Genomic DNA, 55400 nt, shown 5'->3' on the forward strand with positions numbered 1-55400 from the left:
CTGAGACAACGTTAATACTTTTTGTGAACATTTGATATTTTAAGTAATCAAGAACCGAAGTTCTTGGCACCTTCATCAAACGCCCACACTTATCGACTGTTAATTTTTAAAGATCAGAGGCACACGCCGAGTGTCGGTACTGCTTCTTTGCTGCGCTTGCGAATCGTTTTGTTCGTCAGCAGCAGAGGAGTGAGATTATGCTGTATTCCTAAAACCTCGTCAACCCCCTTCATTTCGCTTCGTCGCAGTTTTCACTGCTGACTTCATCGCGCTAACCAATTGATTTGGCTTGCGTTTTTCGGTCAGTGCCGAAGCGGAGGCGAACTATAGCAAACCAACTGCCGGGTCCGCAAGAGGGCGCGAAAGAAAGTGTGGCGACTACAACAGCCAGTCGATCGGCAGCCACGACAGCGCCTTCACCGCGGCCCGCTTGAACCAGCTCGTGCCGGGCTCTTTCTCATGCCGGATCACCTGTTCGCCGCGCCGCTCCAGCCAGATCACCGAGCCCTGCTCGTCCAGCTTCACCTCATAGGCGCGCGTCGGCAGGGTCCGGTCCAGGGTCTCGCCCAGGCGCGTGGCCAGGGCCGGGCTATCGATCACCATTCCCATTTCGGTATTCAGGTGAATGGAGCGCTGGTCGAAATTGAAGGAACCGACGAATACCCGATTGCCATCGACGCCAAAGGTCTTGGCATGCAGGCTGGCATCCGAACTGCCGATCCCGCTGCCGCTGCCACGTTTCTCCCGCGAGGGCTCGTCGGTGGCTTCGCGCCGCAACTCATACAGGGTTACCCCTGCCTCGAGCAAGGGCTTGCGCCATTTTGCATACCCCGCGTGCACCGCAGCGACATCGGTCGCCTCCAGCGAATTGGTCAGTATCCTGGTCCGGGCGCCCTTCCTGGCCAGATCGACGAAAGCAGCGGCGCCCTCCTTGCCCGGCACGAAATAAGGAGACACCAGGTCCAGGCTGCGCTGCGGCTCGCCCAGCAAATCCCTGAGCTTGAAGGCGATATTCGCCTCCGGCGCCGCCTTGCCCATGACCTTGGCCGGGTCGTCGCTGACGAATCGGGTGCGTGCCCATTCCAGCGGCAAGCTTCCGCCGACCAGCTGCTCGAGAAACGCGGAGCGCTTGATCGCCTCTATATAGGTAGTCGCCTCGACGTCTGGCTTCAAGGCCGGCGCCGCGACGGCGTCCGGCGCCAGCAAGGCCAGCGGATAGGCGGATGGGCTATTCCAGTACAGGTCGAAGTCGTCCGAGACGGCGCGCACGACCGGGCCGGCCGCGATCACGTCCAGGTCCGCAAACGAGATTTCGCCGGCCGCGCCGAAATACTCGTCCCCCACATTGCGCCCGCCGATGATCGTGACCTGGTTATCGGCCGTGAACGATTTATTGTGCATGCGCCGGTTGAGGCGCATGAAATCGGCAACCAGCCCGATCGCCCGCACCGAACGCATGGCATTCGGATTGAACAGCCGGACCTCGATCATCGGATGGGCATCGAGTGCGGCCAGCGCCTCGTCGAGCCCGGCGGTATTGTTGTCGTCGAGCAGAAGGCGCACACGCACGCCGCGCTCGGCCGCATTCTTGAGCGCGTCGAACATCAACCGGCCGGTGGTGTCGTTACGCCAGATATAGTATTGGACGTCCAGGCTGCGATCGGCAGCCTGCGCCAGCACGGCACGGGCGGCGAAGGCATCGCGCCCATCGGCCAGGGCGTGGATTCCCACCAGGCCAGGGTGCGCCATCGTGAGCGGCATCAAGGCCTTGCCCAGCCGGGTATCGTCGGTCTCGACAATGGCGGTGCTCGCCACCCTGCCCTCGAGCGGCGGCAGCGATGAACAACTCGCCAGCGCCAGGGACAGCGCAAGCAGCGCCCCCGGCAGCACCAGCAATACCCTGCGCTTACCCATGCTTACAGGCCGTCCTTACAGGCCGTTGAATTCCGGCTTGCGCTTTTCGAGGAAGGCCGACATGCCTTCTTTTTGTGCAGGGGTACCGAAGCCGGCGTGGAAATACCTGCGCTCATAGGCAACGCCCTGGGTCAGGGTCGTCTCATACGCCTGGTTGACGCAATCCTTGATCTGCATCGCCACCGACACCGGCATCTCGGCAATGCCCTGGGCGATCTTGATCGCTTCTTGCATCACCTCGGCCGCCGGATAGACGCGCGACACCAGGCCGGTGCGCTCGGCCTCAAGGGCATCGATCATGCGCGTGGTCAGCAGCATGTCCATCGCCTTCGACTTGGAAATCGCGCGCGGCAGGCGCTGGGTGCCGCCGGCGCCCGGGGTGACGCCGACCTTGATCTCGGGCTGGCCGAACCTGGCGCTATCGGCGGCGACCAGAAAGTCGCACATCATCGCCAACTCACAACCGCCGCCCAGGCAATAGCCCGAGACCACGCCAAGCACCGGCTTGCGGATGTCGAGGATGTGCTCCCAGTTACGACCGATGTAGTTATTGCCGTAGGTTTCCTGATAATCATAATTGGCCATGGCGGCGATATCCGCCCCTGCCGCGAAGGCCTTGTCGCTGCCCGTCAGCACGATCACATTGATCGCCGGATCCTTGTCGAACTTGCGCAGGGCATCGCCCAGCTCGTTCATCATATTGTCGTTCAGCGCATTCATCGCCTTGGGACGGTTCAGGCGGATCACGGCAACCTTGCCATGGTTCTCGATCAACAGGTCAGCATAGTCCATATAACATCCTTATATAGTGTTAAACCCTACTGTTGCGATTGTAGCGCTTTCCGTACACGTCAAGTCGAGCAATCTGTTGATCCATCCGGGGTGGCCGCGCAAGGAAAGCGAACGTCAGCCGCTCACCATCAACGCATTGATGACGCCATAGCCGGGCGACGGCGCATCTACCCTCCCCGTTGCAAGGAAGGCTGCCGCCGCGTCGCGCGCGAGTCCCTGCGCTGCCTCGCCGATCGCCGAGCCCGCGCTCAGCCTGCGCACCCCGAGTTCGCGCAGGCGCGCCGGCGCCGGCAGTCCCGGCACCGCCATCACGTTCAGCGGCAGCGCCACGGCGGCGGCGATGGCGGCGATATCGTTCTCGTGGGCCAGGCCCGGTACGAACAGGCCGCTGGCGCCCGCCGCGCGATACAGCTCTCCCCGGCGGATGGCTTCCTGTGGCTTGCCATCGCCATCGGCCAGGCCGCGCAGGTACACATCGGTGCGGGCATTGATGAACAGGCGTACGCCGGCCGCGTCGGCCACTTCGCGCACCATCGCGATCTTGCTGGCCAGGAGCGCCGGCGCATCGCCGCCATCCTCGATATTGATGCCGACGACGCCAGCGCCGATCAATTCGCGCACCAGCACCGCCACGCCAGCCGGATCGGCGCTGTAGCCGTCCTCGATGTCCACCGACAGCGGCAGGTCGCTCACGCGCCGGATGCCGCGCACCGTCGCCAGCAGCAGCTCGGTCGGCAGGTGGCTCCCATCCGCATGGCCGTGCGACCAGGCCACGGCGGCGCTGCTGGTGGCCAGCGCCGTGGCGCCGGCCGCCTGGGCAACGCGGGCGCTGCCGCCGTCCCAGCAATTTGGCAGCATCAGAAGGCCGTCGTGCATCGAGTGGAACAGTTCATCGTGGTTCATGCGATCTCCTCTTGTTGGATAATGAAAGTCTTCATCGGGCTATGAAACAGGTGCTGGGCGGCATACGCGCGCCAGGGCCGCCAGGCAGCGCTGCGCCCGAGCAGGCCAGGATCGTCGCAGGCGAAGGCATCGCTGTCGTGCCGCACGAACGCCGCGCCATCGCGCTGCGCCGCTTGCGCAAGCGCCTTCAGCGCGGCGCGGCCGGACGGCGCGATGGGCAGCGCAGAAAGGTCGGCCGCGGCGCCCCGGCCGGGGTCCGGGAAAGTGTGCCCCAGGCCAGGCAGGCCCAGGGCCTCGGGCAGCGCTTCGCCACACAGCGCGACCAGGGCGACCGACGCGCCGCGCCAGCCGTCACCGGCGTGCACGGACAGCAGCGCCAGCACGTCGGTCTCGAAATCGTCCCAGCGTCCCGGCGCGCGCAGGCCGGGACGCTGCACCACCAGCGGCGCCAGCAAGCTATCCAGTGACAGATGCGTATTGATGGCATGGATGTCCGCGGCCGTGTCGAAGCGGCGCTGCACGCGCTCGATCACATCGGGCAGCGCGCGCACGTCGCTGAGCCGCACGCCGACCTTCAGGCAGTGCCGCGCCGGATCGTGCCAGACCCGCACGGTGCCGCTCGCGGCCCCGCTGCGCACGCTGCGCCGGTATTCGCGCTCGCTCACCACCGCCACGCCGGGCAGCGCGCGGCAGGTCGCCAGCATCGCCGGCCAGTCGTAGGGCGGCTGGTAGCGCAGGCGCAGTTCCATCTCTTCGCCCTCGGCCGCAATGCCGGCGTCGCGCCGCAGTGCGCCGGGCGGACGCTGGTACATCGCCTTGAAGGTTTCGTTGAAGCGCCGCACGCTGCCGAAGCCCGCGGCCATCGCCACCGACGTCATCGGCAGCCGCGTCTCGTGGATCAGCTGCTTGGCGAACAGGATGCGGCGCGTCTGCAGCACGCTGACGGGCGAAGCGCCCAGGTGCTGCTGGAACAGGCGGCGCAGCTGCCGGGTGCTGACCTGCAGCCGCGCAGCGACAAAGGCCAGGCCGGCTTCGTCATGCAGGCCGGCGTCGGCGAACAGCGCCAGGGCGCGCGCCACGGTGTCCGAACTGCCGCGCCAGGCGCCGCCGCCCGGCGCCGACTCGGGACGGCAGCGCAGGCAGGGACGAAAACCCTGTTGCTGGGCCGCGGCGGCCGAAGGATAGAATTCGCAATTCTCGATGCGCGCCGTGCGCGCCGGGCAGATCGGCCGGCAATAGATGCCGGTCGAGGTCACGCCGATGAACAGGCGCCCGTCGAAGCGGGTGTCGCGTGTCTGCAGCGCGCGGTAGGAGCTGATGCGGTCGTCCAGGTCCATGCCGGGATTCTGACACGCCCCGGTAACCGACACTCGCGGAAAACGGACATGGACAGTTTTCCGCACCCAGACTGCTTATTTGGGCAGTAGCACCCACAGCGATCCCTGCTGCTTCATGAGGCCCGCGTTCTCGGTCGCCTCAGGCCCGAAACCGAAGAAGAAATCGGCCCGCACCGCGCCCCGGATGGCGCCGCCGACATCCTGCCCCATCACCAGCCGCTGCAGCGGCGAGCCATCCCTGGGCATGGTGGTCGACAGCCATACCGGCGCGCCCAGCGGCAGGATGGTGCGGTCGACCGCAATCGAGCGGCCAGGGGTGAGCGGCACATTGAGCGCGCCGCGCGGGCCGGCATTGGGATCGGTCACCTTCTGCTCGGTGAAGAAGATATAACTGGCGTTCACGTTCAGCACTTCCTGGCGGCGCGCCGGATTGGCCGCCAGCCAGGCGCGGATCGACTGGGCCGACACCTGGTCGGGGCTCAATATGCCCTGCTCCACGAACCAGCGCCCGATCGCCTTGTAAGGGTGGCCGTTCTGGTCGGCGTAGCCGACCCGCACCGTCTCGCCGCCATCGAGCTGCACCCGGCCCGAGCCCTGCACCTCAAGGAAGAAGGCCTCGACCGGATCGTTCACCCACAGCAGTTCCCTGCCCTTCAGTGGCGCGCGGTCGATCTCGGCGCGGCTCGCGTAGGGCACCAGGGTCTTGCCGGACAACTTGCCGCGCAGGCGCCGGTTCTTCAGGTCGGGATAGATGCCGCCCAGGTCGACCGTGATCAAATCGTCGGGCACCCGGTACAGCGGCGTTTGATAGGCGCCGCCGCGCTTGCGCGATCCGTACAGCATCGCTTCGTAGTAGCCGGTGACCAGGCCGGTATCACTGCCATCGGGTTCGCGCACCTGGTTGGGCACGAAATACGTCTCGAAAAAGCGCCGCACCGCCGCGCCATCCTGGCCATCGACCGAGCGCGCCGCCGCGCACGGGGTCTTCCATTCGGCCGCGCGCGAAGCCAGCACGCCGCACGACTGCTGGAAGGCCGGCCAGGCCTGGCGCAGGTCGTCCTGCTGCCAGCCGGGCAGCGCCTCGAAGCTCACCGGCGTCAGGGGCGGGACCGGCGCGGGCGGCGGCGCGGGCGCAGGCGCCGGCGGTTCAGGCGGTGGCGCCGGCGGCACCACGACCGGCCCGACCGGCGGCGGCATCGTGACGGGCGGCTGCCCGGGCTGCGGCGTGGTCGAGCAGGCGCTCAGGAAGCAGACGAAGGCGATCAGGGCAGGTACACTGCGGCGTGTCGTATACATAAGAGACATGGAGACGAAAATGTGGATCCTGATGGTGGAAGCCGGCGTGGCGCTGTTTTTGCTCGTATTTATCGTCTGGTGGACGATGTTCGCCGGCCGCAAGGACGTCGACCGCAAGGACGACGACCGCGAACCCTGATCAATGCAGCGAACGCGGTGGCGACAGCACGAATTCGGGGATCGGCGACTCGAAGCGGTGGCCGTCTTCTGCCACGCAGAAGTATTCGCCGCGCATCGAGCCCTGGGCGGTGCCGAGCTGGGTGCCGCTGGTGTACTCGAACTGTTCGCCCGGCTGCAGCAGGGGCTGGTGGCCGACCACGCCCAGCCCGCGGACCTCTTGCATCTGGTTGTTGGCATCGAGGATCACCCAATGGCGTGAGATGAGCTGGGCCGCGACGCTGCCGGTGTTCTTGATCGTGATGGTGTAGCTGAACACGAACTGGCTCCGGTCAGGGTCGGATTGCTCCGGCAGGTATTGCGTTCTGACGGTGACAGTGAAATCGTAGGCGGACATCGGGTTTCCTTGGATGATCGTGGACAAGGCCGCTACGCTCCATGCGGCGGCCGGCGCGCCGTGTGGCGCAAACAACAACAATGATACCGCCTGCGGCCCGATCCCGGCGCTGCAAGGGCCGCAAGAGAGCATTCCGGCCCCCGACCGGCGTAGAATAGCGGCTTCATTCAATCCCGCTCCATCGCGCCATGACCACCTACCGCATCGCTCCCAGCATCCTGTCCGCCGATTTCGCCCGCCTGGGCGAGGAAGTGCGCAATGTCGTCGCCGCCGGCGCCGACATCATCCACTTCGACGTGATGGACAACCACTACGTCCCGAACCTGACCATCGGCCCGCTGGTGTGCCAGGCGATCCGCCCGCACGTGGACGTGCCGATCGACGTGCACCTGATGGTCAAGCCGGTGGACCGCATCATCCCCGATTTCGCCAAGGCCGGCGCCAACATCATCACCTTCCACCCCGAGGCTTCGGAACACATCGACCGCACCCTGCAGCTGATCCGCGACCACGGCTGCAAGGCCGGCCTGGTGTTCAACCCGGGCACGCCGATGCACTACCTGGAACACGTGATGGACAAGATCGACATGATCCTGATCATGTCGGTCAACCCGGGCTTCGGCGGCCAGTCGTTCATCCCTGAAGCACTGAAAAAGATCGCGATCGCGCGCCGCATGATCGACGAATCGGGCCGCGACATCATGCTGGAAGTCGATGGCGGCATCAAGGCCGAGAACATCGCCGCGGCCGCCGCCGCCGGCGCCGACACTTTTGTTGCCGGCTCGGCCATCTTCGGCAAGCCGGACTACAAGGCCGTGATCGACGCCATGCGCGAACAACTGGAAACCGTAGCAAATTCGGTGGGCAAATAATGCGGGCCGGCGCTGCAGCCATCCGGGCCGCCATCATCGACCTGGACGGCACCATGCTCGACACGGTGCCCGACTTCGAGGCGGCCCTGAACGGCATGCGCGCCGACCTTGGCCTGGGCCCCATCACCCAGGCCACCATCAAGCCGCTGGTCGGCAAGGGTTCCGAGAAGCTGGTGCGCGATGCACTGCTGCTCGACTGGGACGCCGCCCGCGTCGACGCCGCCTACGACGACGCGATCGCCGGCTACCAGCGCCACTACCTCGCCATCAATGGCAACCGCAGCACTCTGTTCGATGGCGTCATCGAAGGGCTGCAAGCGATGCGCGACCTCGGCCTGCGCCTGGTGTGCGTGACCAACAAGCCGGTCGCCTTCACCCTGCCACTGCTGGAGCAGAAGGGATTGGCGCCCTACTTCGAGCAAGTCTTCGGCGGCGATTCGTTCGCCAAGAAGAAGCCGGATCCGATGCCGATGACCCGAGCCTGCGCCGCGCTCGACCTGCCGCCGGGCCGCGTGGTGGCCATCGGCGACTCGTCCAACGATGCCGAAAGCGCCCGTGGCGCGGGCTGCTTCGTGTTGACCGTCCCATATGGATATAACCACGGACGCCCTGTACAAGAAATTCAATCCGATGGTATAGTTGATTCGCTACTCGAAGCGGCGGCCCTGATCGCTGCACACAATCGCACCGCAAACTAAGTCATCTATACATGTTTTTCACCAAAAAACACACTGTCAACCAGACCGGCGCCCTCGAGGCCTGGCTGTGGCGACGCTGGCAATCCTGGGCTAACTAAGCCGTACCGATTGCTGCCGGTGTTCGTTTTCGCGACGCCACCCCGGCAGGTTTTTTGAAGCACACCACCGCCCTCCTTCCACCGGGCGGTACGGAGAAAACATGACCGAACTCGAATTCAAGTCGCTGGCCAACCAGGGCTACAACCGCATCCCGCTGATCGCGGAAGCCTTCGCCGACCTCGAAACCCCGCTCACGCTCTACCTCAAGCTGGCCCAGTCCCAGCACACCGGCAAGAACACTTTCCTGCTCGAGTCGGTGGTGGGCGGCGAGCGCTTCGGCCGTTATTCCTTCATCGGCCTGCCGGCCCACACCCTGCTGCGCACCAGCGGCAATCTCACCGAGATCGTGCGCCACGGCGAAGTGATCGAAACGCACGAAGGCAATCCGCTCGACTTCATCGAGGAGTATCAGGCGCGCTTCAAGGTCGCCCTGCGTCCCGGCCTGCCGCGCTTCTGCGGCGGCCTGGCCGGCTACTTCGGCTACGACACGGTGCGCCACATCGAGCGCAAGCTGGCCAATACGGTCCCGCGCGACGAACTGGGCCTGCCGGACATCCAGCTGATGGTGACCGAAGAACTGGCCGTGATCGACAACCTGTCCGGCAAGCTGTACCTGATCGTGTACGCCGACCCGGGCCAGCCAGAGGCCTACTCGCGCGGCCGCCAGCGCCTGAAAGACTTGCGCATGATGCTGCGCCGGAGCGTCGATGCGCCGGTCACCTCGAGTTCGGTGCGCACCGCCGAAGTGCGCGACTTCGGCAAGGAGGATTACCTCAAGGCGGTGGCCAAGGCCCACGAATACGTGATGGCCGGCGACCTGATGCAGGTGCAGATCGGCCAGCGCATCCGCAAGCCGTATGTCGATTCGCCGCTGTCGCTGTATCGCTCGCTGCGCTCGCTGAACCCGTCGCCGTATATGTACTACTACAACTTCGGCGACATGCAGATCGTCGGCGCCTCGCCCGAGATCCTGGTGCGCAACGAGCTGTCGCCCGAGGGTGGGCGCAAGGTCACGCTGCGCCCGATCGCCGGCACGCGCGGCCGCGGCGCCACGCCCGAGCAGGATGCGGCACTGGCCGAAGAACTGCTGTCCGATCCGAAAGAGGTCGCCGAGCACGTGATGCTGATCGACCTGGCGCGCAACGACATCGGCCGCATCGCCGACATCGGTTCGGTGAAAGTCACCGACCGCATGGTCATCGAAAAATACTCGCACGTGCAGCACATCGTCTCCAACGTCGAGGGCAAGCTGAAAGACGGCATGTCGAACCTCGACGTGCTGCGCGCCACCTTCCCGGCCGGCACCCTGACCGGCGCGCCGAAGGTGCGGGCGATGGAAGTGATCGACGAGCTCGAGCCGGTAAAACGCGGCATCTACGGCGGCGCCTGCGGCTACCTGAGTTTTGGTGGCGAGATGGACGTCGCCATCGCGATCCGCACCGGCGTGATCAAGGACGGCAACCTGTACGTGCAGGCCGCGGCCGGCATCGTGGCCGACTCGATCCCCGAGATGGAATGGCAAGAGACCGAAAAGAAGGCGCGCGCCGTGCTGCGCGCGGCCGAGCAAGTGCAAGATGGCCTGGATGGGGAGTTCTGACATGCTGCTTATGATCGACAACTACGACTCGTTCACCTACAACATCGTGCAGTACTTCGGCGAGCTGGGCGAGGATGTGCGCACCGTGCGCAACGACGAGATCACGCTCGAACAGATCGCGGCAATGAAGCCCGACCGCATCTGCATCTCGCCAGGGCCAAAGGCGCCGAAGGATGCAGGCATCTCGCTCGACATCCTGCGCGAATTCAAGGGCAAGCTGCCGATCCTGGGCGTGTGCCTCGGCCACCAGGCGATCGGCGAGGCTTTCGGGGGCAATGTGATCCGCGCCAAGCAGGTCATGCACGGCAAGACCTCGAGCATCGCCCATATCGGCGAAGGCGTGTTCACCGGCCTGCCCAGCCCGTTCACCGTGATTCGCTACCACTCGCTGGCGATCGAGCGCTCTTCGCTGCCTTCGTGCCTCGAAGTGACGGCATGGACCGACGACGGCGAAATCATGGGAGTGCGCCACAAGGACTACGACATCGAGGGCGTGCAGTTCCACCCCGAATCGATCCTGTCCGAACACGGTCACGCCCTGTTCAAGAATTTCCTGACGCGCTGATGCGTCCATGCGTGAGCGCCACTGTCGCGGCGCCACGCCCTCATTACGTCTAGAAGAACTGGAACCATCATGCCGATCACCCCACAAGAAGCGCTGCTGCGCTGTATCGAACACCGCGAAATCTTCCACGACGAGATGCTGTCACTGTTCCGCCAGATCATGGCGGGCGAGATGTCGCCGACCATGGTCGCAGCCCTGACCATGGGCCTGCGCGTCAAGAAGGAAACCATCGGCGAGATCACCGCCGCCGCCCAGGTGATGCGCGAGTTCTCGACCAAGGTGCCGATGGCCGACACCAGCCACCTGCTCGACATCGTCGGCACCGGCGGCGACGGCGCCAACACCTTCAATATCTCGAGCGCCTCGATGTTCGTGGCCGCCGCCGCCGGCGCGCGCGTGGCCAAGCATGGCGGCCGCAGCGTCTCGTCCTCGTCCGGCAGCGCCGACGTGATCGAGGCCTTCGGCGCCCACATCGACCTCAAACCCGAACAGATCGCCCAGTCGATCGCCCAGACCGGCATCGGCTTCATGTTCGCCCCCAACCACCACGCGGCAATGAAGCACGTGGCCCCGGTGCGGCGCGAGCTGGGCGTGCGCAGCATCTTCAACATCCTCGGCCCGCTGACCAATCCGGCGGGCGCGCCGAACATCCTGATGGGCGTGTTCCACCCCGACCTGGTCGGCATCCAGGTGCGCGTACTGCAGCGTCTCGGCGCCGAACACGCGATGGTGGTGTGGGGCCGCGACAATATGGACGAAGTCTCGCTCGGCGCCGGCACCCTGGTCGGTGAACTGGTCGATGGCGAGATCCGCGAATACGAGATCCACCCGGAAGACTTCGGCCTGTCGATGATCTCGAGCCGCAACCTCAAGGTGAGCAATGCCCAGGAGTCGAAGGCGCGCGTACTCGAAGCGCTGCGCGGCGAGCCGGGTCCGGCCCACGACATCGTGGCCCTGAATGCCGGCACCGCGCTGTACGCGGCCGGCGTGACCGACTCGATCGAGGCGGGACTGGCCAAGGCGCGCGACGCCATCGCTTCCGGCGCCGCCATCGCCAAGCTGGAGCAGTTCGTCCAGGTCACACGCCAGCTCGGCGCCGCCCATTAATTCACTTGCGAGAGCACCGATGTCCGACATCCTCAACAAGATCCTGGCCGTGAAGGCCGACGAAGTGGCCGCGGCGCGCAAGCAGCGCGACCTGCATGGCCTGCGCCGCGACGTGGAAAGCGACCGCGAGGCGCGCGCCGCCATCCGCGGTTTCGAATCTAGCCTGCGCGCCAGGATCGCCGCGGGCCAGGCCGGCGTGATCGCCGAAGTAAAGAAAGCCTCGCCGTCGAAAGGCGTGCTGCGCCCGGACTTCCAGCCGGCCGCGATCGCGCAAAGCTATGCCGAACACGGCGCGGCCTGCCTGTCGGTGCTGACCGACGTCCAGTTTTTCCAGGGTTCGGTCGCTTACCTGCAGCAGGCGCGCGCCGCTTGCACGCTGCCGGTGCTGCGCAAGGATTTCATGGTCGACCCGTATCAAGTCTATGAAGCGCGCGCGATGGGCGCCGATGCGATCCTGTTGATCGTCGCCGCGCTCGACCACGGCCTGATGGCCGAGCTCGAGGCCTGCGCCATGGACCTCGGCATGGATGTGCTGGTCGAAGTGCACGACGGCGAAGAGCTCGATGCGGCGCTCAAGCTCAAGACAGCGCTGCTGGGCATTAACAACCGTAACCTGCGCACCTTCGACGTCACGCTCGACACCACGCTCGGCCTGCTGCCGCGCATCCCCAAGGACCGCCTGGTGGTGACCGAATCGGGCATCCTGGGCGCCGCCGACGTGCAGCGCATGCGCGAGGCCGATGTCCACGCCTTCCTGGTCGGCGAAGCGTTCATGCGTGCGGAAAATCCTGGCAAGGAGCTGCAGCGCCTGTTTGCATAAGCGCTGATGGCAGAGGAACTCCGGATGCACGGATGGGTCGAACGGTTACGCCAATACCGGCGCGACCTGCGACCGTCCTGCATCCACCATGAATACCCCTCATCGCAGCATCGTTTGTCTCTTTCTCGCGTCCCTCGTGCTCGCGTTTCTTGCCGCATGCGGCACGTCGACACCGCCACCGGCGCCACCGCCCGCGGCCCAATCGGGGGGCATTCCACTGACACCGCTCCCCGCCCCTGCGCCTACGCGCACGCTCGACGCCTATAAAGCCGACGTCGCGCGCCACGTCATGCAGCGCAATCCAGAACGAATATTCGAGGGAGAATTGCCGCCCATGCTGCCGGCGGTGGTGGTAGTCAACATCACGGTCGACCGCGCAGGCCAGTTGACAGACGTCCAGGTGCAGCGCTCGCGCGACCAGGGGGCATCCGAGGTCGCGCTGGCCTCACTGCGCCGCAGCGGCCCGCTACCGGCGCCCGATGGCCTGGGGCCGCAGCATGCCGACCTGATGACGTTTTCCGAGACCTTCCTGTTTGGCGAGCGCTACCGCTTCCAGATCAGGACATTGGCGGGGCCGCAGCGCGCAGGCCTGTAGCGTATATCAGCGCGGGTGGCAGGATGCCGGCGCGGGATGGCCTGCATCGCCTTGCGCGGCGGCGCCGCAACGTTTGCAGTGACGGCGATTGCGCAGGTGCGCATACAGCAGCATGAAGCCGCTGATGACGGCGAATACCGCCTCGGCCACTTCGCCCAACAACGGGCTGACGACGAACACGGCGCCGAGAAAGATCGCCAGGCCGGCGCAACCAACCAGCAAGGTGGTCTTGTCACGGTGCTTCAGGTAGCCGGGCACCAGCGCCAGCAAGACCGGCAAGGTGATCGCCGCGATCAGGGTGTCGTGGAAGGTATCGTGCACGTGGGCCAGCCCGAGCATCGGGAACGCCAGGATCACGAGCGGCATCGCCATGCAGTGCAGCAGGCACAGGATCGATGCCGCCATGCCGGCGACATCGCCGTATTTGATCAGGGATTTCATGAACCCTGTTCCTTTCTTTGAAACCGGCGCTGTGGACCTCATGTCCGTCGGCGCCGGCGGATTGGGTTCGGTCAGAACAACACGCGCAGGCCGGCCGTCAGGTTACGGCCGGTCAGCGGTGCATAGTCCTTGATGAACGAGGTGTGGCTATAGGCCAGGCGGTCGGTCACATTGTTCAGGCGCGCGTACAGCTGTGCCGGCAAGTTGCCGATGCGGGTCGAATAGTGCGTGCTGAGGTTCAGCGTCGTGTAGCCGGCTGTTTCGGATTCGAAATCGGCGATTCGGTCCTGCTTGCCCACACGGACGAGTTCGGCCATGCCGTTCCAGGCGCCCCAGTCGCCTTCGAGCTTGAACCCGACCCGGTGCGCCGGCGTGCGCGGAATGTCGCGGCTGCCCGGGCCTTCGTCGAAGCGCGCACGCACGTAGTCGCCGAACACGGTGGCCTTCCACACCGACGACAGATTGTGCGCCACTTCTCCTTCCAGGCCGGTGAAGGTGGCGTCGCGCTGGGCGTAGTTGATCAGCTGCAGGCCCTCGAACTCGCCACGCGTCTGCGAATAGATATAGTCGCCGATGCGGTTATGGAAGGCGCTGAGCGAGAAGGTGGTGCGGCCGGCGAATTTGCGCAGGGTCAGGTCGAGGTTGTTCGAGGTTTCCTTGACCAGGTTCGGGTTGCCGATCTCATAGGTATTGGTCGCCAGGTGCGGGCCGTCCGCAAACAGTTCCTCGGCGGTCGGCAGGCGGTGCGTGTGCGACAGCGAGGTGCCCAGCGAATATTCGGGCGCGAACTTCCACACCGCGCCGACCGATAGCGAGGTGCCGCGGGTGTGGCTGTCCGGCTTGTCCACTTCAGCTTCGACGTCCTGCCATTCGTGGCGCACGGCGGCCTCGAAGCGCACATTTCCCAGCTTGTATTCCTCGGTCAGGAAGGCCGCATGCTTCCTGGTCAGGGTCGGCGGCACATAGGCCTCGGCGCCGATCGCCGAGAAGTCGCGGCGCGTGGTCTGCAGGCCGAACACGCCATGCCAGCCCGCGATCGGTGCGTGCACGAACTCCAGGCGGCCATCGTGGCCCTTGTTCTTGAAGGTGGTGGCGACCGCGCTGCCCTCGACCTCGTCGTGGATATAGTCGGTGAACGAGGCGCGCAGGCGCACGCGCTCGATGCCGGCCACCGGATTGCGGTATTCGCCGCGCACGTCCCAGCGTTCGCTGTCCAGGTCCACCACCGGCGCCTCGATCTCGCCCGCGTCGTTCTCGAAGCCGTGGCCCGGCAGGCCGTACTTGCCGCGCTCCTTGGTGAAGGCGGCGCCCAGGTAGCCATCCTTGCCGACCCACGACATGCCGACGGTGCCGGTCTCGGTTTCCTTGTAGCTGCCCGGGACGCGGCGACCGCCTTCCCAGTCCTTGCCGACGCGGTAGTCGTCGGCATCGCGCTTGACGCCTTCCAGGTGCAGGGCCAGGTTGCTGCCGGCGGCCGTGGTGAATTCGGCCGCGCCGGTCTTCTCGCGCGCCGCCGAATTGGCGCGCACCTCCGCGCTGCCTTCCAGGCCGCCCTCCGGCATCGCGGTCGGCACCTTGCGATCGATGATGTTCACCACGCCGCCCACGGCGCCGCCGCCATAGGCCAGCGCCGACGGGCCGCGCAGCACTTCGATGCGCTCGGCCAGGACGGGTTCGAACGCAACGGCGTGGTCGGGGCTGATGGTGGACGCATCCTGGATCTCGGAACCGTCGGACAGGATCTTCACGCGCGGGCCATCCATGCCGCGGATGATCGGACGGCTGGCGCCGGCGCCGAAGTGGCTCGAGGTAATGCCGGGCATGCTCGACAAGGTCTCGCCCAGGGTCGACTGGCGGGTCCGCACCAGCTCGTTGCCACCGATCGAGGTCACCGGCGTGACCATGTCGTCGCTCGCCACGCCGAGCCCGCTGGCGGAGACGACGACGGTCGCAGGCGCAGCAGTCGATTGCGCGAGGGCGGTGAGTGGGCAGCCAAGGGCCAGCACACAAGCCAGCGCGAGCGGCGTGCGCTTGCCAGTGAAATCAGTCATGGGAATCCTCGATCGTGGAACGCCAGGGGACAGCGAATCCATTATTAGTCAAATCTAATGATAACTCATTATCGTTAAGGATTCAACGCAATGCAGCAATCGCGCGCGGCAATAAAGAACCGGCGCAGGACGAATTCGCCCTGCGCCGGCCGATACGTCGTGTAGCCAGAACTTTAGAACATGACGCGAATGCCCGCCGTCAGGTTACGACCTGTGAGCGGCGCCGCGTTCTTGATGAACGAGGTGTGGCTGTAGGCCAGTTCGTCGGTCAGGTTGTTCAGGCGCGCATAGAACTGGGTCGGCACGCCCCCGATGCGGGTCGAGTAGTGAGTGCCGATATTGAGCATGTTGTAGCCCGCGGTCTCGGTCTCATACTCGGCCAGCTTGTCCTGCTTGCCGACGCGGTAGAACTCGACCATGCCATGCCAGGCCTTCCAGTCGCCGTCGAACTTGACGCCAAGGCGCGACGCCGGGATGCGCGGCAGGTTGCGGCTGCCCACGCCTTCATCGAAACGGGCCCGCACATAGTCGCCGAACACCGTCGCACTGATCGCCGGCGTCAGCTTCTGGCGGATCTCGCCTTCCAGGCCGGTGAAGGTGGCATCGCGCTGGGTATACTCCACCAGCTGGAAGCCCTCGTGGTTATCCAGCGTGCGGGCATAGATGTAATTGTCGACGCGGTTGTGGAAGGCGCTCACCGAGAAGGTGGTGTCGCCCTCGAACTTGCGCAGGGTAAGGTCGACGTTGTTCGAGGTTTCCTTTTCCAGGTCCTGGTTGCCGACTTCATAGGTGGCGGTAGCCAGGTGCACGCCATCGGCGTACAGCTCTTCGGCGGTCGGCAGGCGGTGGCTGCGCGACAGCGAGGCGCGCAGCGAATATTGCGGCGCCAGCTTCCACACCGCGCCGACCGAGGCCGAGGTGCCGCGCGCATCGGTGTCACGCAGGCCCGGCGCATCGACTTCGATATCCTGCCACTCGTGGCGCAGGCCGGCCTCGAAACGCCAGTTATCCAGCTTGTATTCCTCGGTCAGGAAGGCGGCGTGCTTCCTGGTGAGCGTTGGCGGCACATAGGCTTCCTCGCCGATGGCCGAGAAGTCGCGGCGCGTGGTCTGCAGGCCGAACACGCCGCGCCAGCCGGCAAGCGGCGCATGCACCGCTTCCAGGCGGGCGTCGTGGCCCTTGTTGCGGAACGAGGTCGAGACGACGTTCTCTTCGAGCTCGTCGTGGACATATTCGGTGAACGAGGCGCGCATGCGCACGCGCTCGATGCCGGCCACCGGGTTGCGGTACTCGCCGCGGATGTCCCAGCGCTCGCTGTCGAGCTTCACGATCGGCACGCCGTGTTCGTGGTCATGGTCGTGGTCGTGGCCTTCCTCGTGGTCGTGGCCTTCCTCGTGGTCGTGGCCTTCTTCCTCGTGGCCATGGCCGCCGCAGTGCAGGTGGTCGCCATGCGGATGGCAGCCTTCGAATTCGTGGCTGTGGCCAGGGATGCCGTATTCGGTGCGCTCCTTGGTGAAGGCGGCGCCGAGGTAGCCGTTCTTGCCGATCCACGACAGGCCGACGGTGCCGGTCTCGCTTTCCTTGTAGCTGCCGCCCACGCGGCGGCCTTCGCTCCAGTCCTTGCCGACGCGGTAGTCGTCGGCATCGCGTTTGACGCCTTCCAGGTGCAGGGCCAGGTTGCTGCCGGCCGCGGTGGTGAATTCGAAGGCGCCGGTCTTTTCGCGGGCGGCCGAATTGGCGCGTACTTCGGCGCTGCCTTCCAGGCCGTTCTCGGGCATCGCGGTCGGGATCTTGCGGTCGAGGATGTTCACCACGCCGCCCACCGCGCCGCCGCCATAGGCCAGCGCCGACGGGCCGCGCAGCACTTCGATGCGCTCTGCCAGCACCGGCTCGAAAGCGACGGCGTGGTCGGGGCTGATGGTCGAGGCGTCCTGGATCTCGGCGCCATCGGACAGGATCTTCACGCGCGGGCCGTCCATGCCGCGGATCACCGGACGGCTGGCGCCGGCGCCGAAGTGGCTCGAGGTGATGCCCGGCTGGTGGGCCAGGGTCTCGCCCAGGGTCGATTCACGGGCACGCACCAACTCGCTGCCGCCGAGCGAGGTCACCGGGGTGATCATGTCATCGTCCACCACGCCCAGGGCGCTGGCGGACACGACCACCGTCGGCACGCTGTCCGGGTCCGCCGCCGACCGGCTCGTGGCCTGGGCGTGGACGGCCAGGGGCGCGCCGAAGGCCAGCATCAGCGCCAGGGTCAGCGGTGTACGCTTGCAGGAAAAGTCGGACATGGTGGTTCCTCGAATGATGTGGGCGACAAACAAGATAAGGCCGATAACGATAATTCGTTATCATTAACAATGAAATGATAAGCCATTATCATTAAGCATTCAACTGCTTTTTGGTTCCTGTTCGCGCTTTGAGGTATCCTTCGCCTTATGCAACGCAATACACGTCAAAAATCCGCCATCCTGCATGCAATCGAGCATGCGCAGCGTCCGCTGTCGCCACAAGAGATCCTGGATGAAGCCAGCCGCGAGGTCAGCCAGCTGGGCATGGCGACCGTCTACCGCAACCTGAAGTCGCTGGTCGACGACGGCGCGCTCAAGGTCGTGACCCTGCCTGGCGAAGGCGCGCGCTACGAATCGACCAGCGCCGCCGAACACCATCACCACCATTTCCAGTGCACCGCCTGCCAGCGCGTGTTCGACGTGCACGCCTGCCCCGGCGACATCGAGCACATGGCGCCGAAGGGCTTCAGCGTCGAAAGCCACGAGCTGACCCTGTACGGCCGCTGCGCCGACTGTCTCAAGTCCTGAACCAGGACACAAGAACAAAAACGGCCGGCGCGCAAGCGACCGGCCGTTTTCTCATGGCTTGCCTGTCTATTTACCGAGCACGTTCAGCACGGCCAGCGTCATGGCCTGGGCGCCGGTCTTGATCGACGGTTCCGGCACCGGCGCGTAGAACGGCGAGTGATTGAAGGCGATCGGCTTGCCGCCCTCGCGTTCCGCCTCGGCCACCACCTTCGGGTCGTACACGCCGGTGAAGAAGAACATCGACGGCACGCCCTCGTTCGCGTACAGCGAAAAGTCTTCGCTGGCGGTCATGGCCGGCATGCGCTTGGCCTTCTCAAGCCCGAAGGCTTCCTTGAACACGACCTCGGTCTTGTTTACCAGTTCGGTGCTGTTGACGATGGCCTGGCCGCCGCCGCCGATCAGCATGTCGGGTTTTGGCGCGCCGGCCATCGCGGCCGAACCTTCGGCCACGCGGCGCACGCCTTCGAGCAGCTTGGCGCGCACAGTTGGGCTGTACGAGCGGATGGTGCCGCGCACCTGCACGCTGTCCGGGATGATGTTGCCGACCGTGCCGCCCTGGATCGAACCGACCGTGACGACGCCGAATTCCTTCGGATCCTTCTCGCGGCTGACGACGGTCTGGACGTCGACCACGAAGCGCGCCGCGATCGCCACCGGATCGATGGTCTTGTCCGGCGCCGAGCCGTGGCCGCCGCGGCCTTTGAACGTGATCTCGAGCCAGTCCGAGTTGGATGACACCGGGCCGTCGTTGAAGCCCACCGTGCCATGGGCCAGCGGCCAGGAATGCAGGGCGAAGGCGTAATCGGGTTTCGGGAAGCGCGTGAACAGGCCGTCGTCCAGCATCGCCTTGGCGCCGGCGACGATTTCCTCGGCCGGCTGGCCGATGAAGACCAGGGTGCCCTTCCACTGCGACTTCAGTTCGACCAGGGTGCGGGCGGTGGCGAGCCAGCTGGTCATGTGGACGTCGTGGCCGCAGCTGTGCATCACGAAGGTGTCGCGGCCTTCGCTGGTGGCGCGGGCGCGGCTGGCGTACGGCAGGCCGGTACGCTCTTCCATCGGCAGGCCGTCCATGTCGGTGCGCACCAGGACCGTCGGGCCGGCGCCGTTTTTCAGCACCGCGACGACGCCGGTCTTGCCGACCTTCTCGGTGACGGTGAAGCCGAGTTTACGCATCTCGGCCGCCAGCTTGGCGGCGGTGCGCACTTCCTGGAAGGCGATCTCGGGATGGGCGTGCAAGTCCTTATAGATGGTGTCGAGCCACGGGTACATGGCGTCGACCTTGGCGACGACGTCGTCCTTGAGCGGGGCGGCCTGCTGGGCCTGGGCGGGAACCGTGGCCAGCGCCAGGGACATGCATGCTGCGGCCGCAGCGGCGATACGGGTAAGGGTCATGGTTCTCTATCGTTGTGGGATGTCTTGGGATTACACCGCGCTCGGGCGCTTGATCGCCGCCGACTTGCGCCCGGCCACGGCCTGCGACAGGGTGATGCCGGGCACGCGGTCGCCCTGCAGGGTGACGTCGAAGGCCATCAGTTCGTCGCGGCGGAAGGCGTGCACGGTCACGCGGTCGCCGACGCGGTAGCGCGCCAGCAGGGCGTCGACGTTCGACGGAACGCCATTCACGCGCAGGCCGTCGATCGCGATCACGACGTCGAGCGCCGACAGGCCGGCCAGGTGGGCGGCGCCACCCTCGTGCACCTGGGTCAGCTTGGCGCCGAGCGGGTCGCGGCCGATGCCGGCGTCCAGCGAGGCCTTGCCGCCCTTGCGCTCGTCGACCAGCTTCACGCCCAGCGGCGCATACAGCTTGGCCAGCGGCAGGTCATCGGTGCCGCGCACATGGCGCTCGAACAGACTCTTGAGCTTGAGTCCGCTGACCTCGTCGAACAGCGCTTCGACTTCGTGCTCCGTCACGCCGCGGCCCGCGCCGTTGTAGAAATCGCGCCCATAGCGCTCCCACAGCGCCAGCATGATGTCGTCCAGCGACTTCGCCCCATTGGTCCTGGCGCGGATGGTCAGGTCGAAGGCCAGCGCGATCAGCGAACCCTTGGTGTAGTAGCTGACGATCGCATTCGGCGAGTTCTCGTCCTGGCGGTAGTACTTGCTCCAGGCGTCGAAGCTCGAATCGGCCACGCTCTGCTTGAGGCGTCCGCCGCCGCGCAGCACGCCGCCGATGGTCTTGGCCTGCAGCTTGAGATAGGTGGCTTCGCCGATGATCCCGGCACGCACCAGCATCAGGTCGTCGTAATAGCTGGTGAAGCCTTCGAACAGCCACAGGAGCGGCGTGTAGTTCTCGGCCTGCAGGTCATAGGGGGCGAACACGGCCGGCTTGATGCGCTTGACGTTCCAGGTGTGGAAATACTCGTGGCTGCACAGGCCCAGGAAACGCAGATAGCCTTCGCCCGGCTCGGCCGCCTTGGGAGTGGCAAGGCTGGGCAGGTCGGCGCGCGCGCAGATCAGGGCGGTCGAGGCGCGGTGTTCGAGGCCGCCATAGCCGTCGCCCACGGCCATGGTCATGAACACGTAGCGCTCGACCGGCGCGCGTTTCGTTCTCGGTTCGAAGAACGCGATCTGGGTCTCGCAGATCGCCTTCAGGTCGGCCTGCAGGCGCGCCATGTCGAGGTTGGGCACACGGCCGGTGATCACGATATCGTGCGGAATGCCGTGGGCCTTGAAGGTGGCCAGCTCGAAGTCGCCCATCTCGACCGGATGGTCGATCAACTCGTCGTAGTTGGCGCAAGCATAGGTGCCGAAGCCGTAGCGCCTGGCGCCTGCCTCCGGCATCGCGGTGGCCACGCGCCAGACCCTTGCGGCCGGATCGGCGGGGCGCTGGATATCGACCTGGTGGGCGAGCGACTCTTGTCCCACCACGCGCAGGAACACGCTGGTGCCGTTGAAGAAGCCGTGGGTCTGGTCGAGGTGGGCCGCGCGCACCGACAGGTCCCAGGCGTAGATCTCGTAGTGCAGGGTCAGCGGGGCGCCGGTCGGCGCGGCGCGCCAGGAGTGTTTATCGAGCTTGGTGAGCGCGACCGCGCGGCCTTCTTCGCCGCTGTCGGCCCGGATGCGCACGATATTGCGCGCGAACTCGCGGATCATGTAGCTGCCCGGGATCCACGCGGGCAGTGCGAACACCTGGCCGTCGGGATCGGGATTGGCAACCGTGACGGTGACGTTGAACAGGTGAGCGGCCAGGTCCTTGGGGACGATGGTGTAATGGATGGCGTTCTGCTTTTTCTGCGATGGCTTTTTCATGATCTTCTTGAATGGTCTCTCGGGACGCGCCGAATGGACATAGTGTAATCCATCGGGCGAAGCAAAACGCGCGCCAGGCGTGATAACCGTGGCTGTGAACCGTGGCTGTGAACCGTGGCTGTGAACCGTGGCTGTGAACCGTGGCTGTGAACCGTGGCTGTGAACCACGGCTTGCGGCCTATACCGGCAGGTCGGACGGGGAATCGATGTCGCGCAGGATGCCGGGGTCGTTCACGGCGATCGTGGTGACCGGGCTGCTGGCCAGCAGGCGCCGCGCGCCCTGGTCGCCGTCCAGCGCCAGCAGGTCGTCGCGGTGCTGGGCACCGAAAGCGACCGGATTGCCGCGCCGGCCGTCGAACGTCGGCGCGCCGATGGCGGCGCCGTCGTCGATCGCACCAGCCAGCGCATGCAGGGTGGATGGATCGACGAAGGGCATGTCGCCCAGCGCCACCAGCCAGCCATGGCCGGGCGGCTGGCCGCCCAGGGAATGGCGGATCGCGTGGGCCAGCGACAGGCCCATGCCGCTGTCGGCTTCAAGACACACCGTCACTTCGCAGCCGAGTCGGCGCAATACTTCCCCTACCCCGCCGTCCTCCGGCGGCACCACTGCCACCACGCGCGCGAACACGGCCAGCAGCTTGCCCGCGCTGGCGGCGACCACCAGCTCGCCGCCCGGCAGGCGCTGCAGCAGCTTGTTATGTTGGCCGGCCGGGTCGAAGCGGCGGCCGCGCCCCGCGGCCAGGAGGATGCCGGTCAGGGCCATGGGTTCACGCCTCGAGGGTCGCGGCGGCATCCTTGATGGCCGCGCGGATCCGCTGGTAGGTGCCGCAGCGGCACAGGTTGCCGCTCATGGCATTGTCGATGTCGGCGTCCTGCGGACGCCGGTTGGTGCGCAGCAGCGCGACGGCGCTCATCACCTGGCCGCCCTGGCAGTAGCCGCATTGCGGCACGTCGTGGCGCACCCAGGCATCCTGGACCGCCTTGCCGACCGGGTCGGCCGCCATTGCCTCGATGGTGGCGATGCGTCGGCCGGCGACGGCCGAGATGGGGGTGATGCAGGAGCGGATCGGGTCGCCGTCCAGGTGCACGGTGCAGGCGCCGCACAGGGCCGCGCCGCAGCCGAACTTGGTGCCGGTCAGGTTCAGGTGGTCGCGCAGCGCCCACAGCACCGGCGTGGCGGGATCGGCCTCGACCTGCAAGTCTCTTCCGTTGATGTTCAATGTAAGCATGCAGGTCCCCGGCCGAATGCGGCGATCGGTTATTTCGCCGCCTTGCCTTCCAGCGAATCGAACTTGGCTTCGAGCGACTTGAGGTCGATCGCGCCCGGGATGCGGGTGCCGTCGGCAAAGAAGATCGCCGGCGTGCCGGTGATGCGCAGCTTCTGGCCGAGCGCCAGGACCTTGTCGTTCGGCGACTCGCAGGCTGCGGGCGCCGCCGGCGGCACTTTGCCGTTGATCATCCAGTCATCCCAGGCCTTGTTGCGGTTGGGCGCGCACCAGATGTTCTTCGACTTGGTGAACGAATCCTCGGACAGGATGTTGTACAGGAAGGTATAGACGGTGACGTTGTCGATGTCCTTGAGCGTGGTCTGGCGCAGGCGCTTGCAGTAGCCGCAGTTCGGGTCCTCGAATACCGCGATCACGCGCTTGCCGTTGCCCTTGACCTGCTTGAGCGCCATCTCGAGCGGCAAGTCGCTGAACTTGATCTTGTTGATGTCGTCGATGCGTTCGCGGGTCAGGTTGCGCGAACTCTTGACGTCATACACCTGGCCGATCACCAGGAACTCGCCCTTCTTGTCGGTGTACAGGATGTCGCCCGCGACCCGCACCTCATACAGGCCGCCATACGGGGTCTCCTTGACCGACTCGATCTTGGCGCCGCCCAGGTGCGGCTCGAGCGCCTTCTTGATACCTGCTTCGACCGTGTTCTGCGCGTCGACGCACGACGCGAGCAGCGCTGTCGCCAGCAGGACGGCGAGCTTCATTTTGACCATGCTTGATTTCCTCAGATTGATGACTTGCCCATCGCGTGCGCCATCAGGCGCCGCTTCACTGCGGGCATTTTATCAAGCAAGTTGAGTCCGATATTGCGGATCACGCGTACGGGCTCCAGATTGGCCCCGAACAGGCGCTCCAGGCCATCGGTTGCCAGTTGCATCATGAGCACGTCTTCCTTGCGCTTGCGGGCATAGCGCGCCAGCACCCGTTCGTCGCCGATGGCGCGCCGTTCCTCGCGCTCGCGCACCGTGGCGAGCAGGTCGACCACGTCGCCAAAACCCAGGTTCATGCCATGGCCGGCCAGCGGATGCACGGCGTGGGCGGCGTCGCCTACCAGCGCCACCCGCGGCGCCACGATCGCATGCGGCTTGACCAGCGCCAGCGGCACCGCCGCCACGGCCTCGGGTTGCAGGGGACGCAGGGCGCCCAGCTTGGCGTCGGCATATTCGCCGAGCCGGATCGCGAGCTCGCCCAGCGATTCGTCCATCAGGGTGTCGGCCAGGGTCTCGGGCGCCGACCACACCAGCGAGACGCGGTTGCCCGGCAGCGGCAGCAGGGCGATGATGCCGTCCGCGCAGGTGAACCACTGGTGGGCCACGCCATGGTGCGGCTTGTCGCAGGCGAAATTGGTGACGATGGCGCGCTGGTGGTACATCCGGTAATCGACGCCGATATCGCATTGTCCGCGCACCCAGGATTCGCGGCCGTCGGCGCCGACCAGCAGCGCGCATTCGATGCGGCGGCCGTCTTCCAGGCGCAGCGCGGCGCCCTCGGCGCTGCAGGCGAGTTCGCAGGCGCGGCCCTCGATGCGCTGCACATTGTGGGCAAACTTGAGCGCGGCATCCAGCGCCCCATTGAGGTTGTGGTCTTCGACGATCCAGGCCAGGGTGCCGACCCGGGCGCCGAAGGCGTCGAAGCCGAGGCTGCCGCCGTCCTGGCCGTCGCCGCGCACGTCCATCGCATCGACCGCGGCGACGCGCGCCAGGTCGAGGGCGCCCCAGACCTTGAGCGAGGCCAGCAGGTCGTGGGCAGTATGGTTGAGCGCATACACCCGCACATCCCACGGTCGCTCGGCGGCCGAGGCGGTGGACGCCGACGACGCCTGCGCCTCGGCCCCGGGACGCGCGGGCGGCGCCAGCAGGGTCACGCTATGCCCGGCCTGGGCAAAGCCGAGGGCGGTGGTCTTGGCGATGGCGCCATTGCCGACGATGCAAACATCGGTCCGGGTAGTGGAGGTCGTGGGCGTGGTCATGGCGTTCATTATAGCGATATGCCAATGCCGCACGTCGGGTGGAAGGCTGGGCGGTCCACCGGGCGCGGTGGGCGCGCCATCCACCCCACGCCAACAAGTACTTGCGCAACTGAAAATCGCTGGCTATAATCATGCCTCTCTTGGCCTGGTAGCTCAGTTGGTAGAGCAGAGGATTGAAAATCCTTGTGTCGGTGGTTCGATTCCGCCCCGGGCCACCAAGATTCAGAAAACGCCACCTTTGGGTGGCGTTTTTGCATTCCGAGGCCCGCCATGCACACTCTCCCGCCCTGCCCCCAATGCCAATCGGCCTATACCTACGAAGACGGTACCGGCCAGTATGTCTGCCCGGAATGCGCCCATGAATGGCCGGTCCAGGCTGCCGCTGCCGCTGCCGACGGCCCACGCGTCTACAAAGATGCTTCTGGCAACATCCTCCAGGATGGCGACACCGTCACCGTGATCAAGGACCTGAAACCGAAGGGGTCGGGCGGCGTGATCAAGCAAGGCACCAAGGTCAAGAATATCCGCCTGGTCGATGCCGACCACGACATCGACTGCAAGATCGACGGCTTTGGCGCCATGAGCCTGAAGACGGAGTTCGTGCGCAAGGTGTAAACACCTTCGCGCGCGATTCCTGCGCATTCGCCGCCAGTCTTGCCGCATGCCGCGCCTTCCCGCGGCGCCTGCCACCGCGCACGCGCGCCCTCGCCCAGCGCGGCGCGCTTGCCGCCTGGTGCAACACGCCTGCCGACTAATGCAACACGCCTGCCTCCTCGCGGGTGAGCACGATCTCGAGGTATTCGGCCGGCGCCACCATCGAATCGGGCCCGGCCGTATTGAAACGGTCGATCAGCGCCAGCAGGTCTTGTTCGAGCGCATCTGCCGCTGTCGGGGCAAGGGCGGCGAAGGCACGGTTCAGCGGCCCGTAGTAATCGCGGAACACATGCACCCAGTGCGTGGGCGATGCGTAGCGGAAGTTGAACATCTTGCGCGTGATACGTGCCTGGAGCCCGTCGGCGCCGAACAGCTGGCGCACATGGTCTTCATTTCCCCACAATAGCGGCGACGCCAGCCCGGCCGGCGGCGGTATGTGCTTGCCCACGGCCTTGAACAACTGGCCGATGAAGCCTTCGGGCGTCCAGTTCGCCATGCCGATGCGGCCGCCCGGCCGCACCACGCGCCGCATCTCGGCGGCGGCGCGCGCCTGGTCGGGCGCGAACATGATCCCGAAGGTGGACAGGGCCACGTCGAAGCTGGCGTCCGGGAATGGCAGCGCCTCGGCGTCGGCTTCGCGGAAGTCGACCGCCAGGCCTTCGGCGGCGGCGCGCGCCCGGCCTTTCTCGAGCAGCGCCGGCACGTAGTCGGTGGAAGTGACGCGGGCGAAGCGGCGCGCCGCGGCCAGCGTCGCATTGCCGTTGCCGGCGGCGACGTCGATGACGCGCTCGCCGGCGCGCACGTCGGTGGCTTCGGCCAGCAGTTCGCCGACGATTTGCAGGGTGACGCCGACGACGGCGAAGTCGCCGCTGGCCCAGGTGGCCTGCTGGCGCTGCTTGATCGCGGCGAGGTCGGGGCCGGGAGCGTTGGGATTCGCCTGGGGCGACGGTGAGGGCTGGGCTGGCTGGGTCATGATGAATCTCCTTCGGCGAAAGTGCGCCTGAAATGGTATTCTCGATATGACAGGCGTCGCCCCCCGGTTGTTCGGCGCCGAACCTTGTGCTTTCTCAATCCTTCAACGGGAAATCGGCCGGACGATTCGACTCCAATAACCAGGCAGACACCGCACACCGCGTCGCCCAAGGGGGGGGAAAGTCATGCAACAGCGTCTAGTTCCACGTGGCATCGCCGCCATCGCCGCATTCATCGTTCTTGCCATCTTCATTATCGGCGCGCTTGCGCTCGCCGCCAAGGCCTCGTTTTGGTCCGGGCGCGGCACGACCGATACTGGTTTCGACCCGCTGTTTGCCCGCGCTGGCGGCACCGTTTGTGCGCCGGCGGGCGCGGGTGCGCCGCCCGTCCTGGCCCATCTGGTGCAGGCCCAGACCGAGACCCGCCCGTTCTCGCCGGGCCAGCAGTCGCGCGCCAGAACGGGAGACCGATCCGGCGCCAAGCCTGGCAAGGCCGCCCCGCCGCCCCTCTACAAAGACCTGGGCAAGCTGCACGTACCAATTACCACCACCAGCAAGCGCGCCCAGGCCTATTTCGACCAGGGCATCCGCCTCACTTTTTCCTTCAACCATGCCGAGGCGGCGCGCGCCTACCGCGCCGCGCAAGACGCCGACCCCGACTGCGCCATGTGCTACTGGGGCGAAGCGCTGGTGCTGGGCCCGAACATCAATGCCCCCATGTTCCCCGAGGCCATCGCGCCGGCGGTGGCAGCCGCGGCCGAGGCCAGCCGCCTGGCGCCGCGCACCCGGCCCGAAGAACAGGCCGTGATCCGCGCCGTGGCGCGCCGCTACAGCGCCGATCCCGGCGCCGACCGGGCCGCGCTCGACAAGGCCTATGCCGACGCCATGGCCGAGGCCGCGCGCGACTTCCCCGGCCACGACACCATCCAGGTGCTGTTCGCCGAATCGCTGATGGACCTGTCGCCCTGGGATTATTGGGCGGCCGGCGGCGCCCAGCCCAAGAACCGCACTGCCGAGCTGGTCGCTGCGCTAGAAAAAGTATTGGCGCGCAACCCGACCCATGCCGGGGCGGCCCACTACTACATCCATGCGATGGAAGCCTCGACCCGGCCCGAGAAGGCGCTACCCGCCGCGCGCGTGCTGGCGCAGCAGATCCCGGGCGCCGGCCACATCGTGCACATGCCCTCGCACATCTATTATCGCCTGGGCATGTACCGCGAAGCGCTGCGCTCGAACGTGCAGGCAGTCGCCATCGACGAGCGCTACTTTGCCGACGCGGCCAGCGATCCCGTGTATCGGGGCGCCTATTACCCGCACAACATCCACTTCGTCATGGTGTCGGCCCTGATGGGCGGCGACGGTCCTACCGCACTCGAAGCCGCAGGCAAGCTCGACAAGGTCATCACGCCCGACCTGCTCAAGGCCATCGGCGCGCTGCAGCCGGTCAAGTCGGCGCCCTACTTCGCCCACGTCCAGTTCAGCGATCCCGACACCCTGCTCGCCCTGCCCGATCCCGGCCCCGAATTCGTCCTCGTGCAGGCTATGTGGCATTACGCGCGCGCCGTCGGCCATGCGCGCAAGGGCGATGTCGGTGCGGCCGCGCGCGATATCGCCGCGCTCGACAAGATCGAGAAGACCGGCGACTTCAAGGCGGTGAACGACTGGAATATTCCGGGACGCGAGATCGTCCAGACCGCCCGCTCGGTGGCGCAAGCCCGGGTAGCCGATGCGCAGGGCGACCTGCCGCGGGCGATCGGCGCCTACCGCAATGCGATCGCGGTGCAGGATGGCCTGCCCTATATGGAACCGCCCTACTGGTACTACCCGGTGCGCCAGTCGCTCGGCGTAGCGCTCTTGCGTAGCGGACAACCCGACGCGGCCGAAAAAGTGTTCCGGGATTCGCTGGCCCGCACCCCGAGCAATGGCTGGGCGCTGCGCGGCTTGATGGAGGTGTACCGCAAGCGCGGTGACGAAGCCGCGCTCGCTGCCGCGCAAAAACAGTTCGCCACCACCTGGCTCGGCAAGCCGGATGGGCCGGCGCTGTCAGCACTGTAGGAAAACACTAGCCGCATGCAATTCATGCGACACAGCAAACCCATTGTCATTTATGCTAGGAACCCACATATTGACAAGAGGTTCCGATGAACGCCAAGCCTTCGTTCTTTGCGTCATGCGCCGTCCTGTTCCTGTCCGGCCTGTGCGCCGTCCCGGCGCTGGCAGCGGATGCCGCCCGGCCGCTGCAGCCGATCGAATCGCTCGTGGTGCCACGCTATATGGGCATCTGGTACGAGATCGCAAAATTCCCCAACGATTTCCAGAAAAAATGCGTCGGTGACACAACCGCGACCTACAACCTGGGCCAGGATGGACGGGTGCAGGTCGTCAACCGCTGCCGCACTGCCGACGGCAAATCCGAGGTGGCCGAAGGCGTTGCGCGCCAGCTCGGCGGCGCGACCTCGCCCAAGCTCAAGGTGCGCTTCGCACCAGCCATCCTGTCCTTCATCCCGATGGTATGGGGAGACTACTGGGTGATCGATCTCGACGACAAATACCAGCTGTCCGCCGTGAGCGAGCCCAAGCGTGAATACCTGTGGATCCTGTCGCGCACGCCGCAAGTCGAACCGGCCGAGTATGACGCCCTGCTCACACGCCTGACGGCCCAGGGACTGGATGTCTCCAGGCTGGAGCGCACATCACAGACGCGCATGCAGCAGCCTCAATCGACAAACTAGGTAGGTTCGTCGAACAGGACTAGCCGTAGGGGATGAAGGTAATCCCGTTAGCGATCAGTTCCGCAAGATTCCCGACGTTTTCCTTGCTCTCGCTAAAATTCGCAAGCACAGTGGCGCGCGCCGCCAGGTCGTCGCCGCCGGCCAGCAGCTTCGTCCAGAAATCCAGGCCTTCCTGGTCCGGCTGGCGGTCCAGCACATTGCCATACAGGGCGGTAACGAAGGCGTCGGCACCCAGGGCGCCATATTTTCCGGTGAATTCATCGCTTCGGATGAAGCCCGCCGCCACGTCTTGCAGCGACATGCCGCCATCCATCCGGTCGATCCAGAATCCAAGACCGGTCAGGTCCGGCGCACGGTCGAAGGCTGCCTGGAAGATGCGGAAGGCCTTGCCTGCACTGCCGTCGACATCGAAAGCAAGCGCACTGTCAGAGAAATGAATGCGCTCGATGCCTTCCAGCGTATCGATGCCTTCGGTCCCCACCCTGTCGGCCACGGTCGTGTGCTTGCCAAGCAGCCTGACCTCATAGCCGCCTGCCGTGCCCGCATACAATGCGGTATCCAGGCCAATGCCGCCATTCAGGATGTCGTTGCCGCCGCCGCCTTCGAGCACGTCATTGCCGGCGCCGCCAGTGATGATGTTCGCCTTGAAGTCACCGTACAGCACGTCGTCACCTCCGGTGCCGTCGACATTCGGCCTCTTGTCGTCCAGGTCGGTGTACGGCAGGCCTTTCACCGGCAGCGTGACGTCGATCCCGAGGTCTTGCATCACTGCCAGTTCGATCCGGCCAATGTCCCAGCGGTTCTGCTCGTAGTTGCCAATATCGCCGATCATGCCGCCATACGTGTACTGGGGTGTCAACTTGCTGATGATGTGGCCGACTTCATCGAACGCCAGTGGCCGTCCCAGCAACGCCATGGTCGCCTCTCCCTCGAAGTAGTACACGCCGTCACGCAACACGACCTTGCTGCCGAGGGTGCTGAAAGGGATATTGGCCTGGTCGAAAGCGATCGTATGCAATACTTCGTGCAGGGCGATCGAAATGAAGTCATGCGCGCCTGGTGGGATCTGCGGTGACTTGAGAAACTCGGGGTTGGGATCCAGCCAGACCGGGGCGCCGTAATTGCGCATCGTGCCATCGGCGCCGAGATAGATGGTAAAGCCGGCGTCCGGCTCGCTGCCGTTCAGGTCCTTCCCGGTGGTCATCTCGATCAGATTGCTCTTGGTCGTCGCGCCGTCCTGGGAAAAGTACGACATCTCGGTGGCAGGAATGATGCCGTCCTGCGTCCAGCCCAACTCACTCTTGAGCTCGGCGTTGGTCTTGATATTGACCCTGACATCGAGCGTGCCCTTCCAGTCGATGAACTGGTCCAGATAGGCCATGACGTACTGGACATTCTTGTCGATCAGGTCGTGGGTGGGCTGGTCAAGCAAGTATCTGGTATCGGCGATGGAAACGGTCCACAAACTCATCACTACTCCTCATGGTGGGCGAGCTCACCCACACGGCAAGACGCGCAATATTAATTGCATCATAGCAATATCAGCGACATCCATGCCAATCCGTCGGAAAAATATGCTGACAGGGTATTGCGTATGGAGATAGGCCTTTTTGCCCCCATATCCGCTGCATCAAAGCCGCTGCCCGCTGCAACGCCTCTTGAACCAACGATGCCTTTCACGACCCGATTCCCTCATGTTTGCAGGACAAGACCAATGCTGGCCGGCGTGGCCATTGCCTTCGGTGTACAGTGGGCGCCAGCCGCGCTGGCCCAACCCGTGTCCGCAGCCGATCCACTGGCAACGCTGGTCAACGCCTACCGCGGCGCCCCCGGCATCTGCGACGGCAGCCCCGTCACGCCCGCCCCCGCGCTCGTGCCGCAAGCGGCCCTGGCGCAGCTGCGCATCGGGGCCGGCACCTTCATCGAATCGGCCCTGGAGCGCGCCGGCTATGCCGTCGAGCAAGCGCAGGCCATCTACGTCACCGGACCCGAGGATGCCCAGTCGGCCATGACCGTGCTGGCGCAGAAATACTGCAAGGTGTTGCTGAGCGATCGGTTCTCGGCAGTCGGCAGCTATCGCGAGGGCACGACCTGGACCGTCGTGTTGGCGCGCCCGGCCCCGCCGCTGCCGTCGATCACCTATCCCGACTGGCGCGAGGCCGGCCGCACGATCCTGGATCAAGTCAACCAGGCGCGCGCAAGCGTCCGCTCCTGCGGCGACCGGCAATTCCCGGCGGCGCCGCCCCTGCGCTGGAACCCGGCGCTGGGCGACGCCGCGCTGGCCCATAGCCGCGACATGGCCACGCGCCGCTACTTCAGCCACCGCGCTGGCGATGGCAGCCAGGCCGCCGAGCGCGCCCTACGCGCAGGCTACAGCTGGCGCCGGGTTGGCGAAAACATCGCTTTCGGCCAGCGTTCGCCGCGCGAAGCGGTGGAAGGCTGGCTCGACAGCCCGGGCCACTGCGCCAACATCATGAACCGCGACTTCACCGAGATGGGCGCCGCCTATGGCGTCACTCCACAGCGGCAGACCGGCATCATCTACTGGACCCAGGTGTTCGGCACACCGCGCTAAGGAGGGTCAGAACCCGGCACAGGGGTAGGCGCCGTGCTTGCCCCGTGTTCGTCCCGTCTTGCCTACCGTGCCGTGCCTCCCGCATAAGCTGCTTCGGATAGACTTCCTTTCAACATCAACCTCCCGTCCGTGCCCCACTGCGCCGGCCTCGACCACATGACCCAGTCCCAACCACGGCTCGGCCTCGTCTGCATCACCGTCTCGAAAGACGTGCGCTACCGCGCGCTCACGCGCAAGCGCCTGCTCGAGCATGGCGAGGACGGCCAGCGCCGCTTGCTGGAAGACATCTACCGCGACAATATCCAGACCCTCGACAACGCCCTGCGCTACTGCGAGCGCGAAGGCATCGCCCTCTACCGCATGCCCTCGTCGATCTTCCCGTTTTCCGACACGCCGTTCGGGCTGGACATCCTGCAGCAGTTCAAGGAAACCCTGGGCCGCTCGGGCCGGCGCGCGATCGAGCGCGGCATCCGCCTGGTGATGCACCCCGACCAGTTCGTGGTACTCAGTTCCGATTCAGACGACGTGGTGGCCAATAGCGTCAAGATCCTGCAGATGCACGCCGACATCATGGACTTGCTGGACCAGCCGCGCTCGCCGTGGGCCCTGCTGGAAATCCACGGCGGCAAAGCCGACCGCGAAGACAAGCTCGTCGCCCGCATCGCCGAACTGCCGGAAGCGATCCGCTGTCGCATCGGCCTGGAGAACGACGAATACGCCTACAGCGCCGACGAGATCCACGCCGTATGCGTGCGCGCCGGCGTGCCGATGGTATTCGACGCCCACCACCACATCGTCCACGAAAAGCTGGACAGCTACGAGCACCCCAGCGTGGCCGGGATGGTCGCCAGGGCGCGCGCCACCTGGCCCGACCCGAGTCACCAGTTGGTGCACATCTCGAACGGCCGCGAAGGCTTTAATGACCGCCAGCATTCGGACCTGATCGCGACCATGCCCTCGTCCTATCTTGCTGCGCCCTATATCGAGATCGAGGCCAAGCTCAAGGAAGAAGCGATCCTCGGGCTGGATGGCTGGTGTACACGGTTTGCGCCGGCCTGATCAAGCCTGTTGCAACTTCTCCAGCCACGGCACGATCACATCGCACAGCTGCTGCGGCGCCTCCAGCGGAATCATGTGCCCGCTGTCCTCGATCAACGCGAACTGCGCGTCCGCGATCCCCGCGTGCATCTCCTGCACCTCTTCCAGGCTGCGCAAGCCGTCGTGGCCCGCCGCGACCACCAGGGTCGGGCAGCGGATATCGCCCAGCAGGTGCAGGTCGCCGGGCCGCTCGACCATCGACTGGTTGCGGAAGGCTTCGCCGCCCAGGCGCACGCCCATCATGCGCACGCGCTCGACCAGCGCCTCGTTATTCACCTCGCGCGGATGCAGCGAACTGGCGATCGCGGTACGGCTCAGGCCCGCAAACGAGACCGACGGCGCCGCCCTGGCCACCGTGCGCTTGCGCAGCCGGACGGTGTCGGAATCTGGCCGGGTCGAGGTGGCGATCAGCACCAGCGCGCGCACCCGTTCGGGCGCCTGGCGCAGCATCTCGCGCGCGACATAGCCGCCCATCGAAAAGCCAATCAGGATGAAGGACGGCGGCGCCTCGGCCAGTGCGCGGCGCGCCAGGTCTTCGATGGTGGAATCGTGACGCAGGTCGGCATGCGCCAGCGGGCCGAATGGGGCCAGCCGCTCGCGCATATCGTCCCATAGCGTCGCATCGAGCATATAGCCAGGAACCAGCAGGATAGTCATCGCGCCATCATAGCAAAGCGCGGCGCGGGATGTGGGCCCCCAGTCAGGCCGCCTTCTTCGGCAGGATGTCGCTGGCCATCATCTCGCCGAACGGCCCGGTGATCGACTGCTCGCCCTGGTCCTTGCCCTTGCCCAGCAGCGGAAACACCAGTTCGGCGAAGCGGTACGATTCCTCCAGATGCGGATAACCCGACAGGATGAAGGTCTCGATGCCAAGGTCGGCGTATTCGCGCAGGCGCGCCGCCACCGTCTCGGGGTCGCCCACCAGCGCCGTCCCCGCGCCGCCGCGCACCAGGCCGACGCCGGCCCACAGGTTGGGCGACACCTCCAGCTGGTCGCGCCGGCCGCCATGCAGCGCCGCCATGCGGCGCTGGCCGACCGAGTCCATCTTTGCGAACGCGGCCTGCGCCTTGGCAATGGTGTCGTCATCCAGATGGCTGATCAATTCATCGGCCGCGCGCCAGGCTTCTTCATTGGTTTCGCGCACGATCACATGCAGGCGGATGCCGAACTGCAGGGTGCGGCCATGTTTCGCGGCGCGCGCGCGGATATCGGCCAGCTTCCCGGCAACCGCCGCCGGCGGTTCGCCCCAGGTCAGGTAGACGTCCATCTGCTCGGCCGCCAGCTCATGCGCCGGCTCGGACGAACCGCCGAAGTACAGCGGCGGATATGGCTTCTGCACCGGCGGATACAAGGTCTTGGCGCCCTTGACCTGGATATGCTTGCCCTCGAAGTCATAGCCCGCCGCGCCGCCCTCGCCCGCCATGCTGGCACGCCAGACCTTGAAGAATTCGCTCGAGATCTCGTAGCGCTTGCTGTGATCGGCGAACAGGCCGTCGGCTTCGAGCTCGCCCTGGTCGCCGCCGGTGACGACGTTGATCAGCAGGCGCCCGTTCGACAGGCGGTCGAAGGTCGAGGCCATGCGCACCGCCAGCCCCGGCGTCGACAGGCCGGGACGGATCGCGACCAGGAATTTCAGTTTGGTGGTGGCGTTGATGAGGCTCGATGCGACGATCCAGGCATCCTCGCAGGAACGCCCGGTCGGCAGCAGCACGCCGTCGTAGCCGAGGGTATCGGCGGCAACTGCCACCTGTTTCAGGTAGTCGGCATCGACCGCGCGCGCACCCTTGGTGGTGCCGAGGTAACGGCTGTCGCCATGAGTAGGGATGAACCAGAAGATGTTGGGAGAAGACACGGCGATTCCTTGGTGGTGGGTCACGCGGCGACGGCGGTCTGCACGCGCGCGTGGAGTTCGGCGTCGAGCTGCTCGACGCCCTCGGCGACGCGCTCGGCGATCGGCGCCGCCAGGCGCGTGCCGCGTTCGCTGTCCCAGGCGACCTGCTCGGACGTCGCATAGATGCTCGACAGGATGGCGCGCGCCGACATCGAGGCCAGCACCGGCCGCAGCGCATAGTCGAGCGCCAGCAGGTGCGACTGGCTGCCGCCGGTCGCCAGCGGCAGCACGACCTTGCCGCGCAGGCCATCTTGCGGAAGCATGTCGAGGAACAGCTTGAGCATGCCGGTGTAGGCCGCCTTGTAGATCGGCGTGGCCACCACCAGCGCATCGGCCTGGGCCACCAGCGCCAGCGCGCGCGCCAGTTCCGGGTCGCTGGCATCCATGCGCAGCAGGGCCGGGCCAGGCAGTTCGCGCACCTCGAGGCGCGTCGTGCGCCAGCCGTGGACGGCGAGTTTTTCTCCGACGTGCTGCAGCAGGCGGCTGCAGGACGACTGCGACGACGGGCTACCGCCCAGCAAGATGACGCTCATGGGAATTCCGATCCTGATAACGATCGTCATAGCGTACGGCGCGCCCACGACGATCCCAACGAATCGTTTCGCTCATCGATATGCGTTTGCCGTTTTAACCTTTCGCGCATATTCATGGCCGGATTTCTTCGTTCACGCCGCACCGGCCGTGGGCGCAAGATGGCGACTCACTCAACATCGGCATCGTGTCCCATGTCTTCCATCCTGCAACAACTGCGTCCACAAGACGACACCACCACGGCGGCCCTAACCGATCCGCTGGCCCTGGCGGCCGATCTCGGCGAGCGCCTGGCCGCCACCGCCATCGAACGCGACCGCGCCGGCGGTCACCCGAAACACGAACGTGAACTGATCCGCGCCTCGGGCCTGCTCACGCTCTCGATTCCGGCCGAGTTCGGCGGCCAGGGCGCCGACTGGACGACCGTCATGGCCGCGGTGCGCATCCTGGCAAGAAGCGACAGCGCGCTGGCCCACCTGTTCGGCTTCCACCACCTGCAACTGGCCGGCATCCAGCTGTATGGCACCGAGCTGCAGCAGCGCAGCCTGCTCACCGCCACCGTGCGCCAGAAGCTGTTCTGGGGGAATGCGCTGAACCCGCTCGACAAGCGCACCCGCGCCACCGCCTCGCCGGCCGGCTACATCCTCGATGGCGTCAAGAGTTTTTCGTCGGGTTCGGTGGGCTCGGACTGGCTGACGGTATCGGCCTGGGTATCAGGAGCAGACCGGGATGCCGACGCCGCCCTGATCGCCGTGGTGCCGACCGAGCAGGCCGGCGTGCACGTGGAAGCCGACTGGGACGCCTTCGGCCAGCGCCAGACCGACAGCGGCAACGTTCATTTTGAGAAGGTCTACCTGCCGACCGCGCTGGTGCTGCAGGCGCCCGGCCAGGCCGCGACCGCGCGCTCCACCTTGCGCTCGCAGGTTGCGCAGCTGATCATGACCAATCTGTACCTGGGCATCGCACAGGGCGCCTTCGAGGCCGCGCGCGACTACACGCTCGAGCAGGCCCGGCCCTGGTTCGCATCCGGCGTGGACGATGCGATCGACGATCCTTTCACCCAGCACCGCTACGGCCAGCTGTGGCTGGCCGTGCGTCCGGCCGTGCTGCTGGCCGACGATGCGGCGCGCCAGCTCGACGCCGCCATCCGCAAGGGAGACGCCGTGACGGCGCGCGAGCGCGGTGAAGTGGCGGTCGCCGTGGCCGAGGCCAAGGTGCTGGCGCACCGCGCCGCGATCGAGATCAGCAGCCAGATGTTCGAACTGCTGGGCGCGCGCGCCACCTCCAGCCGCTTCGGCTTCGACCGATTCTGGCGCAACGCCCGCGTGCACACCCTGCACGACCCGGTCGACTACAAGCTGCGCGACCTCGGGCGCTATGCGCTCAGCGGCCGCGTACCCGTTCCGACGCCCTACTCGTAACGAGCCCGCCATGACGACCTCCGCTCCCGTCATCCGCATCGCGCGCGCCAGCAAGGCCTTTCCGCTGCCCGAAGGCCGCCGCTTCGACGCCCTGCGCGACGTCTCGCTCGACATCCTGCCGGGCGAGATCTTCGGCCTGGTCGGCCGTAGCGGCGCCGGCAAGTCGACCTTGCTGCGCTTGATGAACCTGCTGGAAAAGCCCGACAGCGGCAGCATCGCCGTCGCCGGCCAGGAACTGACCGCGCTCAGCGCGCGCGAATTGCGCGAGGCGCGCCGCCGCATCGGCATGATCTACCAGCACTTCAACCTGCTCGCCAACGCCACCGTATTCGAAAACGTGGCGTTCCCGCTGCGCATCCACGGCGTCATGAACGCGCCGCGCCTGAAGGCGCGCGTGACCGAATGCCTCGAACTGGTGGGCTTGCTCGACAAGGCCGGCAGTTATCCGGCGCGCCTGTCGGGCGGCCAGAAACAGCGGGTGGCGATCGCCCGCGCCCTGGCCAGCTACCCCACCGTGCTGCTGTGCGACGAGCCGACGTCGGCCCTCGATCCGGACACCACGCGCAGCGTGCTCGATACGCTGCGCGACATCAACGCGCATCTCGGCGTGACGATCGTCATCGTCAGCCACGAGCTGCAAGCGCTGGGCAGCCTGTGCCAGCGCGCGGCCGTGGTCGAGGATGGCCGCATCGCCGAACTGTTCGACCTGACGGATCACAGCGCGCCACGCAAGACCTCGCTCGGCCGCGAGCTGGCCTACCACGCCGCCGAAGCGCAGGTCGACATCCCACCGGGAGAACTGCATGCCTGAAAACCTCCTGCTCGTCGCGCCCGAGCTGTGGCGCGCCTTCGGCGAAACCCTGCTCATGCTCGGCATCGGCCTGTCGGCCGCGGTGCTGGTCGGCGGCCCGCTCGGCGTGGCCCTGTTCCTGAACAGTTCCGGCGAGCCGCGCCGTGGCCTCGGCGTGGGCCGCAGCATCGGCCAGGTGCTGGGCTGGCTGGTGAACACCGTGCGCTCCTTCCCCTTCATCATCCTGATGGTGGCGCTGGTGCCGTTTACGCGCATCGTCGCCGGCACCTCGATCGGCCCGCTGGCCGCTAGCGTACCGCTGTCCTGCGCTGCTATCCCGTACTTTGCACGCCTGGTCGAGCAGCAGTTGCACGACGTGCCGCGCGGCGTGATCGAAGCCGCCGAGGCAATGGGCGCCACCCGCCTGCAGATCGTCACCCGGGTGCTGCTGCTCGAGGCAAGATCGGGCCTGGTGCTGGCGCTGACCGTGCTGGCCATCAGCTTTCTTTCTTACTCGGCGGTGGCCGGCGTGGTCGGTGGCGGCGGCATCGGCGACCTGGCCATCCGCTACGGCTACTACCGCTTCGAGACCGACGTCATGGTGATCACGGTCGCGATCCTGATCGCCATGGTGCAGCTGATCCAGTTCGGCGGCGGACGCATCGCGCGCCGCCTGGACAAGCGCTGAGCCGACCCAACTACAAAGGAACCATCGCATGAGCCTGTCCCGCCGCCTTTTGCTCGCCAGCCCGCTGGCCCTGGCCATCGCCCTCGCCGTCATGACCGATGCGCAGGCGAAGGACCCGAAGGATATCGTGATCGGCACCAGCGCCGGACCGTATGCCGACCAGGTCAGGCTCGGCATCAAGCCGATCCTCGAAAACAGGGTTACAGGGTGCGCATCGTCGAGTTCAACGACTATATCCAGCCCAATTTCGCGCTGGCCGAAGGTGCGCTCGACGCCAATGTGTTCCAGCACGTGACTTACCTGAACCGCTTCGCGGCCCAGCACAAGCTGGCGCTGGCCGAACTGGTGAAAGTGCCGACCGCGCCGATCGCGATCTACAGCCGCCGCCACCAGAGCCTCGACGCCGTCAAGAACGGCAGCACCGTGGCGCTGCCGAACGACCCGACCAACCAGGCGCGCGCGCTGGTCATGCTCGACGGACTCGGATGGATCAAGCTGCGCCCGGGCGCCGACCCGATCCGCGCCTCGGAGCGCGACGTGGCCGCCAACCTGAAAGGCATCAAGCTGCTGCCGCTGGAAGCGGCCCAGCTGCCGCGCTCCCTGCAGGACGCCGACTACGCTTTCGTCAACGGTAACTACGCGCTGGCCTCGGGCCTCAAATTGCGCGACGCACTGCGCACCGAAAAGATCTCGCCGGCCTATGCCAACCTGGTGGCGGTACGGAGCGCCGACCGCGACAAGCCGTTCGCGCGCGACCTGGCGGCCGCCTACAAGTCACGCGCCTTCCTCGACGTCACCAACAAGCATTTCGCCGACTACGCCAAGACCGACTATCAACTGGCGCTGCAGTCGCCGGCCGCCGGAGCCAGGTGATGGCGCGCCGCATCCGCTTCAACGCCTTCCAGATGAACACCCCCAGCCACCAGTCGCCGGGGCTGTGGCGCCATCCGCGCAGCGACGGCGCGCGCTACCTGACACCCGGCTACTGGGTCGAGCTGGCGCAGCTGCTGGAGCGCGGCGGCTTCGACGCCATTTTCCTGGCCGACGTGCTGGGCGTGTACGACGTCTACCGCAAAGGCCCCGAGGCCGCGCTGCGCCACGGCGTGCAGGTGCCGCTGAACGATCCGCTGGCCCTGGTGCCGCTGATCGCCCATGCCACCACGCGCCTGGGCATCGGCGTCACCGCCGCCCTGACCTATGAACATCCGTATACCTTCGCGCGCCGCATCTCGACGCTCGACCACCTGAGCGGCGGCCGGATCGGCTGGAATATCGTCACCGGCTACCTCGACAGCGCCGCGCGCAACCTGGGTCTCTCGCGCCAGCTGGGCCACGACGAGCGCTACGACCTGGCCGACGAGTACATGGAAGTGGTCTATAAACTGTGGGAGCGCAGCTGGGAAGACGGCGCGGTCCGGCGCGACAAGGACCAAGGCGTGTACACCGATCCTGCGCGCGTGCACCCGATCCGGCACCAAGGCCGCTACTACGAGGTGCCGGGCTTTCACCTGAGCGAACCGTCGCCACAGCGCACGCCCTTCCTGTACCAGGCCGGCGCCTCCCCGCGCGGCGCCCGCTTCGCCGCCCGCCATGCCGAAGCCACCTTCATCAGCGGCCCGAGCAAGCAGGTGGTGAAACACGGCGTCGACGCCGTGCGCGCCGCAGCGCGCGCCGAAGGCCGCGATCCGGATACGCTGCTGGTGTATGCCCAGGCACTGATCGTCACCGGCGCAACCGCGGCAGACGCACAGGCGCGGCTCGAGGAATACCGGCGCCATATCGACACCGAGGCGGCGCTGGTCCTGCTGTCCGGCTGGACCGGGGTCGACTTCGCGCGCCACCACCTGGACGACACCATCGACTACATCGACACCGACGCTGGCCGCTCGGCCCTCGCCTCGCTCAGCGCCGCCGATCCGGGCCGCGATTGGACCGTGCGCGAAGCGGCCGAGTTCATCGGCCTGGGCGGCCGCGGCCCGATCATTGTCGGCGATGCGCGCCACGTGGCCGACCAGCTCGAATCCTGGATCGACGCTACCGGCGCCGATGGCTTCAACCTCGCTTTCGCCTTGCCGCTCGAAGACATGGGCCTGGTGGTCGAACACGTCGTGCCCGAACTGGCGCGGCGCGGCCGCTACGAGGCCACGCCCGGCGGCGGCACCCTGCGCGCGCAGCTGCTGGGCCAGGGTCCGCGCCTGGCGCCAGGCCATCCGGGCAGCCAGGTCGAGATCGCATCCCCTCTGCCCGATATCCAGGCAGCCTGATTCACTACCAAAGGACCACCATGAAACGAAGAAGCCTGTTGCAACTGGCCGCCAGCGGCGCGGCGCTGGCCGCCCTGCCCGCGCGCGCCGCTCCCTTGCCCGAGCTGCGCCTCGACTATGCCCACTACTCGCCTACCAGCCTGGTGCTGCGCCACTTCGGCTGGCTCGAAGAAGAATTCAAGGCCGACGGCACCCGCATCAAATGGGTGTTCAGCGCCGGCAGCAACCGCGCGCTGGAATACCTGAACGCGAACAGCATCGACATCGGCTCGAGCGCCGGCCTGGCCGCGCTGCTGGCGAAGGCCAACGGCAATCCGATCCGCACGCCCTATCTGTTCTCGCGGCCCGAGTGGACTGCGCTGGTGGTGCCCAGGAACTCGCCGATCCGCAGCCTGGCCGACCTGAAAGGCAAGAAGATCGCCGCGACCAAGGGCACCGATCCGTACCTGTTCCTGCTGCGCGCCCTGCAAACCGTGGGCCTCAAGCGCAGCGACATCGAGCATGTCAGCCTGCAGCATGCGGACGGCCGCGCGGCGCTGGAACAGGGCCGGGTGGATGCCTGGGCCGGCCTCGATCCGCATATGGCGGCGGCCGAACTCGATGGCGGCGCGCGCCTGCTGTACCGGAACGTCGGCTTCAATACCTACGGCTTCCTGAACGTGCGCGAAGACTTTTTGGCCACGCGCGCCAACGAGACCGCGCGCGTGATCAAGGCCTATGAACGCGCGCGCGCCTGGACCCGCGCCAACCCATCCGAGGCGGCCAGGATCCTGTCGACGGAAGCCAAGGTGCCGCTGCCGGTCGCGCTGCTGCAAGTCAAGCTGCGCTCGGACTTCAGCAATGCCCAGCCGACCGCCGAGCACCTGCGCGCGCTGCAGCTGGCGGCGCCGATCCTGCGCGACGAGGCGCTGGTACGCCCCGGCACCGACCTGGACAAGGCGATCGCCGGCCTGGTCGACACCAGTTTCGCGCGCCAGTTGACGCGGGCCTGAGATGGAGCGCCAGGCCATCACTCTCGCAGCACCGCAGCCACCACGGCGCGCGCGCCGCCGTCTCGGCGTCCCCCTTGGATTGCTGCTGCCGGCGCTGGCCCTGATCGCGGCGGAAGCTGGCGTGCGCTCCGGCCTGGTGCCGGCCAACCTGCTGCCGCCGCCGAGCGCCATCCTCGCATCGCTGTCCTGGCTGCTCGAGAACGGCCTGGCCGCCCACGTCGGCGCCAGCACGCTGCGGGTGGCGGCGGGCTTCGCCGCGGGCGCCCTGCTGGCGCTGCCGCTCGGCGCGCTGGTCGCCCTCGACCGGCGCGCCGAAAGCGTGCTCGATCCCAGCTTCCAGGCGCTGCGGGCGATTCCCTCGCTGGCCTGGGTGCCGCTGCTGCTGCTCTGGTTCGGCATCGACGAAGCGCCGAAGATCATCCTGATCGCGATCGGCGCCTTCTTCCCGGTGTACATGGGCGTGGTGGCCGGCATCCGCGGCGTCGACCGCGGCCTGACCGAGGTCGGGCTGCTGTACCGCCTGTCGCCGCTGGCGCTGGCGCGCCGGGTGCTGCTGCCGGCGGCCCTGCCTTCGGTGCTGACCGGCCTGCGCAATGGCCTCAGCCTCGCGTGGATGTTCATGGTCGCGGCCGAGCTGATCGCCGCCAGCCGCGGCCTGGGCTACCTGCTGACCGACGGCCGCGAATCGAGCCGGGCCGACATCATGCTGGCCGCCATCGTGCTGCTGGCCCTGCTGGGCAAGGCCAGCGACGGCGCGATGCAGGCGCTGGAACGGCGCTGGCTGGCCTGGCGCGACAGCTATGTGGAAAGGACGACGCGATGAGTTTTCTCGACATTGCCATCGATGAGAAAAGCCATGGCGCGCGCACCGTGCTGCGCGGCCTGCGCCTGGGACTGGACCAGGGTGAGATCGTCAGCCTGGTCGGCGCCAGCGGCTGCGGCAAGAGCACCCTGCTGTCGATCGTGGCGGGGCTGGACAAGGCCTACCGCGGCGCGGTGCGCCTCGATGGCCGACAGTTGACGGGTCCGGACGCCGACGTCGGCCTGGTATTCCAGGCGCCGCGCCTGTTTCCGTGGCTGACCGTGGCGCAGAACGTCGTCTTCGGCGCGCACGAGCGGCCGAACCTGGAACGGGCTCACGCCCTGCTCGACGAAGTCGGCCTGAAGGGCTATGGCGATGCCTTGCCCAAGCAGCTCTCGGGCGGCCAGGCGCAACGGGCGGCGATCGCGCGCGGCCTGTACCTCGAGCCGCACGTGCTGTTGCTGGACGAGCCATTTTCGGCGGTCGACGCCTTTACCCGCATGCGCCTGCAAGACCTCCTGGCCGAAGCGGCGCGCCAGCGCGGCCTGACCGTGCTGCTGGTGACGCACGATATCGACGAGGCGATCTACCTGAGCGACCGCGTGGTACTGATGGATGGGGCGCCCGGCCCGGTGCGCGCCGAATTCACGAACGACGCGCCCTGGCCGCGCGAGCGGAGCAGGCTGGCGCTGTCGCCCTTGAAACCGGCGATCCTCGACAGCCTGCACGCGGTGCACGCTATTTGAACGTACGCGTCAGGTATTGCGCATCTGCGCCTGCGACACATTGCTGCCCGGCGGGACGCTCTGGGTCAGCCAGACGTTACCGCCGATGGTCGAGCCGGCGCCGATCGTGATGCGGCCGAGGATGGTGGCGCCGGCATAGATGACGACGTCGTCCTCGACGATCGGATGGCGCGGCGTGCCCTTGACCAGGGCGCCGCTGTCGTCGACCGGGAAGCGCTTGGCGCCCAGGGTCACGGCCTGGTACAGGCGCACGCGCTCGCCCAGGATCGCGGTCTCGCCGATCACGACGCCGGTGCCGTGGTCGATGAAGAAGCTGCCACCGATCTGCGCGCCGGGGTGGATGTCGATCCCGGTCAGCGAGTGGCCGATATCGGCCGCGACCCGCGCCAAAAACGGCACTTTCAGGCGGTTCAGGCAGTGCGCGATGCGGTGGTAGAGGATGGCGATGGTGCCGGGATAGCACAGCATGATCTCGGCCACCGAGGTAGCGGCCGGATCGCCGGCCAGCGCGGCCTGCACGTCGGAGACCAGCAGCGCGCGCACGCCCGGCAGGCTGGCCGCGAACTCGCGCGTGATGGCGCGGGCGCGCTCGGCCAGCACGGCATCTTCGGTCTGGTCGTGCTCGGCGGAGAATTCCGGCGAAAACCGCAGCGCACGCCGCACCTGCTCGGCGAGGCGGTCGAGGGCCACGTTGAGGGTGTCGGCGACGAAATAGTCGATGCTTTCGGCATTCAGGTCGGGGCGGCCGTAATGCGTCGGGAACAGGGCGGCCGAGATGCCGTCCACGATCTGGCGCACGACGTCGCGCGACGGCAGTTCGCGCACCCTGCCCTGGTGCCGGATATTGTGGGTGGATTCGCGCGAGGTGCGCAATGCGTCGATGACGGGGCCGAGGTGCCACTGCACCGACCCACCTTGATGGGAAAATTCGCTGTTCATTTGCCGAGCCTATACGATTCGATTTTCGATGCCTACGATTTTATTTGCATGTCGATATGCGTGCTTTGACGCGACCAAGAATGCATCCGCCAACAGTCGAACTTGCCGCGCAGCAGTTTCTAAGGCAACATCAACAAACGATTTTCTTTTGTAATGACACGACCATGAACCTGCCTTCCCACCAGCTCAGCATGACGGTGCTGATGACGCCCGACACCGCCAATTTTTCCGGCAATGTACACGGCGGCACCATCCTGAAACTGCTCGACCAGGTCGCCTATGCCTGCGCCAGCCGCTATGCCGGCCGCTATGTGGTCACGATGAGCGTCGACCAGGTGACTTTCCGCCAGCCGATCCATGTGGGCGAGCTGGTGACTTTCCTGGCAGCGGTGAACTACACCGGCCGCAGCTCGATGGAAATCGGGATCAAGGTGATCGCCGAGGACATCCGCAGCAAGGTGGTGCGCCATGTGAACAGCTGCTTCTTCACGATGGTGGCTGTGGGCGACGACAAGAAACCGGCGGCAATTCCGCCGCTGGAACCGTCGACGCCGGATGAATTGCGCCGTTTCGAGGAAGCCAAGGGCCGGCGCGAGTCGCGCCTGGCGCTGGAACGTGACCATGCGCAGCGCATTACTTCCAGGGGATAAGCATTGCCGCGCCCGGGTTGTTGATCCGGCGCGAACGCTGCTATAATTGCGGCCTCTTGGCCTGGTAGCTCAGTTGGTAGAGCAGAGGATTGAAAATCCTTGTGTCGGTGGTTCGATTCCGCCCCGGGCCACCAAGAATTCAGCAGTACAGCAGAACGCCACCTTCGGGTGGCGTTTTTGTTTCTGGCGCAAGTAGATCCAGCGTCCGGAGACAAGGAGGACTCAAGCGGCATACGCTCATTCTTTTCGTTCCCTGAATTCACCATCGATCACCATGTCGTCGGGGCCCTGGGGAGCTGGCCGGCCAGTACGTTTGAGGACGGACGATGACAGGCGATCGAAAACGGCCCGCTTCAACCATGGGAGTGTCAGAACAAAAGCCGTGGCAACCCCAATGAACGCTGCGGAAACCGCGTCGCCTCGCGACAGGAAATGCCATAGGCAGAGTGCGAGCAAGCCGACGATCAGCGGTCGGCGTACAGGTTTAGGCAATAGTCCAACGACACGCAGCCTGCCTTTGCTTATCCAGGGAAATCTTGCAAGAAGAACGCCTAAAAGCAGGCCGGCAAGGATCCGCCCCGTGCCGAGATACTCGGCCAACACCCCGACGACAAGGAAACCGGTGTAGGTCATCACACTGGCCAAGGCTGCCAGCATCAGCAATGCTAGGGCGCCCGTCAGCTTTGGCATGCGCAGCGCTGCAGTAACGAGAAAACGTAAAATTTGTGTACTCCGGCAAATGGGCATCGAAAGGCTATCGCCAGTTTAACAGCAGGCCGGCGCAGACCGCCCGGCTGATGCCGAGCGCACTCGCCGATGCGCGCGCCGATGCTGCAGTCGGACTCCCGCATCAGCGCCATGGACAGCAAAGAACGGAGCAACGTGGGAATATATGCTTTCTTGGCTCACCACTTATTCAAGCAAAGGCAAACAATGACAGCGCAAACTGAAACCGCCATCCTCGCCGGCGGCTGCTTCTGGGGCATGGAGGATTTGCTGCGGCGTATACCCGGCGTGCTTTCAACCCGCGTCGGCTACACTGGCGGCGACGTGCCCAACGCCACCTACCGCAACCATGGCACGCACGCCGAAGCGCTCGAACTGGTGTTCGATCCGGCTCAGATCAGCTATCGCCAGATCCTCGAGTTTTTCTTCCAGATCCATGATCCGACCACGGAAAACCGCCAGGGCAATGATCGTGGGATGAGCTATCGCTCCGGCATCTATTATCTGGACGACGCACAAAAGCGCATGGCCGAGCAGACCATCGCCGACGTCGATGCGTCCGGCCTCTGGCCCGGCAAGGCCGTCACCGAAATCGCCGCGGCAGGGCCTTTCTGGGAGGCCGAGCCAGAACACCAGGATTATCTGGAGCGTAATCCGAACGGGTATACCTGCCATTTCATCCGGCCGGGCTGGAAGCTGCCCGTCCGCCAGGAATCGGCTTAAAAATCTATCCCGTCACGGCCTGCCTGGATGCGTTACTTTTCTGGCGCATCCAGGTAGAAGATGGCGTAGACCTTGGCGCCGGATTTTTCGGTCGGTTTATCGATCTGGATCTGCGCGCAGTCCTCTGCCACCAGGCTGCGCCAGTTGACGACGCCGGCGTTGGCGAACACGGAATTGACCTTGCATGCCAGACTCATGTCGAGCGCCAGGCGGGCATTGCGTTGTTCGGGCTTGGCGTAGTTGACGCCGCGGATCTCGATACCGAAGGCGCTCATCCACGGCTCCCACAAGCCCAGTTCCACACCCTGCACCATGCGCTCCAGCATGACCTCCAGCGATAATCCCTTCTTGACGACGGCACGCAGCAATTGCAGGGACGGCGCCTCGCGCATGTCGGTGCTTTGCTTGCCCGCGCCCCTGTCGCCGATGGCTTTCAACTCTTTGGAAAAGGCGGCGTCACGCTCGGTGTAGTCGCGCATGCGGTTGTAGAATTCGGCGTCCAGGAAGGGATTTTCCACCCGGCCGGTGGCCGTCCCGGCTGGCTTGTTGGCGGGAGGCTGAGGTTTGTTGGTCATCGCAGTAGCTTTAGAGTGTAATGGCGCAGCATATCACTCCGCACCATGCGGATGACGTGCGAAAAGAATGCGCGTGGCGCTATTTCCGCCATTGGCGTCTGGTTGAACGATCCGCGCGATGACCGGATAGTTCAGTCAGCCGGCATGCCATCCTTTTCCCACCGATCGAACCCGGCCCGCACCGCGTCACGGGTCTCCTGGCTGATGTCCGGCAGGCTTCCGCCGAGCATGTCCTGCGCTTCCTGGAAGCCTTTTTCTACCGCAGCCCGCATGGACTCCATTCTGGACGGATCTGCGCCGATCATCGCCTTGGCAAAACCCAGGATGCGTTCGGCGGTTTTTTCCACGCTGAATTCACCGCCATCCGCGATCGCTGCCTTGGCGGCCTCGATGGTGGCTGGATCGGCATTCAGTTGCTGCTCGCCGGCCGCCACCTTGGCAAGGTTGAGCCCCTGCTGCTCGACCAAGGGCCGGATCAGGTCGATGACCGCTTGCGCCTTGCGGTCGGATTCGTCGATGCGCGGCGATTGCGCCGAATCATGCGCTCACGTGATGCCCCTGGCGTCTTCGTCTATCGCAGATTCGCTTACTTGCGCTCTTTGTCGGCGCCGCCTTGCGCCTGCGCCATCTCCAGCGCCGGCAAGGTAACCGTGAGGAACGACGACACCTGGCCGATCAGGTCGGCCGCCTGCTGGCGCACCTGCCCCATCTGCAGCACTGACAGCTCCGCCTGGCGTACCGCCTGCTGGATCAAGGTGCGGCGCTGCACGAGCGCATCGCGCAGCGTCGCGTCCGGCGCGTCTTCGACGAGTGTCGACACGACCGCCAGCACCAGCAGATGCAGGCCGAGTTCCTTGGCCGACTCTTCCAGATTGCGCATGGCGATCTCGCTGTCGGCCATCAGCTGCGAGAGCTGCATGCGCGATGAAGTCAACGCCGGCCGGTATTCGGCCGGCGATGTCGGTCGCCGAAACAGCTTGCCGAACATGCCCGTGGGGCCCTTGGTGGTCTCGAGCGCAGCCTCGAGCAAGGCCGGCACGCCCATCTGCGTGAACTTGAGCACCAGGTCGGTGACGGGCTGGAGCAGCGCAGCCTGCTCGATCAACGGTCCCTCGGCCCACTCGGTCACCAGCGCCAGCCTGACCGGCAGGATGCGGCGAAACAGCCTCGCCAGGCGCTGCTCGGCATGCGCGAACACGGCTGGATAATCGGCATGCACCGTGGCGAGCGCATCGCGCACTGCCGGATGGTCTTCGCTGTCGAATAGCGGCCGGCCTGCGGATTTCCTGGTGACGGCGAAAGACGTTGGCGCCGTGGGAACGTCGTCGAACGACAGCGCCCTGGGCGGACCATTGCGGTCAGGCGCCGCGGCATCGTGCGCGTCGCCGAAATCGAACGCCCGCGGCCCGGCCGGCCGGTCGACCGGATCGGAGGACGGCTCCGGCTCTTCGCCGAAGTCGAATGCCTTGGGCGTCTGGTGTGTCATCGATCTACCTGGCGACGCAAGCCGTCAGCGATGCCTGCATCGCGTGTGCTCAGACAGTGCCGCCGAGCTTGCGAATGAAAGTCGCCAGGTTCAGCTTGAAGCCGGCGCCGACGGCCTGGAAACGCCATTCGCCATCCTTGCGGTACAGCGAGCCGAATTGCAGAGCGGTCTTGTCTGAATAATCTTCGTTGAGGTTGTATTCCGCGATCGTCTCGCCGGTCTCGTCGTTGTATACCTTCACATAGGCGCCAGAGACGCTGCCGAAATTCTGCCTGCGCACTTCGGCGTCGTGGATGGTGACCACGATCGGCATCTCCACTACCGCCGCATCGACCCTGGCCAGGTCGACGGTGATGACTTCGTCGTCGCCATCCTTATCGCCGGTGCGGTTGTCGCCCGAGTGCACGACGGCGCCGTCCGGCGAGGTCGTGTGGTTGTAGTAGACGAAGTGGGCGTTGCTGATCATGACTGGATGGTCGTCTGCGTCTTTGCGGCACAGGAACACCGACGAATCGAGGTCGAAGGCATGGCCGTCGGCCGCATTGACTTTCCAACCGAGGCCGATACGTACGCGCTTCAAGCCCGGTGCGGTTTTTTCGAGGTTGATGCGGTGGCCGGTCTGGAGCGTCGTCGACATGAGCTTTCCTTGTTTGGTGAAAATCGTATTTTGGCGCGAACGCGCGCACGGATCAACGGGCGCGGCGTCTTTACGGCGCGCCTGGGGAGAACCGCGCGATCAGCTCGCGCTCGAGCTCCTGCAGCTTCGGCAGCTCGTCGCGGCGGCGCTGCTGGCCCTCGTTCGAGATCTGCTCGAGCTTGTCGAAGGCGGTGATCAGCTGCGTCTGCACGTGCTGGGCGGTTTCCAGGCTGACGATCGAGCGCTGCTTGGCGCGGGCCACGGTCTCGGTGTTTTCCAGCAGCATATCGGCCTGGGCGCGGAATGCCGCGTCGGTCGCGTCGTAGGCGGCATTCGCCACCGCCGCGCTCTGCTTGGCTTCGAGTTGCAGCAGGTAGAGCGAGAACACATTGCGCCAGGCCGGGATCGACACATTGACGATGTCGGTGAAGGTGTCCGTCAGCGCCCGCGCATTGTCTTGCGACAGGCGGATCTGCGGCACCATCTGCGTGGCCATCAGCATCGCGCGGCGCAGGTCGTCGATGCGTTTTTCGAGACGCTCGAGACGGCGCTTGAGTTCCGTGGCCTGCTGGGCCTCGAAGGCATTGGCCGCCGCGCCTTGCTGGGCGACCGCCTGGCGCAAGCGCTCGGCCCAGGCTTCGCCCTTCTTGACGTCGGCATCCAGGCCCTGGTAGTAGATCTCGAGGCCCTTGTACATCTCGTCGAAGTCGTGGATGCGGCCGCGGTGCACGTTCGCGTGGCGGGTCATCTCGGAGACCAGGGTGTCCATGCGCGACTCGACCACCTGGTATTGCGACAGCATCTTTTCCTTGACCGAGCCGAACATATTCGTCACGCGCGACAGCAGGCCGCCGGAACGCAGCTTGGCCGGGTCCAGGCCCTTCGAGGTGGCGATCAGTTCGTTCAGCTGGGTGCCGAAGACATCTGCATCCGACGCGCGCACGGTGCCCAGCAGCTTGGCCGACACCTTCGCCACGCCCGGGCCGGCGGCGCTACCCAGTGTCTCGATCGCCTTGTCGTCGATGCCGGTGAGATCGACACGCACCACCGGCGCCGCGCTGGTCTCCGGACGCAGGGACGGCAACGCATCCGGCGCGCGGGCCGGATCCAGCAGTGGCGGCAGTCCCGCAGCAGGCGTCACGGGCGCGGCGGAGGCGGCGTTCGCTTCGTCGTCGGAGGAGAACAGCGGTTTCATGGGATTCCTCGAGTTGGAGTGGCAACATCAATAGCTTACCACCGGAAAATCGGGCTGCAGGAGTTTCAAGTTGATCAACACATTATTTTTCACGTGGCCTGCTTCTGATAACATCATCCCCTGGCGAACATGCGAGTGACCGGCTCGACCACGTTTTCGTCCGCCGGGTGGCCATCCGCCCCTTCCCACTACGGCGCCGCTGATTCCACAAGATGACGCTGCACCGCCCTCCCCCCACATGAGGTCGACAACCGGCATCGATGGCGAGGTACCTGAACTCCGACATTTTTCGCTCTTTAGGATCCACCATGAAATACGCATCCGTACACCAGTTTTTGCAGCATGTTGCCGACCGCAACCCGGGCCAGGGGGAATTCCTGCAGGCTGTCACCGAAGTGATGGAAAGCCTGTGGCCATTCATCGAACAGCACCCCCGGTATGCCGAGCAAGGCCTGCTCGACCGCCTGGTCGAGCCCGAGCGTGTGGTGATGTTCCGCGTCTCGTGGGTGGACGACCATGGCCAGGTGCAGGTCAACCGCGGCTACCGGATCCAGCACAGCATGGCGATCGGTCCCTATAAGGGCGGCATGCGCTTCCACCCGTCGGTCACCTTGTCGGTGCTGAAGTTCCTCGCTTTCGAGCAGACTTTCAAGAACGCGCTGACGACGCTCCCCATGGGCGGCGGCAAGGGCGGTTCCGATTTCGATCCCAAGGGCAAGAGCCCGGGTGAGGTCATGCGTTTCTGCCAGGCCTTCGTCAGCGAACTGTTCCGCCACGTCGGCGCCGACACCGACGTGCCGGCCGGCGATATCGGCGTCGGCGCGCGCGAAGTCGGCTATATGGCCGGCATGATGAAAAAGCTGAGCAACCGGGCCGATTGCGTCTTCACCGGCAAGGGCCTGAGCTTCGGCGGCTCGCTGATGCGGCCGGAGGCCACGGGCTATGGCACCGTGTATTTCGCCGAGGAGATGCTCAAGACGCGCGGCCGCTCGTTCGAAGGCCTGCGCGTGAGCGTGTCGGGCTCGGGTAATGTGGCGCAGTATGCCGTGGAAAAGGCGATGTCCCTCGGCGCGAAGGTCATCACGGTGTCCGACTCGAGCGGCACGGTGATCGACACCGACGGGTTCACGACCGAGAAGCTGGCGCTCCTGATGGAAGTCAAGAACCACCTGTATGGCCGCGTCAGCGATTACGCCGAACGCAGCGGCAGCCGCTTCGAAGCCGGCGTGCGGCCCTGGCATGTGCCGGTCGACGTGGCGCTGCCTTGCGCAACCCAGAACGAACTCGATGCCAACGATGCCGCCGTGCTGATCCGCAATGGCGTGCTGTGCGTGGCCGAAGGAGCGAATATGCCGTCGACCATCGAGGCCGCGAAAGCGTTCGAGGCCGCTGGCGTGCTGTATGCGCCGGGCAAGGCCAGCAATGCCGGCGGTGTCGCCACCTCGGGCCTGGAAATGAGCCAGAACGCAGAGCGCCTGTCGTGGCCGAGCGAGGAAGTCGACGCCCGCCTGCTGCAGATCATGAAAGGCATCCATGCCGCCTGCCTGAAGTATGGCGCGCGCCCGGACGGCAGCATCAGCTACGTGGACGGCGCGAACATCGCCGGTTTCGTGAAAGTGGCGGACGCCATGCTGGCGCAGGGCGTGATCTGATCCTGCGCTAAGCGCAGCATCGGCGCGACGCCGGTCCATCGAGGCCGGCGTTTCAGCTCTGGCCGCTTGATTCCATTGCCCCAGTGTCATGTTATTCTTGCACGGCCTCGACCACCAAGAGAAACCATGACCCGCTCGCTCCCCCTGTTCCTGTGCACCCTGCTGTGCGCCGCCCTGCCCGCCATCGCCCAGGTCAAGACGCCGGCCACGCCGGAAAAGATGAACCAGTTGTATACCGACTACTGGGAAGACTACCTGCGCGAGAACCCGATCGCCGCCACCTTCAACGGCGACCATCGCTACAACGATCGCTTCGGGCCGACTTCGTCGGCCGAGAGTCGCGCACAGACCCGCGCGCTGGCCGAAAAATACCTCGCGCGCAGCGCCACCTTCGATCCAGCCCCGCTGCCGTCGGAAGACCGCATCAGCTATGACCTGCTGCGTTACAACCTGCAGCAAAACCTGGATGGCCTGCGTTTCCCGTCCGACCTGGTGCCGGTGGACCAGTTCTCGGGCCTGCACCTGCTGATGGCCCAGCTGGGTTCGGGCGCCTCGACCCAGCCTTTCCTGACCGTGCAGGACTACGACAACTGGCTCAAGCGCGCCGCCGGCTACGCGCCGGCCGTCGACGACGCGATCGCCAATATGCGCGCCGGGATCAAGCAAGGCATCGTGATGCCGAAGGCGTTGATCGGGCGCGTGCTGCCGCAACTCGAGAATGTCGGCAGCGACGACCTGGCGACCAGCACCTATATGGGGCCAACCAAGAAATTCCCGGACCCTTTCAGCGCTGCCGACAAGAAGCGCCTGCTTGATGCCTACGGAAAAATGGTGCGCGAACAACTGGCGCCGGCCAACCGCAAGCTGCTGGCCTTCATGCGCGACACCTATCTGCCGGCGGGCCGCGACACGGCCGGCATCGGCGCCCTCCCCGGCGGCAAGGAGTGGTATGCCTTCCTCGCGCGCCGCTCGACCACGACCGACCTGTCGCCGGAAGAAATCCACGAGATCGGCCTGCGCGAAGTCGCGCGCATCCGCGCGCAGTTCGAGGAAGCCAAGGTCAAGGTCGGCTTCCAGGGCACGCTGAAGGAATTCTTCGCGCACCTGAATACCGCGCCCGAGCTGCGTTTCAAGTCGCGCGAAGAAATCCAGGCGGCCTATGAAGCGATGCGTCCGCGGGTCGAGGCCAAGGTCGACCAGCTGTTCGCGCGCGTGCCCAAGGCGCCGTTCGAGATCCGCCCGGTCGAAGCCTTCCGCGAAGTGAGCGCGGCCCCGGCCTCCTACCAGCGCGGTTCGGTCGACGGCAAGCGTCCCGGCGTGTTCTACTTTAACGCCTACAAGCCCGAGACCCGCACCAACTTCACGACCACCGCCTTCTTCTTGCACGAAGCCATTCCCGGCCACCACTTCGAGCGCAGCCTGGCGCAGGAAACGACCGGCCTGCCGGCATTCCGCCGCTTCGGCGGCAGCACTGCCTTCTCGGAAGGCTGGGGCCTGTACAGCGAAATGCTGGGCCAGGAAATCGGCATGTACCAGGACCCATGGCAGTGGGTCGGCCGCCTGACCGCCGAAATCTGGCGCGGCGTGCGCCTGGTGGTCGACACCGGCATCCACTCGAAGGGCTGGACGCGCGAGCAGGCGATCGCCTACTTCATGGATAACGTGCCCCAGAACGAGGTGACGGCGGTGCAGGAAGTCGAGCGCTATATCGCGATTCCCGGCCAGGCCCTGAGCTACAAGATCGGCGAACTGAAGCTGCGCGAACTGCGCGCACGCGCCGAGAAGACGCTGGGCCCGTCGTTCGACCTGCGCGCCTTCCACAACGAGGTGCTGTCGCACGGCGCGGTGCCGCTCGACGTGCTCGAAGCGGCGACCGATCGCTGGATCGCGGCGCAGAAGAAGGGCTGAGCACGCGGGCCGCATTATCTACGGCCCGGTCACCTCGACATCCTGGCTGACCACGGTGACGCGGCCTTCGCGGTCGATCACCGTGGCTGTCACCGTATAGTTCCCCGGCGTTGAATAACCGTGGCTGGCGCTCGCGCTGGCCACGCCGCCACGCTCGCTGATCTTGCGCGCGGCGCCGCTGCTGCCATCGCCCCACGACCAATCCACGCTGCGCGTGCCGATCCGGTCGCCATCCACGAAGGACACCGAGGCCCGCAGCGGCGCGCCGACGGCGATCGCCCGCGGCGCCACCAGCGGCCCGACCGTGTGTCCGCTCTTGCGCCCATGGTCGGGCCGCAGCAGCACCAGGCCGGAGTTCGAGCTGGCCACGATCTCGCCCCGGTCATTGATCGACATCGCATGCTCCAGCACCAGCGTAGGGGGCGCGCGGCGCAGCAGCCGGTTCAGGTCGAGCATGCCGCCGCCGGCGCTCCAGACGAAGGCGCGCATGGCGCCAGCCCTGTTCTCGGCAAAGCCGACGATCTGCCCTTTCGCATTGACGCCGCGCGCGACCGACGTACGGCCGCCCAGGGTGCCGAGTTCGCGCATGCCGGTGCGGCGCGTCCATGACATCGCGCGCTGGCGTCCGTCCGAGTAGCCGATGCCGCCGGCGATATGCAGGCCTGGCGTCATCGCATTGACCCAGGCCGTGGTGCCGCGGCCGATCCCCAGGTCCACCATGCCGGTGGCCCGCGTCCACAGGAAGGGGCGATCGCCGCCATCGTCCCAGGACGCGAGACGATTGCCCGCCACCTCGCCTCCGGCGCCGACCGCGACAGGATTCGACTCGACGCTGCCCAGCGTGTCGATATCGACCAGGCCGCTCGCGCGCGTCCAGGCGAACACGCGGGTGAATTCGTCGTCGATGGTGGTCACGCCGGCGATCAGGCCAGCATCGTTGAGGACGCGGCCCGAAGGTTGCGCAAAGGCAGGCGTGACGCCCAGGTCTTCCACGCCGCCGGCATGGCTCCAGCGGAACAGGCGGGCCGAATCGTTGAATGAGCCGGTGACGACGCCGCGGTTGTTGATGGCCCAGCCATACGAACGCCCCCTGCCCGGCTCGGCGCGGATGTCGAGCATGCCGCCGCCCGCGCTCCAGACGAAGGCATTTTCGACGCCGTTTTCATTCACCGAGGTGCCCGCGATTTGCCCGGCATCGTTCAAGCCGTTGACATAGACGGTGCCGCCGCCCAGCGAGCCGATATTGCGAACCGAGGCGCCGTCATGGAAGAAGCCGCTGATGCGCCCGCCTTGGATCAGCGAAAAGGCGACTTGGCCGTTGGCATTGATCGCCGGGTAGGTGGCGATGGTGCCGGGCCCGAGATTGATGACGCGGTATGCGGGGTGGCCAGGCTGGGACGGCGTCGCACCGGCGGCCACGCTGTGCAGCAATACCAACGCCGAGGCCAGGCGCACCAGCCATCCTGGCGTGCTGCCAACCCGATTCTTGTGCGATCGAACCAAATTCATACATGTCTCCCATGAAAAATGAACTCCGGCGCCCGTCACCTTCGTCGATGTCGGGCAAGAGCGTCGATCATGCACCGCGCATTGGAACGCACGATCGAACCCGCCCGATACCGCGCGCTCATCTGTGCCAAACCAAGGCATCCTGTGGCGAACATCTCACACGCTCCTTGCATGCGCACACGATATGCGGCGTTGTCTTACACGTGCCTGCCGAGAGCGGTTTTACTGCTAGATTGTTCATACCAACTACCGACAATTTCCACTCCAATTCCTTAGCTCTGCCATGAAGACCTTTCACTGCGACAAGTGCTCACAACAAATATTTTTCGA

Annotated in this window: 54 protein-coding genes, 2 tRNA genes and 1 pseudogene (1 of these 57 running past the window's edge); 29 read left to right on the top strand and 28 right to left on the bottom strand. The window is 65.9% G+C overall.

Features of this window, described 5'->3' with window-relative positions:
• Positions 1 to 378 precede the first annotated feature (378 nt).
• From E8M83_RS03865 to E8M83_RS03885, 5 genes are all read right to left on the bottom strand, one after another.
• Complete coding sequence (locus E8M83_RS03865) at positions 379 to 1914, bottom strand: phospholipase D family protein (RefSeq protein WP_137172077.1); 1536 nt, start codon at positions 1912 to 1914, stop codon at positions 379 to 381.
• 15 nt (positions 1915 to 1929) lie between these two features.
• Positions 1930 to 2706, bottom strand: coding sequence for an enoyl-CoA hydratase (locus E8M83_RS03870; protein WP_137172078.1), 777 nt, complete (start codon positions 2704 to 2706; stop codon positions 1930 to 1932).
• Positions 2707 to 2820: 114 nt separating this feature from the next.
• Positions 2821 to 3609 carry an isocitrate lyase/phosphoenolpyruvate mutase family protein gene (locus E8M83_RS03875; protein ID WP_137172079.1) on the bottom strand — a complete coding sequence of 263 codons (789 nt, stop codon included), beginning with the start codon at positions 3607 to 3609 and terminating at the stop codon, positions 2821 to 2823.
• On the bottom strand, positions 3606 to 4946 hold the full coding sequence (locus E8M83_RS03880; protein ID WP_137172080.1) for an AlkA N-terminal domain-containing protein: 1341 nt from the start codon (positions 4944 to 4946) through the stop codon (positions 3606 to 3608). Before E8M83_RS03880 ends, E8M83_RS03875 begins: the two co-directional genes overlap by 4 nt.
• 75 nt (positions 4947 to 5021) lie before the next feature.
• The gene (locus E8M83_RS03885) at positions 5022 to 6242 is read right to left on the bottom strand and encodes a murein transglycosylase A (RefSeq protein ID WP_137172081.1); all 1221 of its coding nucleotides are present in this window, start codon (positions 6240 to 6242) and stop codon (positions 5022 to 5024) included.
• Positions 6243 to 6249: 7 nt separating this feature from the next.
• On the opposite strand from E8M83_RS03885, the gene E8M83_RS26430 reads away from it, so the two are divergent.
• Positions 6250 to 6381: a hypothetical protein gene (locus tag E8M83_RS26430; RefSeq protein WP_267874185.1), complete on the top strand. Its 132-nt coding sequence runs from the start codon at positions 6250 to 6252 to the stop codon at positions 6379 to 6381.
• Here E8M83_RS26430 and apaG read toward each other — a convergent pair whose 3' ends face one another.
• Entirely contained in the window at positions 6382 to 6756 is a 375-nt protein-coding gene (gene apaG, locus E8M83_RS03890) for a Co2+/Mg2+ efflux protein ApaG (RefSeq protein WP_137172082.1), read from the bottom strand.
• A 188-nt stretch (positions 6757 to 6944) separates the two neighbouring features.
• Here apaG and rpe point away from each other — a divergent pair, with 188 nt between their 5' ends.
• The 7 genes from rpe (at position 6945) to E8M83_RS26435 (ending at position 13109) form a co-directional block, all read left to right on the top strand.
• Positions 6945 to 7628: a ribulose-phosphate 3-epimerase gene (rpe, locus tag E8M83_RS03895; protein ID WP_137172083.1), complete on the top strand. Its 684-nt coding sequence runs from the start codon at positions 6945 to 6947 to the stop codon at positions 7626 to 7628.
• Positions 7628 to 8326 carry a phosphoglycolate phosphatase gene (gene gph, locus E8M83_RS03900; protein WP_137172084.1) on the top strand — a complete coding sequence of 233 codons (699 nt, stop codon included), beginning with the start codon at positions 7628 to 7630 and terminating at the stop codon, positions 8324 to 8326. The genes rpe and gph overlap by 1 nt, the downstream gene beginning before the upstream one ends.
• A gap of 199 nt (positions 8327 to 8525) precedes the next feature.
• On the top strand, positions 8526 to 10022 hold the full coding sequence (gene trpE, locus E8M83_RS03905) for an anthranilate synthase component I (protein ID WP_137172085.1): 1497 nt from the start codon (positions 8526 to 8528) through the stop codon (positions 10020 to 10022).
• 1 nt (position 10023) lies between these two features.
• Positions 10024 to 10587 carry an aminodeoxychorismate/anthranilate synthase component II gene (locus tag E8M83_RS03910; RefSeq protein WP_137172086.1) on the top strand — a complete coding sequence of 188 codons (564 nt, stop codon included), beginning with the start codon at positions 10024 to 10026 and terminating at the stop codon, positions 10585 to 10587.
• Positions 10588 to 10656: 69 nt separating this feature from the next.
• Positions 10657 to 11694, top strand: a complete 1038-nt coding sequence (gene trpD, locus E8M83_RS03915; protein WP_137172087.1) for an anthranilate phosphoribosyltransferase — start codon at positions 10657 to 10659, stop codon at positions 11692 to 11694.
• Between the two features lie 19 nt (positions 11695 to 11713).
• Entirely contained in the window at positions 11714 to 12514 is an 801-nt protein-coding gene (gene trpC / locus E8M83_RS03920; RefSeq protein WP_137172088.1) for an indole-3-glycerol phosphate synthase TrpC, read from the top strand.
• A gap of 88 nt (positions 12515 to 12602) precedes the next feature.
• On the top strand, positions 12603 to 13109 hold the full coding sequence (locus tag E8M83_RS26435; protein ID WP_137172089.1) for a TonB C-terminal domain-containing protein: 507 nt from the start codon (positions 12603 to 12605) through the stop codon (positions 13107 to 13109).
• A 6-nt stretch (positions 13110 to 13115) separates the two neighbouring features.
• On the opposite strand, the gene E8M83_RS03930 is transcribed toward E8M83_RS26435, so the two are convergent.
• The 3 genes from E8M83_RS03930 to E8M83_RS03940 all read right to left on the bottom strand — a co-directional run bounded on the left by E8M83_RS03930 (position 13116) and on the right by E8M83_RS03940 (position 17889).
• Positions 13116 to 13550 (bottom strand): MerC domain-containing protein, encoded by a 435-nt coding sequence (locus tag E8M83_RS03930; protein WP_137172090.1) that lies wholly within the window; start codon positions 13548 to 13550, stop codon positions 13116 to 13118.
• A gap of 71 nt (positions 13551 to 13621) precedes the next feature.
• A complete protein-coding gene (locus E8M83_RS03935; protein WP_137172091.1) occupies positions 13622 to 15601 on the bottom strand; it encodes a TonB-dependent receptor in 1980 nt (659 codons plus the stop codon).
• A 173-nt stretch (positions 15602 to 15774) separates the two neighbouring features.
• Positions 15775 to 17889 (bottom strand): TonB-dependent receptor domain-containing protein, encoded by a 2115-nt coding sequence (locus tag E8M83_RS03940; protein ID WP_137172092.1) that lies wholly within the window; start codon positions 17887 to 17889, stop codon positions 15775 to 15777.
• A gap of 147 nt (positions 17890 to 18036) precedes the next feature.
• On the opposite strand from E8M83_RS03940, the gene E8M83_RS03945 reads away from it, so the two are divergent.
• Complete coding sequence (locus E8M83_RS03945; protein WP_137172093.1) at positions 18037 to 18417, top strand: Fur family transcriptional regulator; 381 nt, start codon at positions 18037 to 18039, stop codon at positions 18415 to 18417.
• A gap of 66 nt (positions 18418 to 18483) precedes the next feature.
• Here E8M83_RS03945 and E8M83_RS03950 read toward each other — a convergent pair whose 3' ends face one another.
• The 6 genes from E8M83_RS03950 to E8M83_RS03975 all read right to left on the bottom strand — a co-directional run bounded on the left by E8M83_RS03950 (position 18484) and on the right by E8M83_RS03975 (position 24915).
• Complete coding sequence (locus tag E8M83_RS03950) at positions 18484 to 19809, bottom strand: amidohydrolase (protein ID WP_137172094.1); 1326 nt, start codon at positions 19807 to 19809, stop codon at positions 18484 to 18486.
• A 30-nt stretch (positions 19810 to 19839) separates the two neighbouring features.
• A complete protein-coding gene (locus E8M83_RS03955; protein WP_137172095.1) occupies positions 19840 to 21666 on the bottom strand; it encodes a M61 family metallopeptidase in 1827 nt (608 codons plus the stop codon).
• A 178-nt stretch (positions 21667 to 21844) separates the two neighbouring features.
• A complete protein-coding gene (locus E8M83_RS03960) occupies positions 21845 to 22429 on the bottom strand; it encodes an NTP transferase domain-containing protein (protein ID WP_137172096.1) in 585 nt (194 codons plus the stop codon).
• Positions 22430 to 22433: 4 nt separating this feature from the next.
• Positions 22434 to 22895: a (2Fe-2S)-binding protein gene (locus E8M83_RS03965; protein WP_137172097.1), complete on the bottom strand. Its 462-nt coding sequence runs from the start codon at positions 22893 to 22895 to the stop codon at positions 22434 to 22436.
• Positions 22896 to 22924: 29 nt separating this feature from the next.
• Positions 22925 to 23659 carry a DsbC family protein gene (locus E8M83_RS03970; protein WP_137172098.1) on the bottom strand — a complete coding sequence of 245 codons (735 nt, stop codon included), beginning with the start codon at positions 23657 to 23659 and terminating at the stop codon, positions 22925 to 22927.
• A gap of 11 nt (positions 23660 to 23670) precedes the next feature.
• On the bottom strand, positions 23671 to 24915 hold the full coding sequence (locus tag E8M83_RS03975; protein WP_137172099.1) for an FAD-dependent monooxygenase: 1245 nt from the start codon (positions 24913 to 24915) through the stop codon (positions 23671 to 23673).
• 142 nt (positions 24916 to 25057) lie between these two features.
• On the opposite strand from E8M83_RS03975, the gene E8M83_RS03980 reads away from it, so the two are divergent.
• Together E8M83_RS03980 and E8M83_RS03985 are read left to right on the top strand one after the other, a co-directional pair.
• Positions 25058 to 25133 (top strand) — tRNA-Phe (locus E8M83_RS03980).
• Between the two features lie 52 nt (positions 25134 to 25185).
• Positions 25186 to 25530: a zinc ribbon domain-containing protein YjdM gene (locus E8M83_RS03985; protein WP_137172100.1), complete on the top strand. Its 345-nt coding sequence runs from the start codon at positions 25186 to 25188 to the stop codon at positions 25528 to 25530.
• 136 nt (positions 25531 to 25666) lie between these two features.
• On the opposite strand, the gene E8M83_RS03990 is transcribed toward E8M83_RS03985, so the two are convergent.
• The gene (locus E8M83_RS03990; protein WP_137172101.1) at positions 25667 to 26542 is read right to left on the bottom strand and encodes a class I SAM-dependent methyltransferase; all 876 of its coding nucleotides are present in this window, start codon (positions 26540 to 26542) and stop codon (positions 25667 to 25669) included.
• A gap of 184 nt (positions 26543 to 26726) precedes the next feature.
• Here E8M83_RS03990 and E8M83_RS03995 point away from each other — a divergent pair, with 184 nt between their 5' ends.
• Together E8M83_RS03995 and E8M83_RS04000 are read left to right on the top strand one after the other, a co-directional pair.
• Positions 26727 to 28595 carry a tetratricopeptide repeat protein gene (locus E8M83_RS03995; protein WP_137172102.1) on the top strand — a complete coding sequence of 623 codons (1869 nt, stop codon included), beginning with the start codon at positions 26727 to 26729 and terminating at the stop codon, positions 28593 to 28595.
• Positions 28596 to 28681: 86 nt separating this feature from the next.
• Positions 28682 to 29272 (top strand): lipocalin family protein, encoded by a 591-nt coding sequence (locus E8M83_RS04000; protein WP_137172103.1) that lies wholly within the window; start codon positions 28682 to 28684, stop codon positions 29270 to 29272.
• Between the two features lie 19 nt (positions 29273 to 29291).
• Here the strand turns inward: E8M83_RS04000 and E8M83_RS26440 are convergent, their stop codons facing one another.
• A complete protein-coding gene (locus E8M83_RS26440; protein WP_137172104.1) occupies positions 29292 to 30743 on the bottom strand; it encodes a DUF4214 domain-containing protein in 1452 nt (483 codons plus the stop codon).
• Positions 30744 to 30986: 243 nt separating this feature from the next.
• On the opposite strand from E8M83_RS26440, the gene E8M83_RS04010 reads away from it, so the two are divergent.
• Together E8M83_RS04010 and uvsE are read left to right on the top strand one after the other, a co-directional pair.
• Positions 30987 to 31847 (top strand): CAP domain-containing protein, encoded by an 861-nt coding sequence (locus E8M83_RS04010; protein WP_229491413.1) that lies wholly within the window; start codon positions 30987 to 30989, stop codon positions 31845 to 31847.
• A gap of 156 nt (positions 31848 to 32003) precedes the next feature.
• Positions 32004 to 32906 carry a UV DNA damage repair endonuclease UvsE gene (uvsE, locus tag E8M83_RS04015; protein WP_137172106.1) on the top strand — a complete coding sequence of 301 codons (903 nt, stop codon included), beginning with the start codon at positions 32004 to 32006 and terminating at the stop codon, positions 32904 to 32906.
• Here the strand turns inward: uvsE and E8M83_RS04020 are convergent, their stop codons facing one another.
• Genes E8M83_RS04020 through ssuE form a run of 3 tightly spaced genes read right to left on the bottom strand, consistent with a single transcriptional unit; the run spans position 32907 to position 35369 of the window.
• Positions 32907 to 33602: an alpha/beta fold hydrolase gene (locus tag E8M83_RS04020; RefSeq protein WP_170976688.1), complete on the bottom strand. Its 696-nt coding sequence runs from the start codon at positions 33600 to 33602 to the stop codon at positions 32907 to 32909. It lies immediately after the preceding gene.
• Positions 33603 to 33645: 43 nt separating this feature from the next.
• Entirely contained in the window at positions 33646 to 34797 is a 1152-nt protein-coding gene (ssuD, locus tag E8M83_RS04025) for an FMNH2-dependent alkanesulfonate monooxygenase (protein ID WP_137172107.1), read from the bottom strand.
• Positions 34798 to 34817: 20 nt separating this feature from the next.
• Positions 34818 to 35369 carry an NADPH-dependent FMN reductase gene (gene ssuE, locus E8M83_RS04030; protein ID WP_137172108.1) on the bottom strand — a complete coding sequence of 184 codons (552 nt, stop codon included), beginning with the start codon at positions 35367 to 35369 and terminating at the stop codon, positions 34818 to 34820.
• Positions 35370 to 35561: 192 nt separating this feature from the next.
• Here ssuE and E8M83_RS04035 point away from each other — a divergent pair, with 192 nt between their 5' ends.
• The 8 genes and pseudogenes from E8M83_RS04035 to E8M83_RS04070 all read left to right on the top strand — a co-directional run bounded on the left by E8M83_RS04035 (position 35562) and on the right by E8M83_RS04070 (position 43070).
• Entirely contained in the window at positions 35562 to 36788 is a 1227-nt protein-coding gene (locus E8M83_RS04035) for an acyl-CoA dehydrogenase family protein (RefSeq protein ID WP_137172109.1), read from the top strand.
• A gap of 10 nt (positions 36789 to 36798) precedes the next feature.
• A complete protein-coding gene (locus E8M83_RS04040) occupies positions 36799 to 37599 on the top strand; it encodes a methionine ABC transporter ATP-binding protein (RefSeq protein WP_137172110.1) in 801 nt (266 codons plus the stop codon).
• A complete protein-coding gene (locus E8M83_RS04045; protein WP_137172111.1) occupies positions 37592 to 38266 on the top strand; it encodes a methionine ABC transporter permease in 675 nt (224 codons plus the stop codon). Before E8M83_RS04040 ends, E8M83_RS04045 begins: the two co-directional genes overlap by 8 nt.
• Before the next feature lie 28 nt (positions 38267 to 38294).
• A pseudogene (locus E8M83_RS04050) lies at positions 38295 to 39139 on the top strand (MetQ/NlpA family ABC transporter substrate-binding protein).
• A complete protein-coding gene (locus E8M83_RS04055; RefSeq protein WP_137172112.1) occupies positions 39139 to 40530 on the top strand; it encodes an LLM class flavin-dependent oxidoreductase in 1392 nt (463 codons plus the stop codon). The pseudogene E8M83_RS04050 and the gene E8M83_RS04055 overlap by 1 nt, the downstream one beginning before the upstream one ends.
• A gap of 20 nt (positions 40531 to 40550) precedes the next feature.
• Entirely contained in the window at positions 40551 to 41522 is a 972-nt protein-coding gene (locus tag E8M83_RS04060) for an aliphatic sulfonate ABC transporter substrate-binding protein (RefSeq protein ID WP_137172113.1), read from the top strand.
• 1 nt (position 41523) lies between these two features.
• Positions 41524 to 42345, top strand: coding sequence for an ABC transporter permease (locus tag E8M83_RS04065; protein WP_137172114.1), 822 nt, complete (start codon positions 41524 to 41526; stop codon positions 42343 to 42345).
• Entirely contained in the window at positions 42342 to 43070 is a 729-nt protein-coding gene (locus tag E8M83_RS04070; RefSeq protein WP_137172115.1) for an ABC transporter ATP-binding protein, read from the top strand. The genes E8M83_RS04065 and E8M83_RS04070 overlap by 4 nt, the downstream gene beginning before the upstream one ends.
• A 9-nt stretch (positions 43071 to 43079) precedes the next feature.
• Here E8M83_RS04070 and epsC read toward each other — a convergent pair whose 3' ends face one another.
• On the bottom strand, positions 43080 to 44009 hold the full coding sequence (gene epsC / locus E8M83_RS04075) for a serine O-acetyltransferase EpsC (protein ID WP_137172116.1): 930 nt from the start codon (positions 44007 to 44009) through the stop codon (positions 43080 to 43082).
• Positions 44010 to 44173: 164 nt separating this feature from the next.
• Between epsC and E8M83_RS04080 the strand changes: the two genes are divergently transcribed.
• A complete protein-coding gene (locus tag E8M83_RS04080; protein ID WP_137172117.1) occupies positions 44174 to 44659 on the top strand; it encodes an acyl-CoA thioesterase in 486 nt (161 codons plus the stop codon).
• 58 nt (positions 44660 to 44717) lie between these two features.
• Positions 44718 to 44793: transfer RNA gene (locus E8M83_RS04085), tRNA-Phe, on the top strand.
• Positions 44794 to 44896: 103 nt separating this feature from the next.
• Here E8M83_RS04085 and E8M83_RS04090 read toward each other — a convergent pair.
• A complete protein-coding gene (locus tag E8M83_RS04090; RefSeq protein WP_137172118.1) occupies positions 44897 to 45349 on the bottom strand; it encodes a hypothetical protein in 453 nt (150 codons plus the stop codon).
• A gap of 243 nt (positions 45350 to 45592) precedes the next feature.
• On the opposite strand from E8M83_RS04090, the gene msrA reads away from it, so the two are divergent.
• Positions 45593 to 46108: a peptide-methionine (S)-S-oxide reductase MsrA gene (msrA, locus tag E8M83_RS04095; RefSeq protein ID WP_137172354.1), complete on the top strand. Its 516-nt coding sequence runs from the start codon at positions 45593 to 45595 to the stop codon at positions 46106 to 46108.
• Positions 46109 to 46140: 32 nt separating this feature from the next.
• On the opposite strand, the gene E8M83_RS04100 is transcribed toward msrA, so the two are convergent.
• The 5 genes from E8M83_RS04100 to E8M83_RS04120 form a co-directional block, all read right to left on the bottom strand.
• A complete protein-coding gene (locus E8M83_RS04100; RefSeq protein ID WP_137172119.1) occupies positions 46141 to 46683 on the bottom strand; it encodes a hypothetical protein in 543 nt (180 codons plus the stop codon).
• A 131-nt stretch (positions 46684 to 46814) separates the two neighbouring features.
• Complete coding sequence (locus E8M83_RS04105) at positions 46815 to 47150, bottom strand: DUF5610 domain-containing protein (protein ID WP_137172120.1); 336 nt, start codon at positions 47148 to 47150, stop codon at positions 46815 to 46817.
• Positions 47151 to 47269: 119 nt separating this feature from the next.
• Positions 47270 to 48169: a hypothetical protein gene (locus tag E8M83_RS04110; protein WP_137172121.1), complete on the bottom strand. Its 900-nt coding sequence runs from the start codon at positions 48167 to 48169 to the stop codon at positions 47270 to 47272.
• 49 nt (positions 48170 to 48218) lie between these two features.
• Positions 48219 to 48806 carry a TerD family protein gene (locus tag E8M83_RS04115; protein ID WP_137172122.1) on the bottom strand — a complete coding sequence of 196 codons (588 nt, stop codon included), beginning with the start codon at positions 48804 to 48806 and terminating at the stop codon, positions 48219 to 48221.
• A gap of 70 nt (positions 48807 to 48876) precedes the next feature.
• On the bottom strand, positions 48877 to 50001 hold the full coding sequence (locus E8M83_RS04120; protein WP_137172123.1) for a toxic anion resistance protein: 1125 nt from the start codon (positions 49999 to 50001) through the stop codon (positions 48877 to 48879).
• A gap of 308 nt (positions 50002 to 50309) precedes the next feature.
• On the opposite strand from E8M83_RS04120, the gene gdhA reads away from it, so the two are divergent.
• Both gdhA and E8M83_RS04130 read left to right on the top strand, forming a co-directional pair.
• A complete protein-coding gene (gene gdhA / locus E8M83_RS04125) occupies positions 50310 to 51653 on the top strand; it encodes an NADP-specific glutamate dehydrogenase (protein ID WP_137172124.1) in 1344 nt (447 codons plus the stop codon).
• Between the two features lie 126 nt (positions 51654 to 51779).
• Positions 51780 to 53561, top strand: a complete 1782-nt coding sequence (locus E8M83_RS04130; RefSeq protein ID WP_137172125.1) for a DUF885 family protein — start codon at positions 51780 to 51782, stop codon at positions 53559 to 53561.
• 18 nt (positions 53562 to 53579) lie between these two features.
• On the opposite strand, the gene E8M83_RS04135 is transcribed toward E8M83_RS04130, so the two are convergent.
• Entirely contained in the window at positions 53580 to 55070 is a 1491-nt protein-coding gene (locus E8M83_RS04135; RefSeq protein ID WP_170976689.1) for a PKD domain-containing protein, read from the bottom strand.
• A 283-nt stretch (positions 55071 to 55353) separates the two neighbouring features.
• Between E8M83_RS04135 and E8M83_RS04140 the strand changes: the two genes are divergently transcribed.
• Positions 55354 to 55400, top strand: the beginning of a protein-coding gene (locus E8M83_RS04140) for a putative zinc-binding metallopeptidase (RefSeq protein WP_137172127.1). It continues 1060 nt past the right edge of the window; the window shows 47 of its 1107 coding nt (coding positions 1-47); the start codon lies at positions 55354 to 55356; the stop codon falls past the right edge of the window.

It is taken from the genome of Massilia sp. HP4, assembly GCF_005222695.1.
Classification (GTDB): domain Bacteria; phylum Pseudomonadota; class Gammaproteobacteria; order Burkholderiales; family Burkholderiaceae_D; genus Telluria.

Bases quoted from the DNA above. Each gene is read 5' to 3' on its own strand.
- E8M83_RS03870 (WP_137172078.1), bottom strand. From the start codon at position 2,706: ATGGACTATGCTGACCTGTTGATCGAGAACCATGGCAAGGTTGCCGTG.
- E8M83_RS03960 (WP_137172096.1), bottom strand. From the start codon at position 22,429: ATGGCCCTGACCGGCATCCTCCTGGCCGCGGGGCGCGGCCGCCGCTTC.
- E8M83_RS04135 (WP_170976689.1), bottom strand. From the start codon at position 55,070: ATGAATTTGGTTCGATCGCACAAGAATCGGGTTGGCAGCACGCCAGGA.
- uvsE (WP_137172106.1), top strand. From the start codon at position 32,004: ATGACCCAGTCCCAACCACGGCTCGGCCTCGTCTGCATCACCGTCTCG.
- E8M83_RS03940 (WP_137172092.1), bottom strand. From the start codon at position 17,889: ATGTCCGACTTTTCCTGCAAGCGTACACCGCTGACCCTGGCGCTGATG.
- E8M83_RS04035 (WP_137172109.1), top strand. From the start codon at position 35,562: ATGTCTTCCATCCTGCAACAACTGCGTCCACAAGACGACACCACCACG.
- E8M83_RS04065 (WP_137172114.1), top strand. From the start codon at position 41,524: ATGGAGCGCCAGGCCATCACTCTCGCAGCACCGCAGCCACCACGGCGC.
- trpE (WP_137172085.1), top strand. From the start codon at position 8,526: ATGACCGAACTCGAATTCAAGTCGCTGGCCAACCAGGGCTACAACCGC.
- trpD (WP_137172087.1), top strand. From the start codon at position 10,657: ATGCCGATCACCCCACAAGAAGCGCTGCTGCGCTGTATCGAACACCGC.
- E8M83_RS03885 (WP_137172081.1), bottom strand. From the start codon at position 6,242: ATGTATACGACACGCCGCAGTGTACCTGCCCTGATCGCCTTCGTCTGC.
- E8M83_RS04055 (WP_137172112.1), top strand. From the start codon at position 39,139: ATGGCGCGCCGCATCCGCTTCAACGCCTTCCAGATGAACACCCCCAGC.
- E8M83_RS26430 (WP_267874185.1), top strand. From the start codon at position 6,250: ATGGAGACGAAAATGTGGATCCTGATGGTGGAAGCCGGCGTGGCGCTG.
- E8M83_RS03945 (WP_137172093.1), top strand. From the start codon at position 18,037: ATGCAACGCAATACACGTCAAAAATCCGCCATCCTGCATGCAATCGAG.
- E8M83_RS03970 (WP_137172098.1), bottom strand. From the start codon at position 23,659: ATGGTCAAAATGAAGCTCGCCGTCCTGCTGGCGACAGCGCTGCTCGCG.
- epsC (WP_137172116.1), bottom strand. From the start codon at position 44,009: ATGAACAGCGAATTTTCCCATCAAGGTGGGTCGGTGCAGTGGCACCTC.
- E8M83_RS04115 (WP_137172122.1), bottom strand. From the start codon at position 48,806: ATGTCGACGACGCTCCAGACCGGCCACCGCATCAACCTCGAAAAAACC.
- E8M83_RS03990 (WP_137172101.1), bottom strand. From the start codon at position 26,542: ATGACCCAGCCAGCCCAGCCCTCACCGTCGCCCCAGGCGAATCCCAAC.
- E8M83_RS04020 (WP_170976688.1), bottom strand. From the start codon at position 33,602: ATGACTATCCTGCTGGTTCCTGGCTATATGCTCGATGCGACGCTATGG.
- E8M83_RS26440 (WP_137172104.1), bottom strand. From the start codon at position 30,743: ATGAGTTTGTGGACCGTTTCCATCGCCGATACCAGATACTTGCTTGAC.
- E8M83_RS04010 (WP_229491413.1), top strand. From the start codon at position 30,987: ATGCTGGCCGGCGTGGCCATTGCCTTCGGTGTACAGTGGGCGCCAGCC.
- E8M83_RS04130 (WP_137172125.1), top strand. From the start codon at position 51,780: ATGACCCGCTCGCTCCCCCTGTTCCTGTGCACCCTGCTGTGCGCCGCC.
- E8M83_RS03910 (WP_137172086.1), top strand. From the start codon at position 10,024: ATGCTGCTTATGATCGACAACTACGACTCGTTCACCTACAACATCGTG.
- E8M83_RS03930 (WP_137172090.1), bottom strand. From the start codon at position 13,550: ATGAAATCCCTGATCAAATACGGCGATGTCGCCGGCATGGCGGCATCG.
- E8M83_RS04070 (WP_137172115.1), top strand. From the start codon at position 42,342: ATGAGTTTTCTCGACATTGCCATCGATGAGAAAAGCCATGGCGCGCGC.
- E8M83_RS03935 (WP_137172091.1), bottom strand. From the start codon at position 15,601: ATGACTGATTTCACTGGCAAGCGCACGCCGCTCGCGCTGGCTTGTGTG.
- E8M83_RS04080 (WP_137172117.1), top strand. From the start codon at position 44,174: ATGAACCTGCCTTCCCACCAGCTCAGCATGACGGTGCTGATGACGCCC.
- E8M83_RS04100 (WP_137172119.1), bottom strand. From the start codon at position 46,683: ATGACCAACAAACCTCAGCCTCCCGCCAACAAGCCAGCCGGGACGGCC.
- E8M83_RS03985 (WP_137172100.1), top strand. From the start codon at position 25,186: ATGCACACTCTCCCGCCCTGCCCCCAATGCCAATCGGCCTATACCTAC.
- gph (WP_137172084.1), top strand. From the start codon at position 7,628: ATGCGGGCCGGCGCTGCAGCCATCCGGGCCGCCATCATCGACCTGGAC.
- rpe (WP_137172083.1), top strand. From the start codon at position 6,945: ATGACCACCTACCGCATCGCTCCCAGCATCCTGTCCGCCGATTTCGCC.
- E8M83_RS04040 (WP_137172110.1), top strand. From the start codon at position 36,799: ATGACGACCTCCGCTCCCGTCATCCGCATCGCGCGCGCCAGCAAGGCC.
- E8M83_RS03955 (WP_137172095.1), bottom strand. From the start codon at position 21,666: ATGAAAAAGCCATCGCAGAAAAAGCAGAACGCCATCCATTACACCATC.
- E8M83_RS03875 (WP_137172079.1), bottom strand. From the start codon at position 3,609: ATGAACCACGATGAACTGTTCCACTCGATGCACGACGGCCTTCTGATG.
- E8M83_RS04120 (WP_137172123.1), bottom strand. From the start codon at position 50,001: ATGAAACCGCTGTTCTCCTCCGACGACGAAGCGAACGCCGCCTCCGCC.
- msrA (WP_137172354.1), top strand. From the start codon at position 45,593: ATGACAGCGCAAACTGAAACCGCCATCCTCGCCGGCGGCTGCTTCTGG.
- E8M83_RS04090 (WP_137172118.1), bottom strand. From the start codon at position 45,349: ATGCCAAAGCTGACGGGCGCCCTAGCATTGCTGATGCTGGCAGCCTTG.
- E8M83_RS26435 (WP_137172089.1), top strand. From the start codon at position 12,603: ATGAATACCCCTCATCGCAGCATCGTTTGTCTCTTTCTCGCGTCCCTC.
- E8M83_RS03995 (WP_137172102.1), top strand. From the start codon at position 26,727: ATGCAACAGCGTCTAGTTCCACGTGGCATCGCCGCCATCGCCGCATTC.
- E8M83_RS04000 (WP_137172103.1), top strand. From the start codon at position 28,682: ATGAACGCCAAGCCTTCGTTCTTTGCGTCATGCGCCGTCCTGTTCCTG.
- E8M83_RS03865 (WP_137172077.1), bottom strand. From the start codon at position 1,914: ATGGGTAAGCGCAGGGTATTGCTGGTGCTGCCGGGGGCGCTGCTTGCG.
- E8M83_RS03965 (WP_137172097.1), bottom strand. From the start codon at position 22,895: ATGCTTACATTGAACATCAACGGAAGAGACTTGCAGGTCGAGGCCGAT.
- apaG (WP_137172082.1), bottom strand. From the start codon at position 6,756: ATGTCCGCCTACGATTTCACTGTCACCGTCAGAACGCAATACCTGCCG.
- trpC (WP_137172088.1), top strand. From the start codon at position 11,714: ATGTCCGACATCCTCAACAAGATCCTGGCCGTGAAGGCCGACGAAGTG.
- E8M83_RS03975 (WP_137172099.1), bottom strand. From the start codon at position 24,915: ATGACCACGCCCACGACCTCCACTACCCGGACCGATGTTTGCATCGTC.
- E8M83_RS04060 (WP_137172113.1), top strand. From the start codon at position 40,551: ATGAAACGAAGAAGCCTGTTGCAACTGGCCGCCAGCGGCGCGGCGCTG.
- E8M83_RS03880 (WP_137172080.1), bottom strand. From the start codon at position 4,946: ATGGACCTGGACGACCGCATCAGCTCCTACCGCGCGCTGCAGACACGC.
- E8M83_RS04110 (WP_137172121.1), bottom strand. From the start codon at position 48,169: ATGACACACCAGACGCCCAAGGCATTCGACTTCGGCGAAGAGCCGGAG.
- ssuE (WP_137172108.1), bottom strand. From the start codon at position 35,369: ATGAGCGTCATCTTGCTGGGCGGTAGCCCGTCGTCGCAGTCGTCCTGC.
- gdhA (WP_137172124.1), top strand. From the start codon at position 50,310: ATGAAATACGCATCCGTACACCAGTTTTTGCAGCATGTTGCCGACCGC.
- E8M83_RS03950 (WP_137172094.1), bottom strand. From the start codon at position 19,809: ATGACCCTTACCCGTATCGCCGCTGCGGCCGCAGCATGCATGTCCCTG.
- E8M83_RS04045 (WP_137172111.1), top strand. From the start codon at position 37,592: ATGCCTGAAAACCTCCTGCTCGTCGCGCCCGAGCTGTGGCGCGCCTTC.